The sequence below is a fragment of the Trinickia dinghuensis genome (assembly GCF_003367175.1).
Taxonomy (GTDB): Bacteria; Pseudomonadota; Gammaproteobacteria; order Burkholderiales; family Burkholderiaceae; genus Trinickia; species Trinickia dinghuensis.
In genome coordinates, this window is record NZ_QRGA01000025.1 from 1 (window position 1) to 57,671 (window position 57,671).

General features: G+C 63.6%; 48 protein-coding genes and 1 pseudogene (1 of these 49 running past the window's edge). 19 read left to right on the plus strand and 30 right to left on the minus strand.

Annotation, left to right across the window (positions count from 1 at the left end; translation table 11 throughout):
- The 9 genes and pseudogenes from DWV00_RS34930 to DWV00_RS31455 form a co-directional block, all read right to left on the minus strand.
- Positions 1 to 869, minus strand: a pseudogene (locus DWV00_RS34930) (hypothetical protein); the annotation flags it as partial.
- A gap of 458 nt (positions 870 to 1,327) precedes the next feature.
- Positions 1,328 to 3,439: an ABC transporter ATP-binding protein gene (locus DWV00_RS31420; RefSeq protein WP_115537526.1), complete on the minus strand. Its 2,112-nt coding sequence runs from the start codon at positions 3,437 to 3,439 to the stop codon at positions 1,328 to 1,330.
- Positions 3,436 to 4,320 (minus strand): ABC transporter permease, encoded by an 885-nt coding sequence (locus DWV00_RS31425; RefSeq protein ID WP_115537527.1) that lies wholly within the window; start codon positions 4,318 to 4,320, stop codon positions 3,436 to 3,438. The genes DWV00_RS31420 and DWV00_RS31425 overlap by 4 nt, the downstream gene beginning before the upstream one ends.
- Positions 4,317 to 5,327, minus strand: a complete 1,011-nt coding sequence (locus tag DWV00_RS31430) for an ABC transporter permease (RefSeq protein ID WP_115537528.1) — start codon at positions 5,325 to 5,327, stop codon at positions 4,317 to 4,319. Before DWV00_RS31430 ends, DWV00_RS31425 begins: the two co-directional genes overlap by 4 nt.
- Before the next feature lie 98 nt (positions 5,328 to 5,425).
- Positions 5,426 to 7,102 carry an ABC transporter substrate-binding protein gene (locus DWV00_RS31435; protein WP_115537529.1) on the minus strand — a complete coding sequence of 559 codons (1,677 nt, stop codon included), beginning with the start codon at positions 7,100 to 7,102 and terminating at the stop codon, positions 5,426 to 5,428.
- Positions 7,103 to 7,417: 315 nt separating this feature from the next.
- Positions 7,418 to 9,526 carry an elongation factor G gene (fusA, locus tag DWV00_RS31440; RefSeq protein ID WP_115537530.1) on the minus strand — a complete coding sequence of 703 codons (2,109 nt, stop codon included), beginning with the start codon at positions 9,524 to 9,526 and terminating at the stop codon, positions 7,418 to 7,420.
- Positions 9,527 to 9,772: 246 nt separating this feature from the next.
- Complete coding sequence (locus DWV00_RS31445) at positions 9,773 to 10,279, minus strand: DUF192 domain-containing protein (RefSeq protein ID WP_115537572.1); 507 nt, start codon at positions 10,277 to 10,279, stop codon at positions 9,773 to 9,775.
- Between the two features lie 182 nt (positions 10,280 to 10,461).
- Positions 10,462 to 10,659, minus strand: a complete 198-nt coding sequence (locus DWV00_RS31450; RefSeq protein ID WP_115537531.1) for a hypothetical protein — start codon at positions 10,657 to 10,659, stop codon at positions 10,462 to 10,464.
- Positions 10,660 to 10,906: 247 nt separating this feature from the next.
- Positions 10,907 to 11,494, minus strand: a complete 588-nt coding sequence (locus DWV00_RS31455; RefSeq protein WP_115537532.1) for a pseudouridine synthase — start codon at positions 11,492 to 11,494, stop codon at positions 10,907 to 10,909.
- A 467-nt stretch (positions 11,495 to 11,961) separates the two neighbouring features.
- Here DWV00_RS31455 and icd point away from each other — a divergent pair, with 467 nt between their 5' ends.
- On the plus strand, positions 11,962 to 13,218 hold the full coding sequence (gene icd / locus DWV00_RS31460; protein ID WP_115537533.1) for an NADP-dependent isocitrate dehydrogenase: 1,257 nt from the start codon (positions 11,962 to 11,964) through the stop codon (positions 13,216 to 13,218).
- Between the two features lie 312 nt (positions 13,219 to 13,530).
- Here the strand turns inward: icd and DWV00_RS31465 are convergent, their stop codons facing one another.
- The 7 genes from DWV00_RS31465 to DWV00_RS31495 form a co-directional block, all read right to left on the minus strand.
- On the minus strand, positions 13,531 to 14,709 hold the full coding sequence (locus DWV00_RS31465; protein WP_115537534.1) for a porin: 1,179 nt from the start codon (positions 14,707 to 14,709) through the stop codon (positions 13,531 to 13,533).
- Positions 14,710 to 14,861: 152 nt separating this feature from the next.
- Positions 14,862 to 15,953, minus strand: a complete 1,092-nt coding sequence (locus DWV00_RS31470; RefSeq protein ID WP_115537535.1) for an ABC transporter ATP-binding protein — start codon at positions 15,951 to 15,953, stop codon at positions 14,862 to 14,864.
- A gap of 69 nt (positions 15,954 to 16,022) precedes the next feature.
- Positions 16,023 to 17,366 carry a GH1 family beta-glucosidase gene (locus DWV00_RS31475; RefSeq protein WP_115537536.1) on the minus strand — a complete coding sequence of 448 codons (1,344 nt, stop codon included), beginning with the start codon at positions 17,364 to 17,366 and terminating at the stop codon, positions 16,023 to 16,025.
- Between the two features lie 68 nt (positions 17,367 to 17,434).
- Positions 17,435 to 18,268, minus strand: a complete 834-nt coding sequence (locus DWV00_RS31480) for a carbohydrate ABC transporter permease (RefSeq protein ID WP_115537537.1) — start codon at positions 18,266 to 18,268, stop codon at positions 17,435 to 17,437.
- Positions 18,265 to 19,281, minus strand: a complete 1,017-nt coding sequence (locus DWV00_RS31485; RefSeq protein WP_245965114.1) for a carbohydrate ABC transporter permease — start codon at positions 19,279 to 19,281, stop codon at positions 18,265 to 18,267. Before DWV00_RS31485 ends, DWV00_RS31480 begins: the two co-directional genes overlap by 4 nt.
- 94 nt (positions 19,282 to 19,375) lie before the next feature.
- Positions 19,376 to 20,623 (minus strand): ABC transporter substrate-binding protein, encoded by a 1,248-nt coding sequence (locus DWV00_RS31490; protein WP_115537539.1) that lies wholly within the window; start codon positions 20,621 to 20,623, stop codon positions 19,376 to 19,378.
- Positions 20,624 to 20,835: 212 nt separating this feature from the next.
- Positions 20,836 to 21,885 carry a LacI family DNA-binding transcriptional regulator gene (locus tag DWV00_RS31495; protein WP_115537540.1) on the minus strand — a complete coding sequence of 350 codons (1,050 nt, stop codon included), beginning with the start codon at positions 21,883 to 21,885 and terminating at the stop codon, positions 20,836 to 20,838.
- 180 nt (positions 21,886 to 22,065) lie between these two features.
- On the opposite strand from DWV00_RS31495, the gene DWV00_RS31500 reads away from it, so the two are divergent.
- On the plus strand, positions 22,066 to 24,039 hold the full coding sequence (locus DWV00_RS31500) for an Ig-like domain-containing protein (RefSeq protein ID WP_245965115.1): 1,974 nt from the start codon (positions 22,066 to 22,068) through the stop codon (positions 24,037 to 24,039).
- Positions 24,040 to 24,248: 209 nt separating this feature from the next.
- Here DWV00_RS31500 and cspD read toward each other — a convergent pair whose 3' ends face one another.
- Positions 24,249 to 24,455, minus strand: a complete 207-nt coding sequence (cspD, locus tag DWV00_RS31505; protein WP_115537541.1) for a cold shock domain-containing protein CspD — start codon at positions 24,453 to 24,455, stop codon at positions 24,249 to 24,251.
- A gap of 587 nt (positions 24,456 to 25,042) precedes the next feature.
- Here cspD and clpS point away from each other — a divergent pair.
- Together clpS and clpA are read left to right on the plus strand one after the other, a co-directional pair.
- The gene (gene clpS / locus DWV00_RS31510) at positions 25,043 to 25,357 is read left to right on the plus strand and encodes an ATP-dependent Clp protease adapter ClpS (protein ID WP_102648748.1); all 315 of its coding nucleotides are present in this window, start codon (positions 25,043 to 25,045) and stop codon (positions 25,355 to 25,357) included.
- A complete protein-coding gene (clpA, locus tag DWV00_RS31515) occupies positions 25,354 to 27,651 on the plus strand; it encodes an ATP-dependent Clp protease ATP-binding subunit ClpA (RefSeq protein WP_115537542.1) in 2,298 nt (765 codons plus the stop codon). Before clpS ends, clpA begins: the two co-directional genes overlap by 4 nt.
- Positions 27,652 to 27,807: 156 nt before the next feature.
- Here the strand turns inward: clpA and dut are convergent, their stop codons facing one another.
- The 5 genes from dut to DWV00_RS31540 form a co-directional block, all read right to left on the minus strand.
- Positions 27,808 to 28,254 (minus strand): dUTP diphosphatase, encoded by a 447-nt coding sequence (dut, locus tag DWV00_RS31520; protein WP_115537543.1) that lies wholly within the window; start codon positions 28,252 to 28,254, stop codon positions 27,808 to 27,810.
- Between the two features lie 53 nt (positions 28,255 to 28,307).
- Positions 28,308 to 29,522, minus strand: a complete 1,215-nt coding sequence (coaBC, locus tag DWV00_RS31525) for a bifunctional phosphopantothenoylcysteine decarboxylase/phosphopantothenate--cysteine ligase CoaBC (RefSeq protein ID WP_115537544.1) — start codon at positions 29,520 to 29,522, stop codon at positions 28,308 to 28,310.
- Between the two features lie 42 nt (positions 29,523 to 29,564).
- Positions 29,565 to 30,071, minus strand: a complete 507-nt coding sequence (lspA, locus tag DWV00_RS31530) for a signal peptidase II (protein WP_115537545.1) — start codon at positions 30,069 to 30,071, stop codon at positions 29,565 to 29,567.
- Positions 30,071 to 32,911, minus strand: a complete 2,841-nt coding sequence (gene ileS, locus DWV00_RS31535; RefSeq protein WP_115537546.1) for an isoleucine--tRNA ligase — start codon at positions 32,909 to 32,911, stop codon at positions 30,071 to 30,073. Before ileS ends, lspA begins: the two co-directional genes overlap by 1 nt.
- Before the next feature lie 122 nt (positions 32,912 to 33,033).
- On the minus strand, positions 33,034 to 34,074 hold the full coding sequence (locus DWV00_RS31540; protein ID WP_115537574.1) for a bifunctional riboflavin kinase/FAD synthetase: 1,041 nt from the start codon (positions 34,072 to 34,074) through the stop codon (positions 33,034 to 33,036).
- A gap of 152 nt (positions 34,075 to 34,226) precedes the next feature.
- Here DWV00_RS31540 and purN point away from each other — a divergent pair, with 152 nt between their 5' ends.
- From purN to nadC, 6 genes are all read left to right on the plus strand, one after another.
- A complete protein-coding gene (gene purN, locus DWV00_RS31545) occupies positions 34,227 to 34,865 on the plus strand; it encodes a phosphoribosylglycinamide formyltransferase (RefSeq protein ID WP_115537575.1) in 639 nt (212 codons plus the stop codon).
- Between the two features lie 24 nt (positions 34,866 to 34,889).
- Positions 34,890 to 36,290, plus strand: coding sequence for an RsmB/NOP family class I SAM-dependent RNA methyltransferase (locus DWV00_RS31550; RefSeq protein ID WP_115537576.1), 1,401 nt, complete (start codon positions 34,890 to 34,892; stop codon positions 36,288 to 36,290).
- A 3-nt stretch (positions 36,291 to 36,293) separates the two neighbouring features.
- Positions 36,294 to 37,727, plus strand: coding sequence for a mechanosensitive ion channel family protein (locus DWV00_RS31555; RefSeq protein WP_245965117.1), 1,434 nt, complete (start codon positions 36,294 to 36,296; stop codon positions 37,725 to 37,727).
- A 215-nt stretch (positions 37,728 to 37,942) separates the two neighbouring features.
- On the plus strand, positions 37,943 to 39,139 hold the full coding sequence (locus DWV00_RS31560) for a DesA family fatty acid desaturase (protein WP_115537548.1): 1,197 nt from the start codon (positions 37,943 to 37,945) through the stop codon (positions 39,137 to 39,139).
- Positions 39,140 to 39,308: 169 nt separating this feature from the next.
- On the plus strand, positions 39,309 to 40,442 hold the full coding sequence (gene nadA, locus DWV00_RS31565) for a quinolinate synthase NadA (RefSeq protein WP_115537549.1): 1,134 nt from the start codon (positions 39,309 to 39,311) through the stop codon (positions 40,440 to 40,442).
- Between the two features lie 86 nt (positions 40,443 to 40,528).
- Complete coding sequence (nadC, locus tag DWV00_RS31570; protein WP_115537550.1) at positions 40,529 to 41,431, plus strand: carboxylating nicotinate-nucleotide diphosphorylase; 903 nt, start codon at positions 40,529 to 40,531, stop codon at positions 41,429 to 41,431.
- A 75-nt stretch (positions 41,432 to 41,506) separates the two neighbouring features.
- On the opposite strand, the gene nadB is transcribed toward nadC, so the two are convergent.
- The 4 genes from nadB to radC form a co-directional block, all read right to left on the minus strand.
- Positions 41,507 to 43,105: an L-aspartate oxidase gene (gene nadB / locus DWV00_RS31575; protein WP_115537551.1), complete on the minus strand. Its 1,599-nt coding sequence runs from the start codon at positions 43,103 to 43,105 to the stop codon at positions 41,507 to 41,509.
- 177 nt (positions 43,106 to 43,282) lie between these two features.
- Entirely contained in the window at positions 43,283 to 43,450 is a 168-nt protein-coding gene (rpmG, locus tag DWV00_RS31580; protein ID WP_004185395.1) for a 50S ribosomal protein L33, read from the minus strand.
- A 10-nt stretch (positions 43,451 to 43,460) separates the two neighbouring features.
- Entirely contained in the window at positions 43,461 to 43,694 is a 234-nt protein-coding gene (rpmB, locus tag DWV00_RS31585; protein WP_115537552.1) for a 50S ribosomal protein L28, read from the minus strand.
- 382 nt (positions 43,695 to 44,076) lie between these two features.
- Positions 44,077 to 44,820, minus strand: a complete 744-nt coding sequence (radC, locus tag DWV00_RS31590) for a RadC family protein (RefSeq protein WP_115537553.1) — start codon at positions 44,818 to 44,820, stop codon at positions 44,077 to 44,079.
- Between the two features lie 240 nt (positions 44,821 to 45,060).
- Between radC and DWV00_RS31595 the strand changes: the two genes are divergently transcribed.
- The 7 genes from DWV00_RS31595 (at position 45,061) to DWV00_RS31630 (ending at position 52,572) form a co-directional block, all read left to right on the plus strand.
- Positions 45,061 to 45,516: an FKBP-type peptidyl-prolyl cis-trans isomerase gene (locus DWV00_RS31595; RefSeq protein ID WP_115537554.1), complete on the plus strand. Its 456-nt coding sequence runs from the start codon at positions 45,061 to 45,063 to the stop codon at positions 45,514 to 45,516.
- Between the two features lie 2 nt (positions 45,517 to 45,518).
- A complete protein-coding gene (gene ispH / locus DWV00_RS31600) occupies positions 45,519 to 46,484 on the plus strand; it encodes a 4-hydroxy-3-methylbut-2-enyl diphosphate reductase (protein ID WP_115537555.1) in 966 nt (321 codons plus the stop codon).
- A 1,175-nt stretch (positions 46,485 to 47,659) separates the two neighbouring features.
- Positions 47,660 to 48,610, plus strand: a complete 951-nt coding sequence (locus DWV00_RS31610; protein ID WP_115537557.1) for a branched-chain amino acid ABC transporter permease — start codon at positions 47,660 to 47,662, stop codon at positions 48,608 to 48,610.
- A gap of 18 nt (positions 48,611 to 48,628) precedes the next feature.
- Positions 48,629 to 49,798, plus strand: a complete 1,170-nt coding sequence (locus DWV00_RS31615; protein ID WP_115537558.1) for an ABC transporter permease subunit — start codon at positions 48,629 to 48,631, stop codon at positions 49,796 to 49,798.
- 19 nt (positions 49,799 to 49,817) lie between these two features.
- Positions 49,818 to 50,594, plus strand: coding sequence for an ABC transporter ATP-binding protein (locus DWV00_RS31620; RefSeq protein ID WP_115537559.1), 777 nt, complete (start codon positions 49,818 to 49,820; stop codon positions 50,592 to 50,594).
- Positions 50,594 to 51,310, plus strand: coding sequence for an ABC transporter ATP-binding protein (locus tag DWV00_RS31625; RefSeq protein ID WP_115537560.1), 717 nt, complete (start codon positions 50,594 to 50,596; stop codon positions 51,308 to 51,310). The genes DWV00_RS31620 and DWV00_RS31625 overlap by 1 nt, the downstream gene beginning before the upstream one ends.
- Positions 51,311 to 51,432: 122 nt before the next feature.
- On the plus strand, positions 51,433 to 52,572 hold the full coding sequence (locus DWV00_RS31630) for a branched-chain amino acid ABC transporter substrate-binding protein (protein ID WP_425452878.1): 1,140 nt from the start codon (positions 51,433 to 51,435) through the stop codon (positions 52,570 to 52,572).
- 204 nt (positions 52,573 to 52,776) lie between these two features.
- On the opposite strand, the gene DWV00_RS31635 is transcribed toward DWV00_RS31630, so the two are convergent.
- Positions 52,777 to 53,961, minus strand: coding sequence for an acetylornithine transaminase (locus tag DWV00_RS31635; protein ID WP_115537562.1), 1,185 nt, complete (start codon positions 53,959 to 53,961; stop codon positions 52,777 to 52,779).
- A gap of 293 nt (positions 53,962 to 54,254) precedes the next feature.
- A complete protein-coding gene (locus DWV00_RS31640) occupies positions 54,255 to 55,286 on the minus strand; it encodes a CDP-6-deoxy-delta-3,4-glucoseen reductase (RefSeq protein WP_115537563.1) in 1,032 nt (343 codons plus the stop codon).
- 83 nt (positions 55,287 to 55,369) lie between these two features.
- Between DWV00_RS31640 and DWV00_RS31645 the strand changes: the two genes are divergently transcribed.
- Positions 55,370 to 56,404: an NAD-dependent epimerase/dehydratase family protein gene (locus DWV00_RS31645; protein ID WP_115537564.1), complete on the plus strand. Its 1,035-nt coding sequence runs from the start codon at positions 55,370 to 55,372 to the stop codon at positions 56,402 to 56,404.
- Here the strand turns inward: DWV00_RS31645 and DWV00_RS31650 are convergent.
- Together DWV00_RS31650 and DWV00_RS31655 are read right to left on the minus strand one after the other, a co-directional pair.
- The gene (locus DWV00_RS31650; RefSeq protein WP_115537565.1) at positions 56,401 to 56,589 is read right to left on the minus strand and encodes a hypothetical protein; all 189 of its coding nucleotides are present in this window, start codon (positions 56,587 to 56,589) and stop codon (positions 56,401 to 56,403) included. The two genes, DWV00_RS31645 and DWV00_RS31650, sit on opposite strands and share 4 nt — an antisense overlap.
- 184 nt (positions 56,590 to 56,773) lie before the next feature.
- Positions 56,774 to 57,475: a pseudouridine synthase gene (locus tag DWV00_RS31655; RefSeq protein WP_115537566.1), complete on the minus strand. Its 702-nt coding sequence runs from the start codon at positions 57,473 to 57,475 to the stop codon at positions 56,774 to 56,776.
- A gap of 172 nt (positions 57,476 to 57,647) precedes the next feature.
- On the opposite strand from DWV00_RS31655, the gene DWV00_RS31660 reads away from it, so the two are divergent.
- A protein-coding gene (locus DWV00_RS31660) for a DUF2946 domain-containing protein (RefSeq protein WP_245965120.1) crosses the window boundary here: on the plus strand, positions 57,648 to 57,671 show its beginning. Its footprint extends 402 nt past the window's final position; only the first 24 of its 426 coding nucleotides appear in the window; its start codon is at positions 57,648 to 57,650; its stop codon lies beyond the right edge, outside the window.

Consider the following 57,671-nt stretch of genomic DNA (forward strand, 5'->3'; position numbering starts at 1 on the left):
CCGGAGCCGCCAGAACCGGAGCCGCCAGAACCGGAGCCACCCGAACCGGAGCCACCCGAACCGGAGCCACCCGAACCGGAACCACCTGAACCGGAACCACCTGAACCGGAACCACCTGAACCGGAACCACCTGAACCGGAACCACCCGAACCGGAGCCGCCCGAACCAGAGCCACCAGCGCCGGAGCCACCAGCGCCGGAGCCACCAGAGCCGGAGCCACCGGAGCCAGAGCCACCGGAGCCAGAGCCGCTGTGTCCGCCCGAACTAGAGCCACCCGAACCAGAGCCACCCGAGCCGCCGGAACTCCCCGTTCCGCCACCGCTATGCCCGTTGCCGTTATCGCCGTTACTGCCGCTATTTCCGCCGTTGCTATTTCCAGACGTGCCGGCCGTACCCGGACCGCTATCGCCGCGGCCGCCGCCCAATGCGCCGCCGCCGGGCGATCCGTCATTGCCGTTGCCGCTCGCTGTCGAGCCGTCGGACGTGCCGCCCACGCCACTCAAAGCCGGATCGTTAGGATTCTGAACGCAGCCCGAGCTGCCGCCCGCATCGCGGCAATCCGGCGTAGGCGCCGCACCCGCATCGTTTGCAGTGGCACCCGCGTCGTTCGTCGCCGCACTGACTTTCAAATACGACGCATCGAATGCCGCCGCATTTTGCAGCTTCGCCTTGGCGGGCGCCCCGGAATCGCCCGAATAGGCCGTGTCGGCCTGTTCGGCGGCACCGGTCTCCACGACCAATCGGCCCATGCCGTCCAAGAACGAGCCCGCATGCGCGCTGCCGGCAAGCAAGACGAGCACCGCCACCGCCGTCGCTTTCAGAACTCCGCGAAATAAATAGGAGTCCTTATTAATTTCATTGGTCTTCATCGTCATCTCCCCGGCAGGAACGACGATCGAATGTCGTCGTACTCCCGTCGCCCATAAAGCGACCATGGCTGCCCGAGCACGCTCGACGCGGATGTCAGATGACGTGCGGCGTTCTGCGTCCTACTGTTCGAACGCGCACACAATAGCGGTCGCGACACCGCTCGATCGACTGTTGCCGGACGCGCGTTGGTCAACGCGGCCATGTGAGCGCGTCTTTGCGATAACCGTGCCATGTGGCGCTACGCCGCGCTGAGCATGGGCGTGTCGTCGGCGCACCGCGAGCGCGCAACCTGGTATCGAGAAATGCGGCTGTAAACGTTTCAGCGCTGAAACGCTCCGGCGTTGCGGCAATGCGCGGCAACGCACGAAGAACGGGGCAAGCGGGGGCGCGCACAAGAGCACAAGAGCACAAGCACCCAAGGAACACCGCAATCCCGAAGCAAGCGAATCCGAATCGCTCAGGCGATCTGCGTTTCGCGTTGCAGGGTGCGCAACTCGATCACGGGGATGTGACAGCGAATGCGGTGCCCCTCGCCCGCGTCGGAGAACGGCGGATCAAGCTGCTCGCAAACGGCGCCGAGCTTGCGAGGGCAGCGAGTATGAAACACGCATCCGGTGGGCGGTGCCGTGGCGCTGGGGGGATCGCCCGTCAAGCGAATGCGTTCCTTTGAAGGAAGCGTGTGGCCGCCGAACGTCGGCATCGCCGACAGCAGCGCCTCGGTATAAGGATGATGCGGCCCGTCGAAAACGGCACGCGCGGGTCCGATCTCGAGCAGCCGTCCGACGTAGAGGACGGCGATCCGGTCGGCAACATAGCGCACGACATGCAGATCGTGCGAAATGAAGACGTAGCTGACACCGCGCTCGCGCTGCAAATCGGCGAGCAGATTCAGAATCGCCGCTTGCACGGAGACGTCGAGCGCCGAGGTCGGTTCGTCGCAGACCACGACGCGAGGATCGCCGGCGAACGCGCGCGCGATCGCGACCCGTTGCTTCAAGCCCCCCGAGAGCTGCCGCGTGCGGGCATCGAGGTAGCGGGACGGCAGCCGCACCGCTTGCGCGAGCGTGGCGAGGCGCGCGCCGTGCGCGGGGCCGCGCAGCGCGCCGAGCTTCGACAGCGCGCGGCCGATGAGCCGCTTGACCGAGTGCGCGCGATTCAAGGCCGAATCGGGGTTCTGGAACACGATCTGCAGCGACTTGACTTGCTCGTCGTCGCGGCGCGCGACGTGCGCGGGTAGCGGCTTGCCGTCGAGTTCCAACGTGCCGCCCCGGTCGGGCGCGACCAAGCCGACGAGCAGCTTCGCGAGCGTCGTCTTACCGCTGCCCGATTCGCCGACGAGGCCGAGTGTCTCGCCCGCGGCGAGATCGAGCGAGACGTCGTCGACGGCGCGCATCGGCACGCCCGACGCGTCGAACGTCTTCGACAAATGCGCGGCGTGCAGTGCAAGCGAAGCCGGAATGTCGTGCGGCGCACGCATCGTTTCGCCGGACATCGCCTCGCCGAGGCTAGGTTCGGCGGCCGCGCGCGGCAAGCTCGCGGCCTGCTCGTGGTAATGACAGCGCGCCATCTGCGGCCCGTGTTCGGCGTTGAACCTATGCGGCGGCGGGGTTTCGCTTCGGCAGCGATCGTCGGCCAGGCGGCAGCGCGCGGCGAAAACGCAACCGGAGACGGCGGCGCCGAGCGGCGGCAAGCTGCCCGCGATCGTGTCAAGCCGTTCGCTGTCCTTGCTGCGTCCCGCTTTCGGCAAGCAGCGCAAGAGGCCGACGGTATAGGGGTGGCGCGGTGCGCCGAAAACGTCCTCGACCGTGCCTTCTTCCACGAGCCGGCCCGCGTAGAGCACCCCGACGCGGCTGCACATGCGGCCGATCACGGCCAAGTTGTGACTGATGAACAGCACCGCGGTACCCGACTCCTCGCGCAGCTTCGCCACGAGATCGAGCACCTCGGCTTCGACGGTGGCGTCGAGCCCGGTCGTCGGTTCGTCGAGAATCAGGAGGGCCGGTTTCGACGCGAGCGCCATCGCGATGACGACGCGTTGCTGCATGCCGCCCGACAACTGGTGCGGATAGCAGCTCATGACGCGCTCGGGTGCGGCGATTCGCACCCGGCGCAGCATCGCGAGCGCATGCGCGTGGGCATCCGAGCGCGAGTCGCCCGCGACCTCGAATGCTTCGGACACCTGACGGCCGATCGTCAGCGACGGATTGAGCGCGCGCGACGGATCTTGATAGACCATCGACACCGTTCGCGCGCGCAGCGAGCGCAGCGCGTCGGGTGCCAGCGAGGCGACATCGTTTCCGGCCACCGCAATGCGCCCGGCCTTGATGCGGCCGTTGCGGGCGAGGTAGGCGAGCGCGGCCAGCGCGACGGTCGATTTTCCGCAGCCGGATTCGCCGACGAGCCCGTACGCCTCGCCGCGCCGCACGCGGAACGTGACGTCGTGCAGCACTTCGCGATCGCGGCCGCGCACGCGATAAGCGACGGTCAAGCCGAGGACGGCGAGCGCGTCGTCTTCGGCAAACGAAGCGGGTTCATAAGCGGGGTGGGCACGACGCGAGGCGGCGCTCATCGATCGAATATTCCCTGCACGCTGTCGGCGATCAGATTGACGCCGACCACGAGCGTCGCGATCGCCGCGGCGTCGAACACGACGGTCCACCACGCGCCGCCCGTCATCAGCGAATACGATTCGGACAGTGCAAGCCCCCAGTCGGCGGACGGCGGTTGAATGCCGAAGCCGAGGAACGACAAGGTCGCGACCGCGAAGATCGCATAGCCGAGCCGCACGGTGGCCTCGACGACGATCGGCGGCAGAACGTTCGGCAGAATCTCGACGAACATGATGTAGGGCGCACGCTCGCCGCGCAGCTGGGCGGCATCGACATAGTCGAGATGGCGCTCCGAGAACACGGCGGCCCGCACGGTGCGTGCGGTGATCGGCATGAACGTCAGACCGATGACGAGCACGACCGTCGCGTTCGATGCGCCGAGCGCGGCCAATGCCGCAAGCGCGAGCACAACGAGCGGCAGCGCAAGCAGCGCGTCGATCAGGCGCCCGATCACGTTGTCGAGCCATCCGCCGAAGTAGCCGACGGCGAGGCCGAGCGCCGTGCCGGCCAGCGTGCCGAAGAGCGTGGCGAGCGGGGCGATCGTGAGAATGTCGCGCGCGCCGACGATCACGCGCGAGAACACGTCGCGGCCGAGCTGGTCGGTGCCGAACCAATGCGTGCGATCGGGCGGCAGCAGCGAGTTGAGCGGATCGGATGCATAGGGATCGTGGGGCACGATCAGCGGACCGAAGATCGCGCAGATGATCCAGAAAACGAGAATCGCCGTGCCGACGATGAAGCTGGGCGAACGCGCGAGCGCGCGCAGCGCCTCGAAGCGCGGCGTTTGCGGGGCGCGTTCGCCCGGGGCGGGCGCCTCGCGCGATTCGATCGCCGTGTTCATGCGGCACCCCCGAGGCGCAGGCGCGGATCGAGCGCGACGATGAGCGCGTCGGCAACGAGATTGGCCAGCATGTAGATGACCCCGACCGTCAGCACACCCGCTTCGAGCATCGGAAAGTCTTTCGCCGTCGCCGCGTTGAAGATCAGCGAGCCGATTCCCTGGTAATGAAACAGCGTCTCGACGACGACGAGCCCGCCGACCATGTAGCCGAGCTGCGTTGCCGAGACCGTGATCGTCGGCATCAGCGCATTGGGCAGCACGTGACGGACGATCACGACGCGCCGCGGCAGCCCCTTCAGCACGGCCGTGCGGGTGTAGTCCGCATCGAGCGCCTCGACGGTGCCGGCGCGCGCCATCCGCGCGATATAGCCGAAGAAAACGAACACGAGCGGCAACGCCGGCAGGATCAGATGACTCAGCGCCGTGAATGCGCCGGCGTCGTCGGGATAGCCGGCCTCGCTCGGCAGCCAGCGCAGCCAGATGCCGAAGACGAGGATCAGCGTGATCGACGACACGAACTCGGGGACGACCGTCGCGGACAAGCCGACGATCATGATGGCGCGATCGAGCCATCGTCCGGCATGCAGCGCGGCCCAGACGCCGGCCGAGATCGCGAGCGGCACGACGATGACGAACGCGAGCGCGCCGAGCTTCGCCGAGCGCAGCAGCGCTTCGCCGACGAACGGCGCGACGGGCGATCGATACGCGTACGAAACGCCCATGTCGCCGTGCACGAAGCGGCCGATCCATTGCGCGTACTGGACGAGGACGGGGCGGTCGACGCCGAGCTGATGATCGAGCGCGGCGACGGCGCGTGCGTCGGCGAGCGGGCCGAGAATCGCGCGCCCGATGTCGCCGGGCAACAGTTGGCCGAGCGCGAAGACGATCATCGACAGCAGCCAGAGCGTGACGAGCGACAGGGCGAACCGGCCCGCGAGAAAGCGGGCGATGCGCACCCCGCTGCCGCGGGCGGCGCGGGGGCGAAGTGCAAGAGCGGTATCTGACATCGGCTAAATGATCGGAGGATCGTCAATCCCTTAGGTGTGCTTTACGGTTGCCGTTGCTGCTGTTGTTGCTTTTCAATGAGATGCGCTGGCCGGTCCGGTCACGCCGTCATTCGAGCGCGATCGAAATACATCTGCGAAATGGCGGTGAAGCGCACGCCGATCAGGTTCTTGCGCGTCGCGACGAGTTGATCGAAGAAGTACGGGATGATCATCGGCGTTTCGTCGAGCAGCAGCTTTTCGATATCGCCCGCGACCTTCTTTTGCGAGGCGACGTCGAGGGCGCCGACGAATTGCCCGACGAGTTTGTCGTATTGCGGATTGCTGAAGTGGGCCGCGTTCCAGGCGCCGCCGCTGACGAGCGGCGCGTTCAAGAACAGATTGGGCACGCCGCGGTGGCCGTAATCGGTGATGCCGAGCGGCGCGTCGAGCCAGTCGGAGTTGCCGAACGTGCCCTTGCCGTAATACTGGCCCTGGCTTTCGATTTTCAGCGAAAGATTGATCCCGATGGCCTTGGCCTCGTTCTGCAGGACGACGGCGAGATCGGGAATCTCCATGAATTTTTCGGTGGTCAGCGTCGCGGCGAAACCGTTGGGATGTCCTGCTTGCGCGAGCAATTTCTTTGCCTGCGCGAGGTCGAGGTGGCGTTGCGGCACCGACGTGTCCGTCGACGGAAAGATCGGCGCGAACGGACTGTCGTTGCCTAACACGGCCCGGCCTTTGAATAGGCCTCGCACGAGCACGTTGCGATCGACCGCGAGTGCGAGCGCTTGGCGCACGCGCTTGTCGTTGAACGGCGCCGTGTCGCAGCGCATATGGATTTGGCGATGCGCGCTCGACTTCACGCCTTGCACGGTAAATTCCGGATTGTTCAGGATGCCGAGACCGCCTTGTACGGTCAGATCACCCATGACGTCGGCTTGCCGTCCCTGCAGCGCGAGAATCTGCGCTTGGCTGTCGGCGTAGAAGGCGAATTGCACGCGCGCGGGCAGCGCTTTTTCGCCCCAATAGTCAGGATTCCGAACGAACGACGCGCCGCGCTTGGCTTCGTATTTCTCGAGCTTGAACGGCCCCGTGCCGACGAAACTCTGTTCGTAATCGCCGCTGAACCCGGCCGGCAAGATCACCGCGTTGTAATTGTCCGAGGAGACGTAGTAGGGGAAGTTGCCGTTCGGCGCATCGAGATGAAACGCCACGGTATGCTCGTCCACTATCTGCGTGCCGCCTTTCGACAGCACGCCTTTGAAGACCGACAGCGCGGCCGATCCGCTCTTCGGATCGGCCAGGCGATCGAACGTGGTGGCGACGTCCTTCGCGCCGAAGGGTTGGCCGTTGTGGAATTTCACGTTCTGCCGCAGCTTGAAGGTCCAGACGTCGCCCTTCTCGTTTGCGGACCACGACAGCGCCAAGGCCGGCGTGAGCGTCGACTTGTTGCCTTCGTCGTTCACGAGGAATTCGCCCGTCTGCGCGATGAGGCAAAGGCCGGCCGCATCGGCCACGGTCAGCGGATCGACCCGGCCTGCGGGCGTCAGATGGGCGACGCGGATCGTTGCGCTGGCGCCCGCCGGGCCGCCTTGCGCGCGCGCTCGCTGCGGCGCCACGAGCGCGCCGGCGGCCAGCACGATGCTCGAGCAGCCGAGCAGGCTTGCGTGGCGCAGCAACTCGCGGCGCGAGAGGCGGCGCGCGAGGTATTCGTCGATGGCGTGATTGCCGAGATCGCCGGCATCGCGGCGGGCGGCATCGAGAGCGAGATCAAACGCGGCGGGAATCTTCTTCATCGAGGTTTTCCGGTTCGTGTGGAGAGGCGCTCACGCGAAGCGGCGCGGCGGCGACGAGCGGTGCTGCGACGACGAATGCCGTTGCAGTTTAACGCGACTCTCGGCTCGCGCGTTTTCTCGACGATGCGAATGGATATACGAAAAAGACCAGTAGCACGAAAAAGACCGGTAGCGCTGCCGTTATTCGTTGCCGTGACCGTTGTCACCCCGGTTCGACGGCCGATAAAAAAGCCTGCACGGGGGTGCGGCACCCCGGCAGGCTCGGCAATGGCCGCTCCGGCTCATTCACCGGAGCGCGCGATCACGCGGCGCACGTCACTTCCCCTTCGAACTGACGATGCCCTCCGACACGTTCGCCGGCGTTTCGGCGTAGTGCTTGAACTCCATCGTGTAGGTGGCGCGCCCTTGCGTGAGCGAGCGCAGCGACGTCGAATAGCCGAACATCTCGGCCAGCGGCACCTCGGCGCGAATCACCTTGCCGCCGCCGCCCGCGATGTCCTCCATCCCTTGCACGATGCCGCGCCGGCCCGAAAGATCGCCCATGACGTTGCCCATGAAATCCTCGGGCGTTTCGACTTCGACGGCCATCATCGGCTCGAGCAGCACCGGCTTCGCGCGCCGCATGCCTTCCTTGAATGCCATCGAACCGGCCATGCGGAAGGCGTTTTCGTTCGAGTCCACGTCGTGATACGAGCCGAACGTCAGCGTCACCTTGATGTCGACGACGGGATAGCCCGCCAGCACACCGCTCTTGAGCGTTTCCTGAATGCCCTTGTCGACGGCCGGGATGTACTCGCGCGGCACGACGCCGCCCTTGATCGCATCGACGAACTCGTAGCCCTTGCCCGGCGGCTGAGGCTCCAGCTTGACGACCACGTGACCGTACTGGCCGCGCCCGCCCGATTGCTTGACGAACTTGCCTTCGACGTCCTCGGCGCTCGTGCGGATCGTTTCGCGGTACGCCACTTGCGGCTTGCCGACCGTCGCCTCGACGTTGAACTCGCGCTTCATCCGGTCGACGAGAATTTCGAGGTGCAGCTCGCCCATCCCGGAGATGATCGTCTGCCCCGATTCTTCGTCCGTCTGCACGCGGAACGACGGGTCTTCCTGCGCCAGGCGATTGAGTGCGATGCCCATCTTTTCCTGGTCGGCCTTCGTCTTCGGCTCGACGGCCTGCGAGATCACCGGCTCGGGGAAGATCATCCGCTCGAGGATGATCGGATGGGCCGGATCGCAGAGCGTGTCGCCCGTCGTCGCTTCCTTCAGGCCGACGGCCGCGGCGATGTCGCCCGCATAGACTTCCTTGATCTCCTTGCGGTCGTTCGCGTGCATCTGCAAGATCCGCCCGACGCGTTCCTTCTTCTGCTTCGTCGAGTTCAGGACGGTGTCGCCCGAATTGACGATGCCCGAGTAGACGCGGAAGAAGATGAGCTGGCCGACGAACGGGTCGGTCATGATCTTGAACGCGAGCGACGAGAACGGTTCTTCGTCGCTCGGATGGCGCTCGGCTTCCTTGTCGTCCTCGTCGTGGCCCAAGATGGCGGGCACGTCGACGGGCGAGGGCAGGTAATCGATGACCGCATCGAGCATCGCCTGCACGCCCTTGTTCTTGAACGCGCTGCCGCACAGCATCGGCACGATCTCGTTGGCGATCGTGCGTTGGCGCAGGCCGCCCTTGATCTCGGCCTCGGTCAGCGAAGTGTGATCGTGCAGGTACTTTTCGAGCAGCTCCTCGGTGGCCTCGGCCGCGGCTTCGACCATCTTCTCGCGCCATTCCTCGGCGGTGGCGCGCAGGTTCTCGGGGATGTCCTGGTACTCGAATTTCACGCCCTGGCTTTCCTCATCCCAGATGATTGCTTTCATCTTGACGAGATCGATCACGCCTTGAAAGTGCTCCTCGGCCCCGACCGGAATCTGGATCGGCACGGCCACGCCCTTCAGGCGCTCGCCGATCTGGCGCTGGACGCGGAAGAAGTCGGCGCCGACGCGGTCCATCTTGTTGACGAACGCGATGCGCGGCACCTTGTACTTGTTGGCCTGGCGCCAAACCGTTTCCGACTGCGGCTGCACGCCGCCGACCGAATCGTAGACCATGCAGGCGCCGTCGAGCACGCGCATCGAGCGTTCGACTTCGATCGTGAAGTCGACGTGTCCCGGCGTGTCGATGATGTTGATCCGATGCTCGGGATAGTTGCCTGCCATCCCTTTCCAGAACGCGGTGGTCGCAGCCGAGGTGATCGTGATGCCGCGCTCCTGCTCCTGCTCCATCCAGTCCATCACGGCCGCGCCCTCGTGAACCTCGCCGATCTTATGGCTCACGCCGGTGTAGAACAGAATGCGCTCGGTAGTCGTGGTTTTGCCTGCGTCGATGTGAGCGCTGATGCCGATGTTCCGATAGCGCTCGATGGGAGTCTTGCGGGGCACGTCGATCTCCTTGGAATGTTGGCGCCGCGAACCGTCCGGGCATGGCCCTGGACCGCGCGCGGCACGTGCGGTGTTGCAGACATAGAAGCATAGCGCCTGCCCGAGGCTTTTGCAGGAAAGCTGCGAGGGCGGGCCGGGCGGGGCGAGGCGGCGGGCAGGGGCGGGAAGGGAAGGGGAGCGCGGACGAATAAAAAAGCCAACCGCGAGGGTTGGCTTGGACGGGCCATGCGCTTCGGCGCGCGCTCGTTATTGCGGCTGGGGCAGCCCGCCGATTTTCGTGCCGGGCTGGATGCCCTTCGAGGAGAACCAGCCCTTGCTCATCTCGAGCGCGTAGACGCCGTTGTTGCGCGGGCAATGATTGTTGGTCGTCTCCGCCTGCATCTCGTCGATGTCCGTGACCGTGCCGTCGGCGCGCATGAAGGCGATCGACAGCGGGATCAGCGTGTTCTTCATCCAGAAGCAATGGACGGCGTTTTCGCCAAAGACGAACAACATCCCTTCGTTCGGCGCGAGCTGCGTCCGGTACATGAGGCCTTGCTCGCGGTCGGCGTCGTTGGCGGCCACGGCCGCATCGATCACGAACATGCCGGCCGTGAGCTTCACGCGCGGGAAGGCTTCGGGCGGTTTGGCGCCGGCGGGCATCGCCTGTGCGAAGGCCGAGGCTGGCACGAACTGTGCCACCACGAGCATGAAAGCGGGCAAAGCGTGGCGCAGCGCCAGGCGCGCCATCCACGAGCGAAACGAAAATCGCACGACACCACTCCTTTTCGACGACGAGAACCCGCGCATGTTACGCGAGCCGGCGCGGGAGATGCAAAGCCTACCGGACACAAGCGCGGAAAAAAGAAAAAGGCAGGCACCTTGCGGTTACCTGCCTTCCAACGCCGTAAAGAACGGCAGTGCTGCTAGTTCTTGACTGCGTCGTTACGACAAACTTAGTTCGAAGCGGCCGAAGCGGCTTCAGCCTTAGCGGCTTTCTTCTTGGCAGCGTGGTGCTTCTTGGCGTGGTGCTTGACAGCCTTCGTCGTCTTAGCGGCGGGAGCGGCAGCCGAAGCAGCTTCCGGAGCCGAAGCTTGTGCGAAAGCAGCCGTTGCGAACAGGCCAGCGACCAGAGCGGCGATCAGTTTGTTCATTTGTGAATCCTCAGCATTAGTTAATTAACCAAATGACCCGGTCATTGAGTCAAGTCGGTAAACGCGCCATCCACCTTTCGGTTGACAGCCGCATCGACAAATTTGCAGACGCGTCTGTGAGCACTCGGATCGACGTCCCGTACTGTGAAACCAATACGGCCGGCGGTGCCGAGGACTAATGCCGGACAGCTTCAGGCGGCATCTGCGTCGAATAACGCGCGACTCGCCCAGGCGGTTGACGCGATTTTTACGATTCCCGTTGGGGCGGGGGTAATCCGTCCCAAGGCGCACGCGGCGGCAGCTCGCGCCACTGGCCGGGCGCCAGGCCGAGCGCGAGCAGATCCAGCTTGCCGATTCCGGCGCGCACGAGCCGCAGCGTCGGAAAACCGACCGCGGCCGTCATCCGGCGCACTTGGCGGTTCTTGCCCTCGGCGATCGCGAGCTCGACCCAGCTCGTCGGGATGGCCGCGCGGTAGCGGACCGGCGGCACGCGCGGCCAGAGCGAAGCCGGCGCCTCGATCGCGCGCACCCGGCACGGGCGGGTCACGTAATCGCCGAGATCGACGCCGGCCGCCAGATTGGCGAGCGCCTTGGCGGTCGGCACGCCTTCCACTTGAGCCCAATAGCGTTTGACGAGTTTGTGACGGGGCTCGGCAATACGCGTCTGCAAGGTTCCGTCGTCGGTCAGCAGCAGCAGCCCCTCGCTGTCGGCATCGAGCCGGCCCGCGGGATAGACGCCGGGCACGTCGACCCAGTCGCCGAGCGAGGCGCGCGTCTCGTGCGCCGAGAATTGGCAAATCGTGCCGAACGGTTTGTTGAGGGCGATGAGACGCATACAAAATGACCGAAAAGGGGCGAAGGCGATCGAGGCGGGCACGAGCCCGGCTGGCGGATGAACATAGCGTGACACACCTAGCACGCACCGCGACCGTGCGCGGTCCGGCTTCCCCGCCGCCTCTATGGCAAATGGCGGAATCTTAATGCATAATACGGAACGCCCAAGTCTTTTGTCTTATATAAGACCCAAGACTGATTGTCTCGCTTACCGTACGTTTCGGCGCGGGCCGCTCGGGCGGCGCGTTCTTTCGCGCTCACCTCGATGCCGTTCGCGCGTTGCTGCCGCCGGCCGATCCGACGTGGGCTAGAATAGCCATCCAGCCGCGTTCGCGTGGGAGCGATCGAGCGCGCCGAACCGAAATTGGGCAAGTGCTGCGCATCAAGCGCTCGGGAACGACAAGCGCCCGATTGCGCCTTGCCGCACATCACTGCTTTCCACCCGCACAGCCAACACTGGAGTCGACCATGCCGTATCAGCACATCAAGGTTCCGACGGGCGGTGACAAGATCACCGTCAACTCGGACTTCTCGCTCAACGTTTCCGATCAGCCGATCATTCCTTACATCGAGGGCGACGGCACGGGCTTCGACATCACGCCCGTGATGATCAAGGTGGTGGATGCGGCGGTCGAGAAGGCGTACGGCGGCAAGCGCAAGATTCACTGGATGGAGATCTACGCGGGCGAGAAGGCGACGAAGGTCTACGGTCCGGACGTGTGGCTGCCCGAGGAAACGCTGCAAGTCCTGAAGGAATACGTCGTCTCGATCAAGGGCCCGCTCACGACGCCCGTCGGCGGCGGCATCCGCTCGCTGAACGTCGCGCTGCGCCAGGAACTGGACCTGTACGTCTGCCTGCGCCCCGTGCAGTATTTCAAGGGCGTGCCCTCGCCGGTGCGCGAGCCGGAAAAGACGAACATGGTGATCTTCCGCGAGAACTCGGAAGACATCTACGCCGGCATCGAATGGGCGGCCGAATCGGAGCAGGCCAAGAAGGTCATCAAGTTCCTGCGCGAGGAAATGGGCGTCAAGAAGATCCGCTTCCCGGAAACGTCGGGCATCGGCGTCAAGCCCGTGTCGCGCGAAGGCACGGAGCGTCTCGTGCGCAAGGCGATCCAGTACGCGATCGACAATGACCGCCGCTCGGTCACGCTCGTGCACAAGGGCAACATCATGAAGTTCACCGAAGGCGCGTTCCGCGACTACGGCTATGCGCTGGCGCAGAAGGAATTCGGCGCTGAACTCATCGACGGCGGCCCGTGGATGAAGATCAAGAGCCCGAAGACGGGCAACGAGATCGTCGTGAAGGACGTGATCGCCGACGCCTTCCTGCAGCAGATCCTGCTGCGTCCGGCCGAATACGACGTCATCGCCACGCTGAACCTGAACGGCGACTACGTTTCGGACGCGCTGGCCGCGCAAGTCGGCGGCATCGGTATCGCGCCGGGTGCGAACCTGTCCGATTCCGTGGCGATGTTCGAAGCGACGCACGGCACGGCACCGAAGTACGCCGGCAAGGACTACGTGAATCCGGGTTCGGAAATCCTGTCGGCCGAAATGATGCTGCGTCACATGGGCTGGACGGAAGCCGCCGACACGATCATCTCGTCGATGGAAAAGTCGATCCTGCAAAAGCGCGTCACGTACGACTTCGCACGCCTGATGGAAGGCGCGACGCAGGTCTCGTGCTCGGGCTTCGGTCAAGTGCTGATCGAAAACATGTAATACCGACCGCGAGGGGCGTTCGGCAACGCCCCGTATACGGATCGAAACCCGGCTGAGTCTACGATTCGGCCGGGTTTTTTATTGCCGTCGCGTAGCGTGGCGCGTGACGCGGACGGCAAACGCTCGATTTGACGATGCCGATGCGGCGCATGCGGCAGGCACGCGCAATGACCGCGCTTCGCAGCGCTGCCAGGTCGCTGGTGCAAAAAAGCCGGCGTGAATGCAGGGTAAGACATTCACGCCGGGCCGGATGATCCGGAAGGAGATAACAGGTACGACAGTCATGCCGCGCGCTCAATCGCGGCATGGCGATCAGAACATATGCATGATGCCGGCGATTGCACCGAATTGACTGCGACCGTAGTTCGGCGCCCCGCTCGTGCCGCCCTCGTTGGTGTTCGGTCCGTAGTAGTCGGAATAGCCGTTGCCCAGCCCCACGTTCGAGGAGGCGCTGTTCGTGACGTACCCGAGTTCGGTGTAGAGGAACGTACGCTTCGACAGGTTGTAAGCCGCGCCAAGCGAGTACAGCGTGGCGTTGCCGTTGCCTTTGTTCGCGTTCGCGTGATAAACGCCGCCCGTCACCGAAAGGAACGGCGAAACGGTGTAGTTCACCCCCACCCATTCGTGGTCAACGGCCGTCGGCGCGCCGGTCACGCCGCCAGGCAACGTCCCGGTTACCGCGGTGGCCGTGAGCCCCTGGTTTTGCAGCGTCGCTTGGGGCGCGCTCAAATGCTGGTACCCGACATACGCTTTGAGCGGGCCCCAGGTATAGGTGCCTCCGACCATGGCTTCTCGCGAAGCGGCATAGACGTTGCTGAATTGGCCATTTCGGTCCCGAACTTCGTCGTAGATGGCAAGAAGTTCCAGGTTGTGGTTGTTGTACATGGCTTTGACGCCATCCACCCGCCCTTGAGGCGCACCGAGATTGCTCGGGTCGGTGCCTGGGCCGCCATTGGTGCCGTTCCAGTTGCCAACCGTATTCGTCAAAGCGTATTGGCCTTTCAATGTCAAACCGTTCAGGTTTGGCGACGTATACTCGAAGCCGTTGCCTGCTTGCTCCCAAACTCGCCCCCGGTCGAGCGTGGCGATGTTGTAAGCCTGCATCTCCTGCGGGTCGAGGTCCCAGCTATCCTGTGTGAGAAAGCCGGCACCGAGATTGCCGAGCTTGAACGTGCCGTATTTGCTGTTGGACATGCCTACCGTCGCATGCCGCCCGAACAAGCCGCCGTTGTTCATCCCGCCCGTATTGGTATTGATCCCGCTCTCCAATTGGAAAATGGCCTTGGTGCCATCGCCAAGATCTTCCGAGCCGATCAAGCCCCACCACGATTCACCCCAGCCACCAGTCTCGGTTCCGAACAAGTGTCCGCTCGGTAGACCGGTTCGGTACGACACGCCATTGTCGATGCGGCCATACAGCGTAACGCTGCTCTGGGCATACGCGCCCGTGGCGAGCACCATTGCGGCCACGCCGATAAGTTTCATTTTCATTAGTAATCCTAACTTTTATAAGAAAAATGGAAGGGTGCTGCCCATCCCTTCCCGCCTCCTCGTCGAGCAAAACCCGGTTTTGCTCGCGCCCACCGGGCCCCGGCAGCCCCGGGACCCTGTGCTCCTCACTGCCACTGCCATCAAACGTGTTGCTAAAGCGGTACTGCGACGCCTTGGGAGTCGAATAGCGTCGGCGACGATGAAGTCACGGCGATCCCGATCGGCATCTCCAGTGCAAACTCGGGCGCATGCGCATCCAGTCTCACCGCGATCGTTTGGGCCGAGCCGGCGATACGTGCATGCAGAATCGAAACGTCGCCAAGATGCTCGACCAGCTCGACGCTAGCGCTCACGCCTTGTCCCGGCTGAACCACGGCCAGATGTTCAGGGCGCACGCCGAGCGTCACCTCCTCCCCGACGCGCCGGCTGGGGTGGCCCGCCAGCGTGATGCGCCCCGAGCCGCCGGCCAGCGCGAGAACGATCCGCGCGTCCTCCTGAGCGACCACGCGTGCCGGCAACAGATTCATCTTGGGCGAGCCGAGAAAGCCGCCGACGAAAAGGTTCGCGGGGCGCGCATACAGGTCCAGCGGCGCGCCCACCTGCTCGACGCTGCCCTTGTTGAAAACGACGATCTTCTGGCCGAGCGTCATCGCCTCGACCTGATCATGTGTGACATAGATCATCGTCGTACCGAGTTCGCGGTGCAGCTTGGCAAGCTCGATGCGAGTCTGAACCCGTAACGCGGCGTCCAGGTTCGACAGCGGTTCGTCAAACAGAAAGATGCGTGGCTTGCGTACGATCGCCCGCCCGATCGCCACGCGCTGCCGCTGGCCACCCGAGAGCGCCTTCGGCTTACGATCGAGCAAATGGCTGATCTGCAGCACTTCGGCCGCGCGGCCTACCGCGTCACGGACCTGCTCTTTCGACTCGCCGGATAATCTCAGCGCAAAGCCCATGTTTTCGGCCACGCTCAAATGCGGATACAGCGCGTAGTTTTGGAAGACCATCGAGATGCCGCGATCTCGCGGTTGGAGATCGTTCACGCGTTCGCCATCGATCAAGATGTCGCCGCCGCTGACCGCCTCGAGCCCCGCGATCATGCGCAGCATGGTCGACTTGCCGCAGCCGGACGGCCCCACGAAGACAGTGAATTGACCGTCCGGTACATGCAGATCGATGCCCTTTACGACCTGCGGACCATCGCCGTATGTCTTTTCCACCTTGCGCAATATCAGCTCGCTCATCGCGTTTCTCCTGAATGCTGCTTTCAGACGGCTCGCGATCGCGTCGATCGTCGCGAGCCGCCGCTTTGCTTATCGTTCGAGTACCAGCTTTTGATCTGTGTGCCGCGCGATCACGTCGCGATACCAATAAGCGCTGTTTTTCGGAATACGTTGCTGGGACGCATAGTCGACGTACACCATGCCAAAGCGCTTGTCGTAGCCGGACGCCCACTCGAAGTTGTCCAGCATGCTCCATGCGAAGTAGCCGGAGACATTCACGCCTTGCTCGATGGCGTCAGCTAGCGCCGCAAGATGCTGGTCGTAGTAGTCGATGCGAGCGGTGTCGTGAACCTGGCCGCCGCTCAGTTCGTCTTTCGTCGCGCAGCCGTTTTCCGTGATGTAGATCGGCGGCAACGTATAGTCCCCATTCAACCGCGTAAGCAGTTCCGTCAGACCTTGCGGATAGATTTCCCAATCCATGTCGGTGAAGCCGTGCGGACCGGGTGGGTGCTTGTCGCCCGATGCGCTGGCGTAGATGCGGGTGTAGTAGTTGATTCCGAGGAAATCGATCGGCGTGCCGATGATGTCGAAGTCGCCCTCGCGAACGACGTCTTGAGGGCCGTTTGCTCCGTACCACTGCAAGGCTTCTGCCGGATATTCCCCCTTGAAGATCGGGTCCATATACCAGCGAACGAACTTCGCATATTCGAGCGACGCTGCAGCCTGATCTTCGGCGGACTCGGATGCACCGTGAGCCGGAGACTGGTTCAGAACGATGCCCAACGGCGCCTTCACGCCGTCCGCTCGCAATGCTTGCACGGCCAGTCCATGCGAGAGCAGCAGATGATGGGCGACATGCGCGGCCTTTTTCAGATCCGCGTTGCCCGGTGCGAAATAGCCTGTGGCGTTGCCGAGCCAAGCGGTACACCACGGTTCATTGTGTGTCGCGATCGAAGCGACGCGGTCGCCGAGGACACTGCCGATCTTTCGCGCGTACTCCGCGAAGCGATAGGCGGTGTCGCGGCTTTCCCAACCCTGCTGCGTCGCCTGGAGGGCATCGGGCAAATCCCAGTGATACAGCGTCGCAAACGGTTTGATGCCGCGCTCGAGCAAACCGTCGACGAGCCTTTCGTAGAATGCCAACCCTTTGGTGTTGAAGGCGCCTCGGCCGTCGGGCTGAATGCGCGGCCACGCAATCGAGAAGCGATAGGCTTTGACGCCCAACTCGGCGATCAGGTCGAGATCCTGGTCGAGACGATGATAGTGATCGCACGCGATCTCGCCGCTTTCGCCGTTGACGACTTTCCCCGGGATCTTGCAGAACGTGTCCCAGATCGACAATCCTCGCCCGTCTTCATGCGCGGCACCTTCGATCTGGTACGAACTGGTAGCAACGCCCCAGACAAAATCGGCATCGAATCCGTAATTTTCCATTTATTTAATTAGGATAACTAAGTAGTTGTTGAAAAGTTAAACGACAGGAGTTAGTGATCTGCGGTGAGTCAGGCCTTGACGGCTCCCGCGGTCATACCTTCGATCAAGCGCCGCGACGTGAACACGAACAGCACGAGCAGCGGCACAACGGCAACGGCGGAACCTGCCATCACGGCCCCCCAGTCCGAATTGGTGGGACTCTGGAGAATGCGCAACGCCAGCGGCAAGGTGTACATGGACGGCGAGCGCAGGACGACGAGGGCGGACAGGAAGTTATTCCACGCCTGGATAAAGCTGATCAACCCGAGGGTGCCCAGCGCGGGGCCGAGCAGCGGCATCACGACGGTCCAGTAAATGCGAAACTCGCTGCACCCGTCGATCCGAGCAGCCTCCACGAGTTCGACGGGAATCGCCGAGGAAATGTACTGGCGCATCAGAAAGACGCCCAGCGCGGCGGCCGCACCGGGCACGTAAAGCGCGCGCGGTTCGTTGATCCATCCCAGCAGGTTCATCGTCATGAAGGTCGGAATCATGCTCAGGAAGGGCGGAATCAGCATTCCTGTCAGCGCGATCGCGAACAGCGGCTTTTTGAACGCGAATTCGTACATGGCGAATGCGTACCCGGCCATCGATGTCACGAGCAGCGTCAGCACGGTCTGAAGCGCCGACGTGTAAAAGCTCCACCCGAGGTTTCTCCAGAAAGGGATGCGGTGTATCAGCGATTGCATGTTGTGCGAAAACGCATCGCCGAACCACATCGGCGGCGGCATCGAAAAGATCTCGGAGCTCGTATGCGTGGCGAAAACAAAAATGAAGTAGAACGGCGAAAACATCAGCGCCGCGCCCGCGAAGACGATCACGTAACCGAGATAGCGAACGCGGTTGGGGTGAGGGTTCTTCATTGCTTGTTCTCCTTCATCCCGCTGCGGTTGAAAATGCGCGTGTTGAGCCACATGAGTGCGGAAATCACGACGAACAACAACCAGGCAATCGAACTTGCGGTGCCGAAATCGCCGTCATGGAATGCCGTGCGGTACATATAGACGGTGGTCGTCAGTCCGGACTGTTCCGTGCCCATGCCGCTGTGCGGCAGCAAAATGAACGGTTCGTCGAACAATTGCAGTCCGCCGATGATCGTAAGCGTGACGGCAAGAAAAATCATGGGCTTCAGCAAGGGCAGTACAACCATCCTGAATTGCTGCCAAGTCGTAGCCCCGTCGATCTTCGCCGCTTCATACAGCTCGGTCGGGATGGTTTGCAGCGCGGACAGATACAGCACGGTGTTCCACCCTACGTAGCGCCAGAAAACCACCATCGATACGGCCAACTTGGCGATGGCGGGATCATAGAGCCAGGCGATTCGATGGGCAGGCGCGATCCAGTGCATGCCCGGCAATTTGGCGACTTCGGCAATGGCGAAGTTGATCATGCCGAAGTCGGTCGAATAGAGCGAAGAGAAGATCAGTGCAATGGCGACGCTCGACGTGATGAACGGCAGAAAGTACAGGCCGACCACCAGATTGCGCGAGCGGCGCAGGCACCTCTGCAAAAAAAACGCGAGCGGCAATGCAATCAAATGCTGGGGCACGCCTGAGACGATCGCCATCCAAGCCGTGTTGTAGATCGACTTCCAAAACCAAGGGTCCGTCAGCGTGTAGGCATAGTTGGAGACGCCGGCCCATTTCATGCCCGCGAGCCCCGACGTCGGGTCCCAGCTTTGAAACGAGAGAAACAGCGAGAACAGCAGCGGAAACGCAATGAACGTGGCGAAGAGTGCGAAGAACGGGCACAGGAATAGGTATGGCGCGATCTTCACCGGATCGGCGCGCAGCCTGCGGCTCGGAGACGCCCCCCGAAACGCGCGACTGAGTGCTTTTTCAGCGCGCGCTTCGGGCGGGGTGATCAAGCGATTCATCGATGACTCCATCAATCTGGCGTAGCCGGCGACGCTCGACGGCTACGCGGGGCCACATTTTTAGACCTGCTGTTCGATTCGAGATATAGCGGTTTTAACGGCGCATCCGGTGAGCGATCTGGTTCTGCGCTTCCTGCAGAGCCGCGTGGATGTCCTCGTTGTCGTTGATCACCTTATCGAGCGCCGACAGGACGGCATCATGTGCAATGTCGTCGTACTTGTTGCGCTGGATAGAAGGGATATGCGCGGCGGCGGCACGCCAGAGCGTGCGAACCTGCTCTCCGCCGAAGAACGGAACCGGCGCGTCATAGAACGGCGAGTCCTGTGCGGCAACCAATGCGGGGAATGCATCGATCGACTCGAACGATTGCAGCTGGATGTCCTTGCGCGTGGTCAGGAACTTGATGAATTCCCACGACAGCGCCTTGTGCGTAGAGGCGACCGGAATGGCCCAGAACGTGCCGCCGTACGAGGCGTAGACCCCGTTGGGCAAGTTGGCTACTCGCCACAAGCCTTTCGTATCGGGCGCGAGCCAGCTTGCCAAGTGGCCGCCGAGCCAGGCGCCCATCATCTGCGTGGCGACGCTGCCGCGCCGAAATGCTTCGGCCCACTCGTTCGACCACGGCGTGATGTTCGCGTCGAGACCCAGGGTGTGCGTCTGCTTGGCGAGCTCGAACGCGCGGACGAAGCGAGGCGAGGTCACCACCGGATTGCCCGCCTTGTCGAAGTACACGCCTTCGCCATCCTTGAGGTCCGAACGGATATAGATGTCCTCGATATCGCGTGCGGACGCCAGCAGATATGCCCCGGTTGCTTTTTTGATCTTCGTGCCGGCGGCAAGGTATGAGCTCCAGGACTTCGTCAGATCCGCTTCGGTCACACCTGCCTTGTCGAGAATGTCCTTGCGATAAAACAGGCTTCCCGGTCCGATGTCCGAGGGCATCCCGACGATCGCGCCATTCGGCGCCGTAGCTTGCGAGAACGTGTAGTGAACGAACTGATTCTTGTACTGGCCGGCGTTAAAGGGCGCCTTGGACAAATCCTCGAGCCCGCCGCCGGCGGCAAAGCGCCCGATATAGCTGACTTCGACCGCCATCACGTCGGGCAGCCCCGAGCTCGTCGCGAGCGCGGTGAGCATGGCGGTGTGGTGGTCGCCGATCGCCAGGGCATCGACCTTCACGTCGACATCGGGGTGAAGCTTTTTCCATTCAGGCAGCGCCGCCTTGATTTCCTGGTCGAGCTTCGGAAAAACCGCCACCGTCAGCGTTGTATTGGCCTCGGCGTTTGCCGCAGCGAAGCCGAGTACTGCGGTCAAAGCAAATACGGAAAAGCGAAACTTCATGGGTTGTCTCCTACATGTCGTTGGTGTGTTGTTGCTTCTGCGTGAGTCAACTTCGTTTGAAAGCGCTTTCATGATGTGCGGATTTAGAATTGGAAGCGCTTTCATTTTCAACCCGATTTCGAACGAGTCGGTTCGACGATGTCATGTGATCTGCCCCTGGTTATGAAAGCGCTTTCAAACATTGCGGAAGGATTGCTTGTGGGACCAACCCGCTATGTGACCGGAACAGGGGAGCGGCTAGGCAAGCGAGGCGCGCTGACGGTTTCGCGCTCGATCAGATCCAACGAGACCGGCGTCAGCGTGACGGGCTCCTTGCGGATCAGTCGCACGATGGCGGCGGCGGCTTGACGTCCAAGCTCGTAGATCGGTTGGCGAATCGTGGTCAGCGGAGGCGTGCTGTATTGAGAAGTCGGGACATCGTCGAAACCAACCAGCGAAACGTCTTCGGGGACACGGAGCCCGTGACGGTAAAGCGTAAGCCGTGCGCCATAGGCGGTTTGGTCGTTCGCGCAAAATATCGCCGTGAACGCTGCCTTGCGAGCCAGCAAACGGGCCATAGCATCAACGCCGCCGGCCTCGAGAAAATCGCCCTGCTCGATCCGTTGCGAGCTGAAGCGGATTCCCGCTTCCTCGAGGGCTAGGCGGTAGCCCAGCAGCCGCTGAACCGCGTCGATATGCGTTGTCGGGCCCGCGATGAAAGCGATTTTTCGGTGCCCCTGGGCAATCAAGTACCGCGTCATGTCGCGCGCGCCTTGAACATTGTCGATCGGCAAACCCGCTAGACCAGGCACATTGTTCAACGAACGGCCGAGGACGACGATCGGCGTCTGACGGGCAAAGCTCGCAAGGCTGGCTTCGTCGAGTTGTCCGTGCAACACGATGATGCCGTCGACGCGCCGCGCGATGAATTGCTCGATGCGCGATTTCTCCTCCGCGACGTTCCAGCGGCAGCTCATGAAAAACGGCGTCAGCCCCGGCTCGTGAAGCGAGTCCTCGATCCCGCGCAGCCATTCGGCATAAAACGGGCTGGCGACCGTTTGCGTCAGCACGCCTACCGTTTCCGTCTTGCCGCTGGCGAGGCTGCGCGCCAAGACGTTCGGCCGATAATTGAATTTCTCGATCACCGCCTCGACGGCTTGCTGCTTCGCCCTCGACACCTTTGCGGTACCGTTCAGAATGCGCGATACCGTGCTCGACGAAACCCCAGCCGCTTTCGCGATCTCGTCGAGCGTAACGGCGGGCGGGGTGAGGGATTCGTTCATGAGCCGAGAGGTTAAAGAGTATGAAAGCGCTTTCAAAGTCGGGAAAACCCTCAGCGTCCCGCCTTTCGTCCATCTCAGGAAATCTCAAGTTGTTGTCATACGGGCCGTTAACCACCGTCGTCGGCGCCAAAAGCGGCTGACGGGGCCGATAACAAACGAGACTAAAAAAAGGACGATAAATTGAAAACGATTTGTAATTCCGGGGTTCTCAAGCTGACTTTGTGCGCGTCTCTGGTCGGCGCGCTCGCAGCGTGCGGCGGCGGTGGAGGTTCGACGTCGGCTGCATCCGGATCGTCGACCCCGTCGACGGTCAATGCTTCTTCGATGACGGGCACGGTCGCCGTCGGGAACGCCCTCATCGGCTCGACGGTCACGGTCATGGATTCGACCGGCAAGACGGTCACTGCGACGAGCGATTCGAATGGTGCTTACACCATTGCGCTGGCAGGGCTGACGCCGCCGCTGCTCATTACGGCGGTCGATGCCAGCGGTGCGAATTCCACGCTCTATTCTCTCGTCGCCAGCACGACGACGAGCGGCGCGACGTCGATCACGGCAAACGTGACGCCGCTCACGACCGCCGTTGCCGCCGAATTGACCAATAGCGGCAATCCGGGCGATCTGGCTTCGACCTCGGCATTGAGCTCGGTTTCGCCGGCGGCTGTGACTGCCGCCGTGACACAGATCAATACAGCGCTCGCGCCGATTCTCGCCAAGAACGGCCTGTCTGCTGTGACGTTCGATCCGATCGGTGGGGCATTCACGCCGAATCAGACCGGTGCCGACGCGGTAATCGATTCCATCGTGGTGGCGCCGTCTGCGACCGGCACCGGGCTGCAACTGTCGAGCCTCGCCGATTCCACCACGGCTATCCAGCTCAAGAACAATGGCGGCAACTTCCCGACGCTGCAGCCGCCCGCGCAGTCGGCCAATTATCTAGCCGCGCTCGTGCAGTCGCTGGGCCAGTGCGTCGCGGGCACCACCGCATCGTGCACGAGCGCCATCGATCCGAACTACCTGAACGACGGCTACATGACGATGCAGGCCCGTCATGGCGGACTGTTTGCCAGCGGTTCGAAGCTGATCGGCGCCAAGACGATCGCATTTCTGCCCGCAAGCACTTTCTCGGCGATCACCAATGCGGGTGCGCTCGTGTATTTCTTGTACGTGAGCGCCAACGGTACGCCCAATTTCGCAAGCGAGTTCGTGCAGCAACTGCCGAACGGCACGTGGGACATCATCGGCAATCAGGAGCAATACGACGTTTATATCGCGTCGTTCCTCGCGCGGAAGCAGTTCACCGATGCGGCCGACGCCAACAACGGCCGCCTCGAGTCGGGGATCGATATCCAGATTCCGCAAGCGGTCAATGTGCACGGCACGTGGACTTCCGTCGGTTCTGCGCTCGTCCAGGGCCCCGGGATCAACGGTAACGGTCTCTACATGCTCAACACGGCGCAGGGCCTCGGCAACGCGAACTTCGGCCTCACGATTCCGTCAGTTGCGTTGACCTCGCCGTGGACCGGTTGCGGAACCTGCGCGCAGTCGAATGGCACGAGTTCTTCGTACAAGTGGGACTGGGTGTCGCTGTCCGGCGGGACCAGCTCGTTCTCACCGAACGGCCTGGCCGACTACACGCCGCAGCCGATCAGCGTCGCCTCGTTGCCGCAGCATGCTATCTACACGGTGACGTTGTTCGGCACCACGGGCATCCAGATCGGCCAGCCGCTTCAGGTGATGAACATCGCCCCGAACGTTGCCGCCGCGGCTGCCGCTATCGTGCCGTGGCAGACGCTCGGCAGCGACGTCATCGCCAACTTCCTCGCACCGAACGGGTCCGAGGCCACGGCCGCACAGTCCACCGTGCCGCTGGACTGGACGGCGCCATCGCTGATGGCGAGCTCGGCCAAGCCGAACTTCGGCGTGTCGATCGGTGCGGTGACCGCGGCGACCCAGACTTCGCCGCAAGAGGCGTACTACAGCAACGACTACGTCACGGTTCCGGCCTCGGCCGGCACGGATGCGTTCGCCGAGACGTTCAACTCGGGACGCAGTGCGACCACGGAAGGACTGAGCGCGGAAGTTTCGCGTTACGTGAAGCTTGGCTGGCAAGCCGACGGCGTGTATTACAGCAATATCTGGGTGTACAACTGATGGGCCGGCGCGCCGGCGACTGCGAGCATGTTCAGTCGCCGGCGGCGCTCGATCCGCCCACGCGCTGAAATAGGGCATCGGGTCCCGGTGTGCACAACGTGTGCACCGGCCTTTTATTTTCGTTTTTGTTGTCGCGGATCAATCTTTGCCCGGAAAGAAAAAAACCCGGCCGAAGCCGGGTTTTCATGGGCGCTGCAGTCGAACCAGACTTAAGCTGCGTTCTGGATATTCGACGCTTGCTTGCCCTTCGGTCCTTGCACGACCTCGAAGCTAACCTTCTGACCTTCCTTGAGCGTTTTGAAACCGTTCATTTGGATGGCCGAGAAGTGCGCAAACAGATCCTCGCCGCCTTCATCGGGCGTGATGAATCCGAAGCCTTTCGCGTCATTGAACCATTTGACCGTACCAGTTGCCATACCAACTTCCCCTGTAACTCATGTCCCACGAGCATGCTCGAAAAGCTCGACAGCCGTTTTCATGCAGCCGCCCCCTCCGCACTAGCTCACCTCGGCATATTTTTTTCGTACTTCCACTTCTTGCGGCTAGCTGAAAAAAAGTGCCAGCTTGATTGTTGGATCTCTTTAAGCAGGTGTCAAGTGAATTTTGAGATGTTTTCTGGAGCGTTGCATCGAGCTGGCGCATTCAGGGTTTCTCCCGCTTTTCTTTTGTGCGGTGGCGCAAGCGAGGGGGCTTGAAAAGTCGCATAATCGACTCAGATAGGCTCGGCGTGGCTACGCGCTGCGACGTGTCTCCCGCTCTGAAGCGGTGCCGGGTGCGTCGGCACGCTATGTGCGATACTCGAAGCGGCCGTGATCCTCGGCCGCGCGAGAGCGAGGCGGCGAGGCACGGCGAGGGCGCGATGCTTGCACGATGCGGGAAGTCCGCGGTGGTCAAGCGTGCGAGAGTGCGCGGGTTGCCGCTCGGCGGCAGCCCGGTCCACCAACTAGGTCGGTCGGGTTTTCGCTCAGATTGCGGGCTCGTCCGAGTTGTTTAGAATGGGTGTATGGCGATTATCCCGGACAAGCAGGATGGCACCGTACTGGAGCGGCAGGAAAAAGCACTGAAACCGCCGTCCATGTATAAGGTTGTCTTGCTGAATGATGATTTCACGCCAATGGAATTTGTCGTGATGATCGTGCAGGAATATTTCAATAAAGATAGAGAGACCGCTACGCAGATCATGCTGAAGGTGCATCGCGAAGGGCGGGGGGTATGTGGGGTCTATACGCGGGATATCGCGGCGACCAAGGTCGAGCAAGTTGTTACACACGCACGGCAGGCAGGGCATCCGCTGCAATGCGTGATGGAGGAAGCATGATTGCCCAGGAACTGGAAGTCAGCCTGCACATGGCGTTCATGGAAGCGCGTCAGGCGCGGCATGAGTTCATCACGGTCGAACATCTTTTGCTGGCGTTGCTGGACAACCCGACAGCCGCCGAGGTGTTGCGAGCGTGCGCGGCGAACATCGAGGATTTGCGCCAGAACCTGCGCAACTTCATACATGACAATACGCCTACGGTGCCCGGCACCGACGACGTCGATACGCAGCCTACGCTCGGCTTTCAGCGCGTGATTCAGCGCGCGATCATGCACGTGCAGTCCACGTCGAACGGCAAGAAGGAAGTCACGGGCGCGAACGTGCTCGTCGCGATCTTCGGCGAAAAGGATTCGCACGCCGTGTACTACCTGCAACAGCAGGGCGTGACGCGGCTGGACGTCGTGAATTTCATCTCGCACGGCATCGCGAAGACGAGCAGCAGCGACGCGGCCAAGGCCGGCGATACGAATGCGGAAGCGGAAGACGCCGCCTCGCAAAAGGAAACGCCGCTCGCGCAGTTCACTCAGAACCTGAACCAGATGGCCAAGGACGGCCGCATCGACCCGCTGATCGGGCGCGAGGCGGAGGTCGAGCGCGTCGTCCAGGTGCTGTGCCGCCGGCGCAAGAACAATCCTCTGCTCGTCGGCGAGGCCGGCGTCGGCAAGACCGCCATCGCCGAAGGGCTCGCGTGGCGCATTACGCGCGGCGAAGTGCCCGACATCCTCGCCGATGCGCAGGTCTACTCGCTCGATATGGGCGCGCTGCTCGCCGGCACGAAGTACCGGGGCGATTTCGAACAGCGCCTGAAGACCGTGCTCAAGGAGCTCAAGGAGCGCCCGCACGCGATTCTGTTCATCGACGAAATCCATACGCTGATCGGCGCGGGCGCCGCGTCGGGCGGTACGCTCGACGCCTCGAACCTGCTGAAGCCGGCGCTCTCCTCGGGTACGCTCAAGTGCATCGGCGCCACGACGTTCACCGAATATCGCGGCATCTTCGAGAAGGACGCGGCCCTGTCGCGGCGCTTCCAGAAGATCGACGTGACCGAGCCGACCGTCGAGCAGACGGTAGCGATTCTGCGCGGCCTGAAGTCGCGCTTCGAGGAGCATCACGGCGTCAAATATTCGTCCGGCGCGCTTTCGGCGGCGGCGGAACTGTCGGCACGCTTCATCACCGACCGTCATCTGCCCGACAAGGCCATCGACGTGATCGACGAAGCCGGCGCGGCGCAGCGGATTTTGCCGAAGTCGAAGCAAAAGAAGACGATCGGCAAGGGCGAGATCGAGGAGATCATCTCCAAGATCGCGCGTGTGCCGGCGCAAAGCGTGTCGCAGGACGATCGCAGCAAGCTGCAAACGCTCGACCGCGATCTGAAGGCCGTCGTGTTCGGCCAGGATCCGGCGATCGACGCACTCTCGGCGGCGATCAAGATGGCGCGGGCGGGCCTCGGCAAGACGGACAAGCCGATCGGCGCGTTCCTGTTCTCGGGCCCGACGGGCGTCGGCAAGACCGAAGTCGCTCGGCAGCTCGCGTTCACGCTCGGCATCGAGTTGATCCGCTTCGACATGTCGGAGTACATGGAACGGCACGCGGTCAGCCGTCTGATCGGCGCGCCGCCGGGATACGTCGGGTTCGATCAAGGCGGGCTCCTGACGGAAGCCGTCACGAAGAAGCCGCACTGCGTGCTGCTGCTCGACGAAATCGAAAAAGCGCATCCGGACATCTTCAACGTGCTGCTGCAGGTCATGGACCACGGCACGCTGACCGATAACAACGGGCGCAAGGCCGATTTCCGCAACGTCATCATCATCATGACGACGAACGCGGGGGCGGAATCGATGCAGAAGGGCTCGATCGGCTTTACGTCGCGCCGCGAAACGGGCGACGAAATGGCCGACATCAAGCGGATGTTCACGCCCGAATTCCGCAACCGGCTCGACTCGGTCATCAGCTTCCGCTCGCTCGATGAAGAAATCATCATGCGCGTGGTCGACAAATTCCTCATGCAGCTCGAGGATCAGTTGCACGAGAAGAAGGTCGATGCGCTCTTCACCGATGCGCTGCGCAAGCACCTGGCGAAGCACGGTTTCGATCCGTTGATGGGCGCGCGGCCGATGCAGCGCCTGATTCAGGACACGATCCGCCGCGCGCTGGCCGACGAACTGCTGTTCGGCAAGCTCATGAGCGGTGGCCGCGTCACGGTCGATGTCGACGAAAGCGACAAGGTGCAGCTCACGTTCGACGAAAACGCCGCGCCGCGCAATCCGAATCCGGAGACGGTGGAAGTCGAGTAACGGCTAGGGCAGGCGGACCTGGGTTCGCCAGCGAAAAAAACGGCGCTTCGTGGTTCGAAGCGCCGTTTTTGTTTGTGCGTGCGACAAGATAGACAGGCCTGTCTATCTTGTCGGGACGAGACGGCTCGGCTGTTCGCGACGAATCGGCGATTCGATTCAGTGCTTGCCCGTGCTGCCGAAGCCCCCCTCGCCGCGCTCGCTCGGTGCAAAATCGTCGACGATGTTGAACTGGGCTTGCACGACGGGAACGATCACGAGCTGTGCCAGACGTTCCATTGGATTGAGCTTGAAGGTTGTCTGTCCGCGGTTCCACGTCGAAATCATCAACTCGCCCTGGTAGTCCGAATCGATCAAGCCGACGAGGTTGCCGAGCACGATGCCGTGCTTATGGCCGAGGCCCGAGCGCGGCAAAATCAGCGCCGCGTAGCCCGGATCGCCGACATGGATCGCCAGGCCCGTCGGCACGAGCACCGTTTGCCCGGGTTCGAGCATCATCTGCGTATCGAGGCAAGCCCGCAGATCGAGGCCGGCGCTGCCCGGCGTCGCGTAGGCGGGAAGGTGTTCGCGCATGCGCGCGTCGAGGATCTTTACGTCGAGTTTCATAGGGTTCCGTAGGCGTAAGGCTGGTCAGACTGCGGATACGTCGGTTGTCGTTATTACGAGATGAGGCTTGCGTCGGGTAGGCGCCGTGCGATCTCGGCGATCAGCTTGCCGGCCAGCTCGTCCTTGGTCGCGCGCGGCAGGCGCGTCGCACCCGATGCATCGAACAGGACGACTTCGTTTTCATCGCGTCCGAATGTGGCCGGGCCGAGATTGCCGATCAAAAGGGGAACGTTCTTCTTGATCCGCTTTTGCTCGCCGTTCGTTTCCAGATCGTCGCTCTCGGCCGCGAAGCCGACGCAATACGGAGCGTTGGGCAAGCGCGCCACGGTGGCGAGAATGTCGGGGTTTTCGATGAACGAGAAGGATGGGACGGCTTGCGCGGCCGTCTTCTTGATCTTGTGATCGCTGACTTGCGCCACGCGCCAGTCGGCCACGGCCGCGACCGAGATGAAGACGTCGTAATCCGCCACGGACTGCATGACGGCATCGTGCATCTGCTGCGCCGTCTCGACGTCCACGCGATCGACGCCCCAAGGCGTTGCCAGTGCAACCGGGCCGGCGATCAGGCGTACGTCGGCGCCCGCCTGCTGCGCGGCGCGCGCGAGCGCGAAGCCCATCTTGCCGCTCGAGCGGTTCGTGAGGCCTCGCACCGGATCGATCGGCTCGAACGTCGGCCCGGCCGTGACGAGCACGCGCCGGCCGGAAAGGACCTTCGGGCGGAAGAACGAAACAATCGCTTCGAACGCCGCTTCCGGCTCGATCATGCGGCCTTCGCCCACTTCGCCGCACGCTTGCGAGCCGGCGTCGGGGCCGAGGATGACGACACCGTCCGCGCGCAATTGCGCGACGTTGCGCTGCGTGGCCGGGTTCGCCCACATCTGCCGATTCATCGCCGGTACGACGAGCAGCGGACACTCGCGCGCGAGACACATGATCGAGAGCAAATCGTCGGCGCGGCCGTGTGCAAGCTTGGCCAGGAAATCCGCCGAAGCCGGTGCGACGACGATCGCATTAGCCGCACGCGAGAGGTCGATGTGCGGCATGTTGTTGTCGATGCGCGCGTCCCACTGGCTCGTGAAGACGGGATGGCCCGACAGCGCCTGCATGGTGACGGGCGTGATGAACTGCGCCGCGGCTTCGGTCATCGCCACTTGGACGGTCGCGCCCGCTTTGGTCATCAGCCGCGTGAGTTCGGCGATCTTGTAGCAGGCGACGCCGCCCGTCATGCCGAGCAGCAGATGCTTGCCTTCGAGTTCTGCGGTTGCCAACGTTGCCTCCGAATGCGCTAGTGCGGGCGCAGCGGCTAAAGCTCAGCGCGCGCCGCGTACGCGCCGCAGCTCGTCCAGCACGAGCAGCGCGGCGCCGAGAACGATCGCGCTATCCGCCAAGTTGAATGCGGGCCAGTGCCAGCCGCCCGCGTGGAAATCGAGAAAGTCGATCACGCGGCCATGCACGAGCCGATCGATGACGTTGCCGAGCGCCCCGCCCATGATCAGCGCGAGCGCCGCGCAAAACAGCTTCTGGTTGCCGTGCCGCTTGAGCAGATAGACGATCACGCATGCCGCCGCCACGCCGAGCGCTGTGAATGCCCACCGCTGCCAGCCGCTCGCCGTCGAGAGGAAACTGAACGCCGCCCCGCGGTTGAAGATGAAAAAGAAGTTGAAGAACGAGGTCACCACGTAGGGTGTCGCGTAGGCGAACACCTTCGTGACGGCGATCTTCGTGAGCTGATCGAACAGAATCACGATGAGCGAGATGCCGAGCCACGGGGCGAGCGAGGACGAACCGCTCGCCTGGATCGAACGCGATTTCGCCATTATGCCGCGCTCCTTTTTTCGCCTTCGCCGAACAAGTTGCTAAAGCAACGTCCGCACAGCGTCGGGTGATCGGCGTGCGAGCCGACGTCGGCACGGTAGTGCCAGCAGCGTTCGCACTTGAGGTACTTCGATACGACCACTTCGACGCCTTCCTCGGCTTCGGAATCGACCTTGACGAGTTTCGCGTCCGACGTGATGAAGACGAACTTCAGATCGTCGCCGAGGCTTGCCAGCGCGTCATAGGCGCTGCCGGCCGCGCGGACGACGACTTCCGCTTGCAGCGACGAGCCGATTTGATCCGTCGAGCGCGCTTCCTCGAGCGCCTTCGTGACGTTGCCGCGCACCGTGCGCAGCTGCGACCACTTCGCGAGCAGGCTCTCGGCACCGGGCACGTCGGGGTAGGCGTAGTACGTTTCCGTGAAAATCGTCTCGTTGCCCGGCTGGAACACCTTCCACGCTTCCTCGGCCGTGAACGACAGGAACGGCGCCATCACGCGCAGCAGGCCCTGTGCGATGTGATAGAGCGCCGTTTGCGCCGAGCGGCGCGCCGCGGAGTTTGCGGCGCTCGTGTAGAGGCGATCCTTGAGCACGTCGAGGTAGAACCCGCCGAGGTCCTCCGAGCAGAACGTCTGCAGCTTCGCGACGACGGGGTGGAACTCGTACTTCTCGTAGTTCGAGAGGATGTCCTTTTGCAGCGCGTCGGCGAGCGCGACGGCGTACCGGTCGATCTCGAGCCACTCGCCCACGGGCACGGCATGCTGCGCGTAGTCGAAATCGGACAAGTTCGCGAGCAGGAAGCGCAGCGTGTTGCGAATGCGGCGATAGCTTTCCGTCACGCGCTTCAGGATTTCCTCGGAGATCGCGAGTTCGCCCGAGTAATCGGTCGACGCGATCCACAAGCGGATGATCTCGGCGCCGAGGCGATTCGCGACCTCGTGCGGATCGACGCCGTTGCCGAGCGACTTGCTCATCTTGCGGCCTTCGCCGTCGACCGTGAAGCCGTGCGTGAGCAATGCGCGATACGGCGCGCGGCCGTCGAGCATCGAAGCCGTCAGCAGCGACGAGTGGAACCAGCCGCGGTGCTGGTCCGAGCCTTCGAGGTAAAGATCGGCGGGGAAGTGCGAGACCGCTTTGTGCGAGCCGCGCAGCACGTGCCAGTGCGTCGTGCCCGAATCGAACCAGACGTCGAGCGTGTCGCGGTTCTTTTCATAGAGGTTGGCGTCGTCGCCGAGCAGCTCGCGCGGATCGAGCGTTTGCCAAGCTTCGATGCCGCCTTGCTCGACGCGCTGCGCGACGGCTTCGAGCAGCTCGGGCGTGCGCGGATGCAGCTCGCCCGTTTCCTTGTGGACGAAGAATGCCATCGGCACGCCCCATTGGCGTTGCCGCGAGAGCGTCCAGTCGGGGCGGTTCGCGATCATGTTGAACAGGCGCTGCTTGCCCCAAGACGGGTAGAACGCCGTCGCTTCGACGCCGGCCAAGGCCGTTTCGCGCAGCGTGGGGCCGCCTTCCTTCGGCGTCAGGTCCATGCCCGCGAACCATTGCGACGTGGCGCGGTAGATGATCGGCGTCTTGTGGCGCCAGCAATGCATGTAGCTGTGCTGGTACTTCTCGGTGTGCAGCAGCGTGCCCGCGGCGGTCAGCGCCTCGACGACCTTCGGATTCGCTTCCCAGATCGTCAGGCCGCCGAACAGCGGCAGCGACTCGATGTAGCGGCCGTCGCCCATCACGGGGTTGATGATGTCGGAATCGGCCATGCCGTGCGACTTGCACGAGACGAAGTCTTCCACGCCGTAGGCCGGCGACGAGTGCACGACGCCCGTGCCCGAATCGATCGTGACGTACTCGCCGAGGTAGACGGGCGCGGTGCGCTTATAGCCGAGATGCGCCGCCGCGAGCGGGTGATGGAAGCGCAGGTTCACGAGCTTCGCGCCCGGTGTCGTGGCGATCACGCTGCCTGCCGTCAGGCCGAACTGTTTGAGCGATGCCTCGACGCGCTCTTGCGCGAGGATGAGCAGGCCGCGTTCCGTATCGACGAGCGCGTACTCGAGCTCGGGGTGCACGTTCAGCGCTTGGTTGGCGGGGATGGTCCAAGGCGTCGTCGTCCAGATGACGATGCCGCCTTCGGCACGCGGGAGCGCCGCGAGACCGAACGCCTGCGCGGCCTTTTCCGGTTCCGCGAACGGGAACAGCACGCTGATCGAGGGATCGACGCGGTCCTTGTATTCGACCTCGGCCTCGGCCAGCGCCGAGCCGCAATCGAAGCACCAGTTCACCGGCTTCAGGCCGCGAAATACGTAGCCCTTCTCGAGAATCTTCGCGAGCGCGCGGATTTCGGCCGCCTCGTTCGAGAAGTTCATCGTCTTGTACGGATCGTCCCAATCGCCGAGCACGCCGAGCCGCTTGAAGCCGGCCTTTTGCGTTTCGATCTGCTCGCCCGCGTAGGCGCGGGCCTTGCGCTGCACTTCCTCGGCGGGCAGCGACTTGCCGAACTTCTTTTCGATCTGGATTTCGATCGGCATGCCGTGGCAGTCCCAGCCCGGTACGTACGGCGCGTCGAAGCCGGCCATGTTGCGCGACTTGACGATGATGTCCTTCAGGATCTTGTTGACCGCGTGGCCCAGATGGATGTCGCCGTTGGCGTACGGAGGGCCGTCGTGCAGGACGAACAGGGGCCGGCCCTTGCTTGCCGCGCGGATCTTGTCGTAGATGCGGCTTTCTTGCCATGCCTTGACCCATTGGGGTTCGCGCTTGGGCAGATCGCCGCGCATCGGGAACGGCGTGTCGAGCAGGTTGACCGGATACTTGGCCTGGGATTTCGAATCGGCTTTCTTATCGCTCATGGTGCTATCGCTGAAAACGGTGGGCGCCCGAGCCGTGGGCGCTTCGGTATTGAGTCTGTGGTGCTTGCCGGGCCTTGCGCGTCGATCGAGCGAGAGGCCGGCGGTCGTGCGTCCTGCGGCGGCTAGCTAATTCGGTCGGTCGCCGAAGTCGAAAACCCTGTCGTGCGGCTGCCGGGTGCGGCATCGGCCGCCGATCCGGCATCGACCGGGTTTTCGCCGGCGGCCGCGCCGCCGAGCGCCGTGAAGTAGGCGCGCGCATCGGCGACGTCGCGCGCGATGGCCGCGGTCAGTGCTTCGAGGCCGCTGAACTTCTCCTCGTCGCGCAGTTTCTTCAGAAATTCGACGCGCACGAGTTTGCCATAGGCGTTGCCGTGCCAATCGAGCAAATGCACTTCGAGCAAAACGCGGCCCGAATCGTCGACGGTCGGACGCAGCCCGAGGCTCGCGACGCCCGGCAGCGGAGCGTCTTCGATGCCGTGCACGCGCACGATGAAAATGCCGGCAAGGGCTGGCCGCTTGTGGGCGATGGGCAGGTTCAGCGTCGGGAAGCCTAGATCCCGGCCGAGCTTGAGGCCGTGCGTGACGTGGCCGCTGATCGCATAGGGGCGCCCGAGCGCGGCGCGCGCGGCATCGAGATCACCCGCGGTGAGCGAAGCGCGCACACCCGAGCTCGAAATGCGTGCGCCGCTCGGATCGGCGATGGTCGCCATCTGCTCGACCTCGAACCCGTATTGCTCGCCGGCCGCCTTGAGCGAGGCGAAATCGCCGGCGCGCTTGGCGCCGTAGCGGAAATCGTCGCCAATCAGGACCCAGCGCGCGTGCAGGCCGTCCACGAGGATACGCCCCACGAACGCCTCGGGCGATTGGCTCGCGAACGTGTGATTGAAGTGCTCGACGACGACGCGCTCGACGCCGTTCGTGCGCAGCGCTTCGAGCTTGTCGCGCAGCATCGCGATGCGCGGCGGCGCGCTCGCGGGGTTGAAGAACTCCCGCGGATGCGGCTCGAAGGTCATGACGCACACGGGCAGGCCGCGCGCGTGCGCCGCCTCGTTTACACGGGCGAGCAAAGCCTGGTGGCCGCGGTGGACACCGTCGAAGTTACCGATCGTCAGCGCGCAGGGCGCGCGGCTTTCGGCGTTGGGAAGACCGCGGAAGACTCTCACGATAGCCGTTGGGGTGGGCGGCACGACGCCGCGAAGCCGATTCAATCGAAGAATCGCGCGGCAAATGCCGCAAAGCAAAAGATTATAAACGCTCGGGGCCGGGCGCGGCGGCGCGCGGCTTTGGCGAGCCCCCCGGGTGATAAAATCGCCGGATGAAAAATATCGTGATTTTGATTTCCGGGCGCGGCAGCAACATGGAAGCTATCGTACGCGCCTGCGCCGCCGAGCGCTGGCCGGCGCGCATCGCCGCCGTCGTCTCGAACCGGCGCGATGCCGCCGGGCTCGCGTTCGCGGCCGCGCAAGGCATCGAGACGGCCGTGGTCGAACACGGCGGCTTCGCCGATCGTGAAGCGTTCGATGCCGCCCTCGCCGATGCGATCGACGGCTTCTCCCCCGATCTCGTCGTGTTGGCGGGCTTCATGCGCGTGCTGACGTCGGCGTTTGTCGAACGTTACGCCGGCCGAATGCTGAACGTCCACCCGTCGCTGCTGCCGAGCTTTCCGGGGCTGCGCACCCACGAGCGCGCGCTCGAAGCGGGCGTTGCGCTGCATGGTGCCACCGTGCATTTCGTGACGCCCGAGCTCGATCACGGCCCGATCGTCGTGCAAGGGGCCATTCCGGTCACGGCGGCCGACGACGCCGGCTCGCTGGCCGCGCGCCTGCTTGCCGTCGAGCACGTCATCTACCCGCGCGCCGTGCGCTGGTTCGTTGAAGATCGCTTGACGCTGGCGGGGCTGCGGGTGGCCGTGACGCCGCCCGAACCGCAATGGTTTTTCTCGGATAACGGATAAGCAAGGGACGGCCCTATGAAGAACATGAAGAACAAAGAGAAAGGCACGTCGAAAGGCTCGGCGGGTGGTGCGTCGAAAGCCTCGTCGAAGAGTTTGCACAAAGGTGGGCCGAGAGGCGGGCAAGCCCCGGGCCGTACCGGTGCCGGCGGCAAGCGCGATTCCGCGCTGCATGGTTTTTTGATCGGCCAGACCGAGACGCTGCTCGCCGAGGTCCTGAAGTTCACGGGACCGGCCGATGCCACCACGAGCCGCTTTTTCCGCGCCCATCCGAAGCTCGGCCACGGCGAGCGCGGCATCATCGCCGAGGCCGTGTTCGCCGTGCTGCGCCGGCGCATGGAGTTCGCGCATCTGGCCGAGAGCGGCAGCGGCAGCCCGACCCGGCGCCTGGCGCTGCTCGGCCTCATGCAGACGGCCGGCCGCGCGGCGCTCTTGCCGTTCGTTTCCGAGCCGGAAGCCGCTTGGCTCGAGCACGTGGCGAAGATCGATCCGGCCAGCCTGCCGCTGCGCGTGCGCACGAACCTGCCCGATTGGATCGTCGAAGCGCTTTCCAAGCGGTTCGACGCCGAGGAGCTGGCCAAGCTGGCCGCCGCGCTCAACTACCCGGCGCCGCTCGATCTGCGCGCCAATCCCATCAAGGCGAGCCGCGAGCAGGTGCTCGACGCGCTCCAAGCGGCCGGGATCGACGCGGGCGCGACGCCGTTCGCGCAGCTCGGCGTGCGCGTGGCGGGCAAGCCGGCGCTGACCAAGCTCAAGCCGTTCGAGGACGGCTGGATCGAAGTGCAGGACGAAGGCAGCCAGTTGCTGTGCGCGCTCGTGGCCCCACGCCGTGGCGAAATGATCGTCGATTTCTGCGCGGGTGCCGGCGGCAAGACGCTCGCGCTCGGCGCGGCGATGCGCTCCACGGGGCGGCTCTATGCGTTCGACGTCTCCGATCGGCGCTTGGCCAAGCTCAAGCCGCGGCTTGCGCGCAGCGGCTTGTCCAACGTTCACCCGGTGCTCATCGACAGCGAGCATGACGCGAAGATCAAACGCCTGGCCGGCAAGATCGACCGCGTGCTCGTCGATGCGCCGTGCAGCGGCCTCGGCACGCTGCGCCGCAATCCCGACTTGAAGTGGCGCCAGAGCCCGGCTTCGGTCGAGGAACTGGTGCCGAAGCAGGGCTCGATCCTCGCCAGCGCGGCTCGTCTCGTGAAGTCGGGCGGACGCCTCGTCTATGCAACCTGCAGCATGCTGGAGGCCGAGAACGAATCGATCGTCGCGCGGTTCCTCGCGGATCACCCCGATTTCGTGCTGCTTCCCGCCGGCAAGGTGCTCGCCGAGCAGCGGATCGAACTCGAAATGGGCGATTACCTCTCGCTCTGGCCGCACCGGCATGCGACCGACGGCTTCTTCGCGGCCGTCCTGGAGCGCCGTGCGCAAGCTTGATCGATGACGCAGAACCGTATCCTCTCCCATATGCTGGCCGGCATCGTTCGCGATTACGGTCAGCCCGTGATGATCTGGCAGGCCGGCACGCTGCTCGGGACCTTGTTCGTGGCGTGGCTGCTCGCGCGGCTCGTGCGCCGCATGCTCGATTCGCGCCGGCTGGCCCGGCACGAAGCGGCGCGCTTCGGCGCCGAAAGCCTGCATAAAGCGTTGTTCCCGCTGCTCGGGGGCTTGCTCGTTTGGATCGCGCAGACCGCGCTCGACGATTACATGTCGACCTCGCTGCTCGAACTCGCGCTCGTGCCGCTGATCGGCATCGCGTTGATCTACATCGTCTTTTTCATCGCGCGCCGCTCGTTTTCGCGCTCGGGGCAGGCCCACGCCTGGCTCTCGATCACCGAAAAACTCGTTTCCGTCCTCGTTTGGGCCGGTATGGTCATCACCGTGCTCGGCATCCAGGACGAAGTGCTGCACTGGATGGCGTCGGTGCGATTCCGCGTCGGCACCGCGCACATGACGCTGCTCTCGTTGACGACCGGCCTGATGTGGGTCTGCGCCACGGTGATCTTCGCGTTCTGGCTCGGATCCGTGTACGAGGATCGCGTGATGCGGGCGCATTCGATCGACGCGAATCTGAAGGTCGTCCTCTCGCGCCTCGGGCGGGCATTGCTGCTGCTCGCCGCGGTGCTCATCAGCTTTTCGCTCGTCGGCATCGACATCACGGTGCTTGGTGTGTTCGGCGGCGCGCTCGGCGTCGGGCTAGGCTTCGGGCTGCAGAAGGTGGCGAGCAACTACGTGTCGGGCTTCATCATCCTGATCGACCGGTCGCTGCGGATCGGCGACACGATCGACGTCTCCGGCCTGCGGGGCCAGGTGACCGAGATCCGCACGCGCTACACGACGGTGCGCGGCCTCGACGGCATCGAGACCTTGATTCCGAACGAGAAGCTCATCACCGATGTCGTGCAGAACCATTCGTCGTACCTGACGCGCGGCTATGCGAAGGCGACCGTGCAGATCGCCTACACGTCCGATCTCGAGCGCGCGATGGCGCTGCTCGTCGACGCGGCACGCGGGGTGGAGCGCGTGCTCGTCGATCCGGCGCCGGCGGCTTATCTGGCCGGCTTCGGTTCCGACGGCATCAATCTCGAACTCGGCTTTTGGATCGAGGAGGCGGCCAAGGGCACGGCCGGCACCCGCTCGACGGTCAACCTCAATATCTGGCGGCTCTTCAACGAAAACGGCATTTCGATTCCCTATGCGCGGCGCGACATCCGGCTCGTCGGCGGATTGCCGGCCGCGGTCGGCGGTGCAGTGGAAATGGGGCGGGATCCGGTGATCGGCGTGGCCCAAGCCCAAACGCAAATCCAAACCGCGGGGGAGCCCGCGGCCGTTCCGGGCACGGGACTCGCTCGGGATGGGGCGGCAGGCGTGTGATGTCACCCTTGCGGCGATCGGCCGCAGTGTGCCCGCGCCCGCCTTTATTCGGGATAAACACGGGTGGCCGTTGTGGCCGCGCATCGGGCAAAATCTTATTTGTTACAAATACTTGCGGCGGTTGCAGTAGAATGCCGCTCAGCTTTGAAAGCCTGCTTTCAACTTTTTGACACCCGCCGCCGAGCCGGGTATCGCTGCAATACAGGTAGAACACCTTGCTGAACGCCCTTCTCGATTTTCTCGCCCACGGTTTCCTTCGCTGCTCCTGGTGGCAGATCGTGCTGTTCGCGCTCGCGTTCACGCACGTGACGATCATCGGCGTGACCGTGTATTTGCACCGCTGTCAGGCGCACCGCGCGCTCGATCTGCATCCGATCGCGAGCCACTTCTTCCGCTTCTGGCTCTGGATGAGCACGGGCATGCTGACGGGGCAGTGGGCGTCGATCCACCGCAAGCACCACGCGAAGTGCGAGACCGAGGAAGATCCGCATAGCCCGCAGACGCGCGGCATCTGGAAGGTGCTGCTCGAAGGCGCGGAACTCTACCGCGCCGAGGCCAAGAACGAAGAGACGCTGCGCCGCTTCGGCCACGGCACCCCGAACGACTGGATGGAGCGCAACCTCTACACGCGCTATCCGATTCTCGGCGTGAGCATCATGATGGTGATCGACGTCGCGCTGTTCGGCATCGTCGGGCTGTCGGTGTGGGCCGTGCAGATGATCTGGATTCCGTTCTGGGCGGCCGGCGTCGTCAACGGGCTCGCGCACTTCTGGGGCTACCGCAACTTCAATTCGGCCGATGCGAGCACGAACATCTTCCCGTGGGGCATCATCATCGGCGGAGAGGAGCTCCACAACAATCACCATACGTTCGCCACGTCGGCAAAGCTGTCCAACAAGTGGTACGAGTTCGACATCGGCTGGCTCTATATCCGCCTGATGTCGGCCGTCGGGCTCGCGAAGGTCAAGAAGGTGGCCCCCACGCCGCGACTGGCCGCGCGCAAGCTCGTGCTCGATCAAGAAACGCTGCAGGCCGTGCTGAGCAACCGCTACGAAGTGATGGCGCGCTATGGCAAGACGGTCAAGCGGGCCTATCGCCAAGAGCTCGTGCGTCTGAAGGAAATCGGCTCGCGCGAAAAGTATCAGCTGATGCGCGGTGCGCGCACGTGGTTCCACAAGGACGAAGCGGGGCTCGACGAGCCGCAGAAGCGCCAGCTGCCCGAACTCTTCGCCGATAGTCAAACCCTGCGCACCTTCATCGAATTGCGCAACGATCTGAGCGCGATTTGGGAGCGTTCGAACGCTTCGCGCGAACAACTGCTGGTCCAGCTCCAGGATTGGTGCCATCGGGCCGAGCAAAGCGGCATCAAGGCGCTGCAGGAGTTCGCGATGCGCCTGCGCCGGTACGCTTAAGTCCCTAAGCACCTAAGCACGCCGAAACGCGAAATCCATTAAAATTTCGCTACGTCACACACCCCGCGTTTGGCGGGGTGTTGCTTTTTTGGGCCCTTGTAATGCGCTCGGCTCACCTCGATCGCCAGGCGAGAGGCCAACGCCGCCAGGCCGACTAGAGGAGAACAGGATGGATCCGGCCATCAAAACCGTCGAATTCGACAAGCCGCAGGGCGGCGCCGTCTGCGGCGTCGGCCACGCTTGGGCGAAAGTGCCGCCGGCACCGACGCCTGAGGAACGTACGCGGCTGAAGGCGCGCGTGCGCGAGCTGCTCGAGCGGGAAAAAGCCGTACTCGTCGCCCATTACTACGTCGATGCGGAGTTGCAAGAGCTGGCCGACGAAACGGGCGGCTGCGTCGCCGATTCGCTCGAGATGGCGCGCTTCGGGCGCGATCACGAGGCGCAAACGCTTGTTGTGGCGGGCGTGCGGTTCATGGGCGAGACGGCAAAGATACTGAGCCCCGGCAAGCGCATTCTGATGCCCGATCTCGACGCGACGTGCTCGCTCGATCTGGGTTGCCCCGCGGACGAATTCTCTGCGTTTTGCGATGCGCACCCCGATCGCACCGTCGTCGTCTACGCGAATACGAGTGCCGCCGTGAAGGCGAGAGCCGATTGGATGGTGACGTCTTCGATCGGTCTCGAGATCGTCGCGCACCTGCATGCGCAGGGCGAAAAGATTCTCTGGGCGCCCGACCGCCATCTGGGCCATTACATTCAGCAGAAGACGGGCGCCGACATGCTGCTGTGGCAGGGCTCGTGCCTCGTTCACGACGAGTTCAAGAGCATCGAACTCGATTTGCTGCGGGCCGAACACCCCGGCGTCAAGGTGCTCGTGCACCCCGAATCGCCCGCGAGCGTGGTGGCGCAGGCCGACGTCGTCGGTTCGACCACTCAACTGATCGATGCGGCCGTGCGTTTGGACGCGACGCACTTCATCGTCGCCACCGATCTCGGCATCTTGCACAAGATGCAGCTTGCCGCGCCCGGCAAGACGTTCATCGCCGCGCCGACGGCCGGCAACAGCGCGACCTGCAAGAGCTGCGCGCATTGCCCGTGGATGGCGATGAACGGGCTCGCGAACTTGGTCGACGTGCTCGAGCGCGGCCACAACGAGATCTTCGTCGATGCATCCATTGGCGAGCGCGCTCGCCAGCCGATCGATCGGATGCTCGCGTTCGCCGCGGCTCACAAGAAGCGCGTTCGAACGAGCGGCGATCTGGCGCGCGATACCGCGCTGTTCGCCAACGTCGGCGCGGCCTGAAGCGAGCGGCCTTCCGCATTTACAACAACCTATTCGCATGCCGCGGTGGCCCGCCGGCCGCATGCGGCAAATGAACATCGGAGCGTATGACTGTGCAACAAGCTACGTTGAGTGACGGCGCCGTATCGCCGCTTTTCGCCGAGATTCGCGCGCGTTACGGGGCGGCATTCGATGCGGCGCTCGAACGCAACGTTGCGGACGCGCTGGCGGAGGACGTCGGCGACGGCGATCGCACGGGGCTGCTCGTGCCGGCTGATTCGATTCGCGATGCGCGCGTTCTCGTGCGCGAGGAAGCCGTGCTGTGCGGTGTGCCTTGGTTCGTCGCCGTGATGCGGCGGGTCGACCCGTCGATCGAAATCGACTGGCGCTACCGCGAGGGCGACGTGATGGCGGCCGATTCACCCGTTTGCTTCCTGCGCGGGCCGGCGCGTTCGCTGCTGACGGCCGAGCGCAACGGCCTGAATTTCCTGCAACTGCTCTCGGGTGTCGCGACGGCCACGCGCCGCTATGTCGATGCCGTGGCGGGCACACGCGCGCAGGTTCTCGACACGCGCAAGACGCTGCCGGGGCTGCGGCTCGCGCAGAAGTATGCCGTGCGTGTGGGCGGCGGCGCGAACCATCGTCTCGCGCTTTACGACGGCATTCTGATCAAGGAGAACCACATTGCCGCGGCCGGCGGTGTCGGAGCGGCCCTGGACGCGGCCTATGCGCTCGACGCGGGCGTGTCGATTCAGATCGAAGTCGAGACGCTCGCGCAACTCGAATCGGCGCTCGCGCACCGCGCCGAATCGATTCTGCTCGATAACTTTTCGTTCGAGGCGATGCGCGATGCCGTCAAGCTGACGGCGGGGCGCGCACTGCTCGAAGTGTCGGGCGGCGTCAACTTCGATACCGTGCGCACGATCGCCGAGACCGGAGTCGACCGCATCTCCATCGGGGCGCTGACGAAAGATGTGCGCGCGACCGATTATTCGATGCGCTTGATCTGACGCGCATTGCCTATCGCTTGTAAGAGTCGGCTCGATGCCGTCAAGGCGCTACGCCGCTCGAGGAAAGCGCTTCGCTCAGATCTTCCGGTTGGGTACGCGTTTAGGCTGGAGGACCGTCGGCAATGCCTTGGGCAGCGCGGACGGCCAATCGCGGGAGAAGTGCAGGCCGCGGCTCTCGCGGCGCGAGCGGGCGCTCTCGACGATCAAAGAGGCGACATCGACGAGATTGCGCAGCTCGAGCAAATCCCGGCTCACCTTGAAATTCGCGTAGTACTCCTGAATTTCGTCGCGCAGCAGCCCGATGCGATGCTTGGCGCGAATCAGGCGTTTGTCGGTCCGCACGATGCCGACGTAATTCCACATGAGCCGGCGCAGTTCGTCCCAGTTGTGGGCAACGACGACTTCCTCGTCCGGATCGGACACTCGGCTCTCGTCCCAATCGGGCAGCGGCGCATGGCCGGCGGGCTCGAAGCCGTCGCGCTCGATCGTCTCGGCTGCCGAACGGCCGATGACGAGGCATTCGAGCAGCGAGTTGCTGGCAAGCCGATTCGCGCCATGCAGGCCCGTGCAGGATGTTTCGCCGACGGCATAAAGGCCGGCCAAGTCGGTGCGCCCGGCCAGGTCCGTGACCACGCCGCCGCACGTGTAGTGCGCGGCCGGCACAACCGGAATCGGATCCTTCCTGATATCGATGCCGAATTCGAGGCAGCGCGCGAGGATCGTCGGGAAATGCTCTTCGAGGAATGCCGCCGGCTGGTGGCTGATGTCGAGGTAGACGCAGTCGATGCCGCGCTTCTTGATCTCGAAGTCGATCGCGCGCGCGACGATGTCGCGCGGCGCCAGTTCGGCGCGCTCGTCGTGGGCGGGCATGAAGCGCGTGCCGTCCGGCAAAACGAGTTTGCCGCCTTCGCCGCGCACTGCCTCTGTGATCAAGAACGACTTCGCATACGGGTGGAACAGGCACGTGGGATGGAATTGAATGAATTCCATGTTCGACACGCGGCAGCCCGCCCGCCACGCCATCGCGATGCCGTCGCCCGTCGCGGTGTCGGGGTTCGTCGTATACAAATAGACCTTGCCGGCGCCGCCCGTGGCGAGGATCGTATGCGGCGCCTCGAGCGTGACCGTGCGGCCGCTGGCCAAATCGAGCGCGTAGAGGCCGTGGCAGCGCCGGCCCGGGAGGCCGAGTCGATCCGATGTGATGAGGTCGATCGCGTAGTGGTCTTCCAGCAGCGTGATGTTCGGATGCGAGCGCACGCGCTCGGACAGCGTCGCGACGACGGCGTGGCCCGTGGCATCGGCCGCGTGAATGATGCGTCGGTGGCTGTGGCCGCCTTCGCGCGTCAGATGGAAGCCGAGTTCCGCGGCATCGTCGCGCGTGAACGGGACGCCTTGGGCGATCAGCCATTCGATCGCCGCACGGCCGTGTTCGACGATATAGCGCGTGGCGCCCTCGTCGCACAGGCCACCGCCGGCCACGAGCGTGTCGTTGACATGGTTTTCGACGCTGTCGGCCGAGTCGAGCACCGCGGCGATCCCGCCTTGTGCCCAATCGCTCGCACCCTCGTTCATCGACCGCTTGGCGATCACGGCAACACGCCGCTTTTCGGCGAGATTCAATGCGACGGTCAGGCCCGCGAGCCCGCTGCCTACGATTACGACGTCGAAATTCATGTGTGCAAGATCCTTTGTCCCCAGTCCCGCTTGCGCTTGCAGCTGATTGAAAACGCGCGGGTAAGCCAGTGAGGATACCCCGCCGGCATGCCGAACGGGTAGCGCACGAAGCAAAAAGCCCCGCACGCGGCGGGGCTTTTGGTGTCATCGAGCATGGGAGCCCGAAGAGGAAACCGATTACTTGATCTTCGTTTCCTTGTACGCCACATGCTTGCGGGCGACGGGATCGAACTTCATGATCTCCATCTTTTCCGGCATGTTGCGCTTGTTCTTCGTGGTCGTGTAGAAGTGACCCGTGCCTGCGGTCGACTCCAGCTTGATCTTGTCGCGTGCGCCTTTGGCCATGACTTACTCCTTAGATTTCGCCGCGCGCGCGCAGATCTGCGAGCACGGAATCGATGCCGTTCTTATCGATGAGGCGCAGACCGGCGTTCGAAACGCGCAGACGCACGAAACGATTCTCGCTTTCCACCCAGAAACGGCGGTATTGCAGGTTCGGCAGGAAGCGCCGCTTCGTCTTGTTGTTCGCGTGGGAAACGTTGTTGCCGCTCATCGGCGCTTTCCCAGTTACTTGGCATACGCGTGCCATATGAGAGCACTCCTAAAACGCTTAAATTCGGGGTTCAAGCCTGGGTCGGGCCTAACAGGAAAGGTCGACACCGCCGCTTATCTCGCCGTTCCTAGCATGTTCGGGACGTACGCCATATGGCGCGTTGCCCCGATAAGCTAAGCCGCGTGAAAGCGATAGATGATTGATGGCGGGCGGCCCAAAGTGACAACGTGGGCACGAGAAGCCGATCAGCAACCGGTCGCGGCGACCTCCCCCCAAGCTTCTGAACGGGGTTGGAAACAGGCAGACGGCGATTCTAGCAGAAAAACTGCCGAAAAATCAAACCGAATTTGCGCCCGTGTGCGATGGGCGTGGCGGATTCGCCGCGGCAGGGGCTCGGCCGGCGCATCGGGGACGGCGCTCAGAGCCAGCCGGCGTGCGCGAACGAAAAGACGTCGTGGCATCCGACCACCAGATGATCGACGAGCCGCACGTCGATCAGCGCAAGCGCCTCGCGCAGCACTTGCGTGAGCTGACGGTCGCTCGCGCTCGGCTTGACCGCCCCGGACGGGTGATTATGCGCGACGATCAGGCTCGCGGCGTTCGTGTCGAGCGCGCGGCGCACGATCTCGCGCGGATAGACGGCCAGGCGCGTGAGCGAGCCGCGCGAGGTTTCCTCCGTGTCGATCAGGCGATGGCGCGCATCGAGGTAGAGGCAGACGAACACCTCGTACGGCCGGGAGCCGATGAGCAGCCGCACGTAATCGTGCACGGCGGACGTCGAATCGATGAGCGGCTGCTCGCGCGCTTGTTCGGCCAGGGCGCGGCGCGCCATTTCGACCACGGCGAGCAGCACGGCCGTCTTCGCCGGCCCGATTCCGCGCATGCCGTCGAAATCGGCCGGCGTGGCGTCGAGCATCGCGCGCAGCGAGCCGAAGCGCTCGAGCAGCGAGCGCGCGACGTCGAAGACGTCGTAGCCGGGCAGCCCCGTGCCGAGAAAGATCGCCACGAGTTCGGTGTCGGACAGGGCCGCCGGACCGGCGCCGAAGAGCCGCTCGCGCGGCATGTCGCGCACAACGCCCGTGCGGGGGCGGCGCGCGGGCTCGGGCGCCGCCGGGGCCCGAGCGGGTGTCGAATCGAGGATCGAACCGTCTAGATCTAGCATCTGCGCATCTCCCAAGGGCCGTTTTCGAGCGGGGCGGACGGCGCGCCCCTAAGGCGCGCGCTACCCGGCGCGAGGTGTTTTACAATGGAGCCTTTGCGTCGGGCGGCGATCCGCAGGGCGTCGGTACTCGGGCGGCCATATATATATGGCGCGGCGGTTCGTCCGTCCGCCCGGCTTGCGATTCCTCCCGATGCGGCCTTCGCGCGACGCACAAGTCGCGTTTGCCCAACGAGCTACTCCATGAGCATCATCGATATTTCAGAAGTGAAAGCCGGCTCGCACGTCACGCTTCACTACCGGCTTGCACTCGCCGATGGCGCCGACATCGTGAACACCTTCGGCGACAAGCCAGCCACGCTGCTGATCGGCGCCGGGCAGCTGGCCGAGCCGCTCGAAGACATTCTCGTGGGGATGAAAACGGGCGACCATTCGACCTTCCGGCTAGCCGAAGGCGCGGGGTTCGGTCAGCGCAATCCCGAACTCATCCAACGCGTCTCGCTCGCCACGCTGCGCGAGAACGGCATGATCGGCGAGGATTTCGCTCCGGGCGACCTGATCGAGTTCAACGCGCCGAGCGGCGGCCGCTATGCGGGCGTGCTCAAGGAAATCGGCGAAACGTCGGCGTTGTTCGACTTCAACCACCCGCTTGCCGGCCAGGCGCTGACGTTCGAAGTGCATATCATCGGAATTCTGTAGACATGAGCCTCACGGATACTTCTCTCGCCGCTGCAGAGGCGGAAATCCTGCTCGCCCAGCCGCGCGGCTTTTGCGCGGGGGTCGATCGGGCCATCGAGATCGTCGAACGCGCAATCAAGCTGTTCGGCGCGCCGATCTACGTCCGCCACGAGATCGTTCACAACGCTTACGTGGTCGAGGATTTGCGCAAGAAGGGCGCCGTCTTCATCGAGATGCTCGAGGAAGTCCCTTCGGGCAGTACGGTGATCTTCAGCGCGCACGGCGTCTCGAAAGCGGTGCGCGAGGAAGCGGAGACTCGCGGGCTGCGCATTTACGACGCGACCTGTCCGCTCGTCACGAAGGTGCATATCGAGGTGGCGAAGATGCGCCAGGAAGGACTCGACATCGTCATGATCGGCCACAAGGGGCACCCCGAGGTGGAGGGGACGATGGGGCAATGCGGCGAGGGTATGTATCTCGTCGAAAGCATCGAGGACGTCAATGCCCTCGACGTCGACGACGCGGCCCGCATCGCCTTCGTCACCCAGACGACACTGTCGGTCGACGATGCCGCCGACATCATCGCGGCGCTGAAAGAGCGCTTCCCGCAGATTCGCGAGCCGAAGAAGCAGGACATCTGCTATGCGACGCAGAACCGGCAGGATGCGGTCAAGTTCATGGCGCCGCAGTGCGACGTCGTGATCGTCGTCGGCAGTCCGAATAGCTCGAATTCGAACCGGCTGCGCGAAGTTGCCGAAAAGCGCGGCGTGCCCGCCTATATGGTGGATTCGCCCGATCAGATCGAACCCGCTTGGGTCGAGGGTAAGCTGCGCATCGGCGTGACGGCCGGCGCTTCCGCGCCCGAGGTGCTCGCCCAAGCCGTCATTGGACGGCTGCGCGAACTCGGCGTGCGCAATGTCCGGGCGCTGGAAGGGATCGAAGAGAATATCGCCTTCCCGCTGCCGCGCGGCCTGACGCTGCCGGAGTGACGATCGGACGATGAACGATCGAGGGCGCGCGAATGCGCCTCCGCCGATGGCTCATGAATCGATTCGAATGCTCGTGGTTTTCCCTAGTTCGTTATTTTTCTCCTAAAAAGCGCGCCTTCTCCGGCGCGCTTTTTTATTTGCCGCCGACAGGCAGATGCGAAGGTTGCTCCTAATAAATGCGCGAATGTCGCAACTGGGTTGCGACGTGCACCAAATAAGGGTCCCAAAAAAAGGTTGCAATGCAGGAAAACCCTGGCGGCTCGGCATATTGGCCGTTCGATAATTGGAGTTACAATGCGCGCGTCCTCAAGGTCCCTGGGCCTTTTGGCAACGTATTGAGCAAGGCGCGGGAGACCTAGTTAATGCAAGTCAAGTTTGCTTACGCCGCATCGAGCATCTCGAGGGGCGGCGAGGCGAGCATCGGTGTCGCGGCACGGGCCGTCGCGGCGTCCGCGAATCAGACGGCGGCTATCGTCACCTTTGGGCAAACCGTGCGGTCGGCGGCTCGCCCTGCGTCTTTCTGTCAGGACAAAGAAAACAATATGCAGGCGGCGTCGCGGTTCTGCGAACACGCGCGGCCGGCTCGCTCGCAACGATTCGTGCCTCGGCGCACGGCGGTGCCGGCGTCTGTCCCCACCCGCAGCGGGCGCGTTCGATCGAGCGCGCGCAGGTATGGCGGAACATTTTCAGCGGGTGTGTTGCCTGCAGCGCAGGCCGCATTCGAAATCGGAGCAACAATCCTTGCGGGCGGCGTGCGTGCCGGCAAGGGGATGCCGTCCCCGCATGATTCACGGCGGCATCGCGTCGGTTTGCCGGCAGGTTCGATACCGGCTGGCCGACACCAGGATGCAGACCTCGCGCAGCATGGCGAAGCCCGCGTCCGCACGCCAATTACGCGTCACGACTTCAAGGACGGCGTCCGCGCGGTCCTCGACGTCGTGAAGGTGTAGTGATGGAGCATGGAAGCGCGACGGCACCGGATACCCGACGGTGCCGTTTTTGCATCCGCCTCACCGGGTCTGCCGCCGAATCACGGCTTCAGCGGTATCCGTGAGGCGGTCGACCCTTACCGGTTTTTTTATCAGTACCCGCAGTGCCGTTGCGGTTTTTGCCGACCGTCCGCTTACAACCGGGCGCAAAGCGAAGATCCAGTCGCACGGGCTAAGGAGCTTTAAATGGATATCTTCATCCAGCAGATCCTCAACGGTCTGGTGCTTGGTAGCGTTTACGCCATCATCGCACTGGGCTATACGATGGTGTACGGCATCTTGGGCATCATCAACTTCGCTCACGGCGACGTCCTGATGGTCGGTGCGATGGTCGCTCTATCGACCATCAACGTGCTGCACAACCACTTCCCCGGTCTCGGCAACATCCCCACCCTGATCATCGGGCTCGTGGTGGCCGCGGTCGTGTGCGCGATCGTCGGCTACGTGATCGAGCGGGCCGCGTACCGGCCGCTGCGCCGCGCACCGCGCCTGGCCCCGCTGATCACCGCCATCGGCGTGTCGATTCTGCTGGAAACGCTGGCCATGATGATCTGGTCGCGTAATCCGCTGCCGTTCCCGCAACTGATCTCCACTGACCCGATCAACGTGATCAAGGCCACCGACACCACCGTCGGCGCCGTGATCTCGATGACCGAAATCACGATCATCGTGGTGGCGTTCCTGGTCATGGCCGGCCTGCTCCTGCTCGTGCACAAAACCAAGCTCGGCCGTGCGATGCGCGCGATTGCCGAAAACCCGAGCGTCGCCAGCCTGATGGGCGTGAACCCGAACTTCGTGATCTCCGCCACCTTCATGCTCGGCTCGGCGCTTGCCGCCCTGGCCGGCGTGATGATCGCGTCCGAGTACGGCAACGTCCACTTCTACATGGGCTTCATCCCCGGCATGAAGGCGTTCACGGCAGCGGTGCTCGGCGGTATCGGCAACCTCGGCGGCGCGATGGTCGGCGGTGTGGTGCTCGGCCTGATCGAACAGCTGGGCGCCGGCTACATCGGCAATCTCACCGGTGGCGTGTTCGGCAGTAACTATCAGGACGTGTTCGCATTCATCGTGCTGATCATCGTCTTGGTCTTCCGTCCGTCGGGCTTGCTCGGCGAACGTGTCGCGGACCGCGCGTAAGGGCAAGGAGCAAAGCAAATGACTTCAATTCAACCGATCGAGCCGTCCACGACGCTCATCCCCGAGAAAAATGCCACGAAAACGCTCGTCGTGGGTGTTCTGACGGCTATCTTCGTCATAGCGGCGCCGCTGATCATCGGCGCGGCCGGCGGCAACTACTGGGTGCGCGTGCTCGACTTCGCGATGCTCTACGTGATGCTGGCGCTGGGTCTTAACGTGGTGGTCGGCTTCGCCGGCCTGCTGGATTTGGGCTACATCGCGTTCTACGCGGTGGGCGCCTACACGGCCGCGCTTTTGACCTCGCCGCACCTGTCCGAGCAGTTCGCCTGGATCCACAACATCTGGCCGAACGGTCCGCACTTCTCGTACTTCATCGTCGTTCCGGTCGCGATGGGCTTGGCCGCGTTGTTCGGCGTGCTGCTCGGCGCACCGACGCTGCGTCTGCGCGGCGACTACCTGGCCATCGTGACGTTGGGCTTCGGGGAAATCGTCCGGATCTTCATGAACAACCTGGACCGTCCGCTGAACATCACGAACGGGCCGCAAGGGATTACCGGTGTCGATCCGGTGCATGTGGCCGGCTTTAACCTCGCGCAGACGCATACGCTGTTCGGTTTCGACTTCCCCTCGGTCTACTCCTATTACTACCTGTTCGTGCTGTGCTCGCTGTTCGTGATCTGGGTTTGCACGCGCTTGCAGCACTCGCGTATCGGCCGTGCATGGGCCGCGATTCGCGAAGACGAAATCGCCGCGAAGGCGATGGGCATCAACACGCGTAACGTGAAGCTGCTCGCGTTCGCGATGGGCGCCTCGTTCGGCGGTTTGTCGGGCGCGATGTTCGGCGGCTTCCAAGGGTTCGTCTCGCCCGAGTCGTTCACGTTCTGGGAATCGGTCGTCGTGCTCGCCTGCGTGGTGCTCGGCGGCATGGGCCACATCCCCGGCGTGATTCTGGGCGCCGTGCTGCTCGCCATCTTCCCGGAATTCCTGCGCTCGACGATGGGCCCGCTCCAGCACTGGATGTTCGGTCATCAGATCATCGACACGGAAGTGATCCGTCAGTTGCTGTACGGTCTGGCGATGGTGCTCATCATGCTGTACCGCTCGGAAGGCCTGTGGCCCGCGGCGAAGCATGAGGACAAGATCGCGAAATTGGCCAAGCGCAACGCCAAGAAGCCGGTGCGCGCTTAATAGGACGGGGAGATTTCACATGAGCAACAAAAGCATTCGTTTGTCCGTCAGCGGCGTGAACAAGCGTTTCGGTGGCCTGCAAGCCCTGTCCGACGTAGGCCTGAAGATCGAGGAAGGCACGATCTACGGCCTGATCGGCCCGAACGGCGCCGGCAAAACCACGTTCTTCAACGTGATCACCGGGCTGTACACGCCCGATTCGGGCGAGTTCAAGCTCGACGGCCAAGACTACACGCCGACGGCCGTCTATCAAGTGGCCCAGGCCGGCATCGCCCGTACATTCCAGAATATTCGTCTGTTCGGCGGCATGACCGCGCTCGAGAATGTGATGGTGGGCCGCCACGTGCGTACCAAGCATGGGCTGATCGGCGCCGTGCTGCAGACGCCGGCAGAACGCAAGGAAGAGCGCGAGATCCGCGAACGCGCGATCGAGCTGCTCGATTACGTGGGCGTGCTGCAGTACGCCGACTACACGGCGCGCAACTTGTCCTACGGCCACCAGCGCCGCTTGGAGATTGCCCGTGCACTGGCCACCGATCCGAAGCTGCTGGCGCTGGACGAGCCGGCGGCCGGTATGAACGCGACGGAGAAGGTCGAGCTCACGCGTCTTCTGGAGAAGATCCGCGACGACGGCAAGACGATTCTGCTGATCGAACACGACGTGAAGCTCGTGATGCACCTGTGCAACCGCATGACGGTGCTCGATTACGGCAAGGTGATCGCCGAAGGTCTGCCGCAAGACGTGCAGAAGAATCCGAAGGTGATTGAGGCATATCTGGGCGCGGGGGTCCACTGATGGCTACGGCAATGTTGAAAATCAAGGGCCTGCAGGTCAATTACGGCGGCATCCAGGCAGTGAAGGGTGTCGACATGGAAGTCGAGCAGGGCGAGCTGGTCACGCTGATCGGCGCGAACGGCGCGGGCAAGACGACGACGATGAAGGCCATCACGGGCCTGAAGGCGTACTCGGCGGGCGACATCGAGTACATGGGCCAGTCGATCAAGGGCGTGCAGCCGCATGAGCTGCTCAAGCAGGGCTTGGCGATGGTGCCGGAAGGCCGCGGCATTTTTGCGCGCATGTCGATCTTGGAAAACATGCAGATGGGCGCGTACCTGCGCAACGACGCCGACGGCATTCAAAAGGACGTCGATCGTATGTTCGGCTACTTCCCGCGCTTGAAGGAACGTGCGAAGCAGCTGGCCGGCACGCTCTCGGGCGGCGAGCAGCAGATGCTGGCGATGGCGCGCGCGATCATCAGCCGTCCGAAGTTGTTGTTGCTCGATGAGCCTTCGATGGGTCTGTCGCCGATCATGGTGGAGAAGATCTTCGAAGTCGTCCGTGACATTTCCAAGGAAGGCTTGACGGTGCTGCTCGTGGAGCAGAACGCACGTCTGGCATTGCAAGCGGCGAACCGCGGCTACGTGATGGACTCCGGCATGGTCACGATGTCGGGCGATGCCAAGCAGATGCTCGACGATCCGAAGGTGCGCGCCGCGTATCTCGGCGAGTAATTTGTAATACCCTTTCTCTCGCGCGCCCGTGCCATCCGCACGGGCGCCGTCAATGGGCCGACATGGCCCGCCAGTAGTGTCAGTGTCATCCAACCCCGATCGACAAAAAGGGAATTACAACAGTGATTAAGTCGCTTCTTACCGGCTGCGCTGCCGCAGCCGCACTCTCGTTTGCAGTTTGCAATACCGCTCAAGCCGATACGATCGTCAAGATCGGCCACGTCGCTCCGCTCACGGGCGGCTCGGCTCACCAAGGCAAGGACAATGAAAACGGCGCCCGTCTCGCGATCGAAGAGATCAACGCGAAGGGCCTCGCGATCGGCGGCCAGAAGGTAACGCTCCAACTTGACCCGCAAGACGACGCGGGCGACCCGCGCCAGGCGACGCAGGTTGCGCAGAAGCTCGTCGACGACAAGGTCGTCGCGGTCGTCGGCCACGAAACGTCGGGCACGTCGATCCCCGCATCGAAGATCTACAGCGATGCCGGCATCGTGCAGATTTCGCCGTCGGCGACGAATCCGAAGTACACGGAGCAAGGCTTCAAGACGACGTACCGCGTCGTCGCGACCGACGCTCAGCAGGGTCCCGCGCTTGCGAACTACGCGGCCAAGGACATGCACGTGAAGAAGGTTGCGATCGTCGATGACTCGACGGCCTATGGTCAAGGCTTGGCCCAGCAGTTCGAGACCGCCGCCAAGGCCGCGGGCTTGACCGTCGTGTCGCACGATGCGACGAACGACAAGGCCGTCGACTTCCGCGCGATTCTGACGAAGATCAAGGGTGAAAACCCCGACGCAATCATGGTCGGCGCGATGGATGCGACGGGCGGTCCGTTCGCGAAGCAAGCGAAGCAATTGGGCCTGCGCGCGAAGATCCTCGCGGGCGACGGCGTGTGCACGGCGAACATCGCCGATCTCGCCGGCAACGCAGCCGACAACATCGTGTGCTCGCAGGCCGGCGTGGGCCTCGATCAAATGGCGGGCGGCGCGGCCTTCGCGGCGAAGTACAAGAAGCGCTTCGGCCAGGACGTGGTGCTGTATTCGCCGTACACCTACGACGCCGTCTACATCGTCGTCGACGCGATGAAGCGCGCGAACTCGGTCGATCCGGCCAAGATCCTCGCCGCGATGCCCACGAGCGATTACAAGGGCGTGATCGGCGAGACGACGTTCGATGCGAAGGGCGACCTGAAGCACGGCGTCATTTCGATCTACGGCTACAAGGAAGGCAAGCGCACGTTCATCAACAAGGTTTCGATGTAAGCGCGTTTCCGCCTCGCCGGCTCGGCCTGGCTCTCGCGGCCTCGCTCTCAGGTCTTGGAGGCGAGGTTCCGATCCGAATCTAGGGCGGGCCGCAGCAAAAAGCCGCATGCGCGTCGTTCAGCGCATGCGGCTTTTTCGTGGTGAGGCGGTGCTGTGCTGTGCTCGAGCGTCAGCCCCGCGCCTTGCACCGATAGATCAGATGGATCACAGCGAATCGAGCACTGTGCGCAGCATCGCCATCATCTGATCGATCTCTTCGGTGGTCACGTTCAGCGCCGGCATGAAGCGCAGCAGATTCGGCCGCGCCGCGTTCAGCAGCAGGCCCACGGGCTGCATGTCGCGTGCCTTTTCGACGATTTGCGGCCCGATGTCCTTGCCCAGCAGCAGCGCGCGCAGCAAGCCTTCCCCGCGCTCGCCCTCGAACCCGCGTTCGGCCGACAGATCGAGCAGCTTCGCGCGCAAGTACTCGCCGCGCGCCCGGACGCCTTCGAGAAAGCCCGGCGCGACCAGCGTCGTGATGACGGCGTGGCCCACGGCCGTCATCAGCGGATTGCCGTTGTAGGTGCCGCCTTGGTCGCCCGCTTCGAACACCGCCACGTCGGCCTTCGAGAGCAGCGCCGCGAGCGGCACGCCGCCGCCGATACCCTTGCCGAGGGTCATGATGTCGGGTTCGATGCCGGCCAGTTCATAGGCGAAGAGGGTACCGGCCCGGCCGCAGCCGCTTTGCACTTCGTCGACGATGAGCAGCAGCCCGTGCCGCTTCGTCAACTCGCGCAGTTCGCGCATGAACTCGCGCGTGGCCGGGATCACGCCGCCTTCGCCCTGGATCGGTTCGAGCATGACGGCGACCGTCTTCTCGCCGATCAACTTTTCGACCGATGCGATGTCGTTCAACTCGGCCTTCGGAAAGCCCGGCACCTGCGGCGCGTACAACGTGTCCCAGCCCGGTTTGCCGCTGGCCGACATCGTCGCGATCGTGCGGCCATGGAAGCCATGGTCGAACGTGATGATCTCGTAGGCGCCGTTCTTGAATTTCTTGCCCCACTTGCGGGCGAGCTTGATCGCCCCTTCGTTGGCCTCGGCGCCGCTGTTGGCGAAGAAGACTTTATCGAAGACGCTGTACTCGGTCAGCAGTGCGGCCAGGCTGGCCATCTGCTCGTTGTAGAACGCCGGCGACGGGTTCAGGAGCGTGCGCGCCTGGCGATCGAGCGCTTCGATCATCGCGGGGTGGCAGTGCCCCAGGCAGTTGACGGCCCAGCCTTGAATGAAGTCGAGGTAGCGCTTGCCCTCGCTGTCGAACAGCCAGGAGCCCGAGCCGCGCGTGAAGACGATGTCGGGCCGGTTGGTGATGTACATCAGCGACTGCGTCGGGTTCTGCGTCGATTGCATGGCACGGCTCCGCGATAAATGAAGAAAGGGTGAAGGAAAAATGAAAAAAGCCACGGAACTCCGTGGCTTTCGCGGTTTGACCGATTTCGCGCGCTCGCTTGACTAGCTGGTAGGTTGCGAGGCGCGCATCCGCTATGAGCCGACGGCTTCCCGTGAGGGGAGCGAGCGGCGACGTCGGAGGGCGGACAGTTTGCGGTTCATGGGCGCAAGAATACGACAGCGTTCGTGACGATGCAATCGCGCCCTGCCATTCGATGCATCGTATGTCGCATTTTTGTCGTGTTTTGTCGTCGTTAGACGGCGTTGACGAGATCGGCCTCGCTCGTGAACGAATCGGCGTAGAACTCGTCGGCCGGCAGCCCGTGGTGAGCCGTGAAATCGCGCTGCGCCGATTCGACCATCACGGGCGCGCCGCAGGCATAGACCTGATGGCCCGACAGATCGGGCAGATCCTCGATCACGGCGCGGTGCACGAAGCCGGTGCGGCCCGTCCAGCCGTCGCTCGGATCGGGCTCGGACAGCACGGGCACGAACTTGAAGTTCGGGTGATCCTCGGCCCAGCGCTCGGCCAGCTCGAGCATGTACAGATCCTTCTTGCGGCGCGCGCCCCAGTACAGGGTCATCGGCCGTTCGATGTCCTTGAAGAATGCGTGCTCGGCGATTGCCTTGATCGGGGCGAAGCCCGTGCCCGAGGCCAGCAGGACGATCGGCTTGTCGGAATCCTCGCGCAGGAAGAACGTGCCGAGCGGGCCTTCGAAGCGCAGGATCTCGCGCTCCTTCATCGTGTTGAAGACGTGATCGGTGAACACGCCGCCCGGCATGTGCCGGATATGCAGCTCGATCGGGCCTTCCTCGTGCGGCGCGCTCGCCATCGAGTAGCTGCGGCGCTTGCCGTCTTTCAGAATGAACTCGACGTATTGGCCGGCCAGGTATTGCAGCCGCTCGTTTGCAGGCAATTGCAGCTTCAGCACCGTGACGTCGTCGGCGCGGCGCTCGAGTGCGTTGACGCGGCACGGCAGCTTCTTCACCTGGACGTCGCCTACTCCGGCGATTTCTCGGACGTCGATGACGAGATCCGTTTGGGCTGTCGCGCAGCAGAACAGCGCCAGGCCGCGCGTCTTTTCGTCATTGGAAAGCGCCGACGACGAATGCGAGCCTTGCTCGATTTGGCCCGACACGACCGCGCCCTTGCATGAGCCGCACGCGCCGTTCTTGCAGCCGTACGGAACACCGACGCCTTGGCGCAGCGCTGCGACGAGCACGGGCTCGTCGGGTTCTACTTGAAACTGCCGGCCGCTTTGCCGGAGCGTTACGTTGTATGCCATAGCTTGGATCGGAACGAAGAACGAAAAAACGAAATATTTCAGGCCGAAGCGCGCACGGCGGCGGACCGCTACAATGCGCGCACATGGATGCCACACGAATCTTGCGCCGGCCGCGCGTACTCATCGTCGGCTGCGGCGATGTCGGACTGCGCTGCGCGCAGCGCCTGCTCGCGCGCGTTTCGCGCCCGCGCGTCATCGCGCTGACCACGCGCGCGGCGCGTGCCGGCGAGCTGCGCGCCGAAGGCCTGACACCGATCGTCGGCGATCTCGACGCGCCGCGCACCTTGCGGCGATTGGCGGGGCTTGCGCGAACCGTGCTGCATCTCGCGCCGCCGCCGCCCGACGGGGCCGACGATCCGCGCACGCGGGCGCTGATCGCGGCGCTCGGCGCGCGGCGCCGCCGCCATGCGGCGCGTCCCGCCGTGCCGGCACTGGGGCGTGCTCGCCGTCAACAAGGGCATGCCGCGTACGGCTGGCTCGACGGTCGTATTGTACCCGAGGGCTTTTCGGGGGCTGAGCCGCCGCGCGTGCGCGTGGTCTACGCCAGCACTACAGGCGTCTACGGCGATTGCGGGGGGGCGTTCATCGACGAAACGCGGCCGGTAAGGCCGGCCAATGCCCGTGCGAAACGGCGCGTAGCCGCCGAGCGCCGGCTGCGGCAGGCGAACGTGCGCGGAACGACGGCCGCGACCATCGTGCGCATTCCGGGCATTTACGCCCGCGAGCGCTTGCCGCTGGCGAGGATCGGTCAAGGCAAGCCCGCGCTTGTCGAGCAAGACGACGTCTACACGAATCACATCCATGCCGACGACCTGGCCGCGATCATGTTGCGCTCGGCCGTGCGCGGACGCATCGGGCGCGTCGTTCATGCTTCGGACGACACCGTGCTGAAGATGGGGGCTTACTTCGATTGCGTGGCCGATACGTTCGATCTGCCGCGTGTGCCGCGCGTGACACGCGCGCAGGCCGAGGCGAGTCTCGAACCCGCGACGCTGTCTTTCATGCGCGAATCGCGGCGCCTGTCGAATGCGCGGCTCAAGCGCGAACTGCGCGTGACGTTGCGCTATCCGACCGTAGACGATTTCCTGCGCAGTCTCGGCCCGAAGCAAAATAGCTAGAGGATCGCCGGCAGCGCTTCGAGCAGCAGGAAACAAAACAGCGCGCCGATCAAGGCGCCGATCAGATTCGGGTGATACCGATGCTTCACATGCATTGCCGTGAGCAATGCGCCGATGACGATCGCCCCGAGCGCCGCGAACGCGAGCGTCACGTACGAGATCTCGAACGTGCTGTTGATGGCCACGACACACCTCCCTCCAACTACCTAAGCGTCTTTATCGGATCCGCGCGCTCATCGAGCGGCGATCTCGTTCTCATGAAGAAAGTATAGGCGTGGGGCAGGCCGCGCCCCATAGGGAGCGGTCCCGATTTCGAGCGTTCCTTCGATCTAGGCGTGTGCTAGCCCACAGTGGGGGCGTGGCGCGGGTTCAGGCGCGCAGCGCACGCAGCGCTTCGTCGTCCAGCCATTGCCAGGTTCCGGGCGTCAGCGTGCCGGGAAGTGCGAGGCCCCCGATGCGCTCCCGGTGCAGGGCATCGCAGCGGTTGCCCGCGGCCGCGATCATGCGCTTGACCTGGTGGTACCTGCCTTCGTTGACCGTGATTTCGAGCTGCGTTTCGTCGCGCATCCGAACGGCCGCGGCCGCGATAGGCGCTTTTTCGCCGTGCAGCAGGACGCCGTCCGTCAGCGCTTGAAGCTGACGCTCGTCGAGCGCGTGGCGCGTCGTCGCAAGATACGTCTTCGGCACTTTGCGTTTCGGGGAGGTGTAGGCGTGAACGAATTGGCCGTCGTCGGAAAGCAGCAGCAGCCCGGTCGTGTCTTCGTCGAGGCGGCCGACGCATTGCACGCCACGTGTGGCCAACTGCGCCGGCAGCAGGCCGAATACGCTCAGATGGTGCTGCGGGTCGCGCGAGCATTCATAGCCCGCCGGCTTGTTCAGCATCAGGTAGGCTCGCTCGCGGTAGCGCCAGGGCGTGCCGTCGACGTCGAACGTCAGATCGTCGGGCGGAAAATCCTCGTTGGCGTCCGCGCATACGCTTCCGCCCACGGCGACACGTCCCTCTGCGATCAGCGAGCGGCATTGGCGTCGTGAGCCGAAACCTTGTCTGAAGAGAATGCTTTCGAGATCCATGGATTGACAATCGAATCGGGGTGGCGCGATTGTACGGCGTGCCGTCGCGTCATGATGGCCATACTGCTATCCGGCGGATTGCCGCCCCGCCTTGCACCCGCCAGGCGGCCTCGACGATAATCGACTCAGTTCCGTCGTCCTTTTCCCTTTTGCGCGCACCGCGCGCTCCGTGATGCTCGATCGTCGCTTGTACAAG

Coding starts and splice junctions, on each gene's coding strand:
- DWV00_RS31655 (WP_115537566.1), bottom strand. CDS start 57,475: ATGGATCTCGAAAGCATTCTCTTCAGACAAGGTTTCGGCTCACGACGC.
- DWV00_RS31645 (WP_115537564.1), top strand. CDS start 55,370: ATGGATGCCACACGAATCTTGCGCCGGCCGCGCGTACTCATCGTCGGC.
- DWV00_RS31555 (WP_245965117.1), top strand. CDS start 36,294: ATGACGCAGAACCGTATCCTCTCCCATATGCTGGCCGGCATCGTTCGC.
- DWV00_RS31620 (WP_115537559.1), top strand. CDS start 49,818: ATGAGCAACAAAAGCATTCGTTTGTCCGTCAGCGGCGTGAACAAGCGT.
- nadC (WP_115537550.1), top strand. CDS start 40,529: ATGACTGTGCAACAAGCTACGTTGAGTGACGGCGCCGTATCGCCGCTT.
- DWV00_RS31595 (WP_115537554.1), top strand. CDS start 45,061: ATGAGCATCATCGATATTTCAGAAGTGAAAGCCGGCTCGCACGTCACG.
- icd (WP_115537533.1), top strand. CDS start 11,962: ATGCCGTATCAGCACATCAAGGTTCCGACGGGCGGTGACAAGATCACC.
- DWV00_RS31465 (WP_115537534.1), bottom strand. CDS start 14,709: ATGAAAATGAAACTTATCGGCGTGGCCGCAATGGTGCTCGCCACGGGC.
- DWV00_RS31430 (WP_115537528.1), bottom strand. CDS start 5,327: ATGTCAGATACCGCTCTTGCACTTCGCCCCCGCGCCGCCCGCGGCAGC.
- DWV00_RS31640 (WP_115537563.1), bottom strand. CDS start 55,286: ATGGCATACAACGTAACGCTCCGGCAAAGCGGCCGGCAGTTTCAAGTA.
- DWV00_RS31625 (WP_115537560.1), top strand. CDS start 50,594: ATGGCTACGGCAATGTTGAAAATCAAGGGCCTGCAGGTCAATTACGGC.
- ispH (WP_115537555.1), top strand. CDS start 45,519: ATGAGCCTCACGGATACTTCTCTCGCCGCTGCAGAGGCGGAAATCCTG.
- DWV00_RS31475 (WP_115537536.1), bottom strand. CDS start 17,366: ATGGAAAATTACGGATTCGATGCCGATTTTGTCTGGGGCGTTGCTACC.
- dut (WP_115537543.1), bottom strand. CDS start 28,254: ATGAAACTCGACGTAAAGATCCTCGACGCGCGCATGCGCGAACACCTT.
- DWV00_RS31615 (WP_115537558.1), top strand. CDS start 48,629: ATGACTTCAATTCAACCGATCGAGCCGTCCACGACGCTCATCCCCGAG.
- nadA (WP_115537549.1), top strand. CDS start 39,309: ATGGATCCGGCCATCAAAACCGTCGAATTCGACAAGCCGCAGGGCGGC.
- DWV00_RS31550 (WP_115537576.1), top strand. CDS start 34,890: ATGAAGAACAAAGAGAAAGGCACGTCGAAAGGCTCGGCGGGTGGTGCG.
- ileS (WP_115537546.1), bottom strand. CDS start 32,911: ATGAGCGATAAGAAAGCCGATTCGAAATCCCAGGCCAAGTATCCGGTC.
- DWV00_RS31435 (WP_115537529.1), bottom strand. CDS start 7,102: ATGAAGAAGATTCCCGCCGCGTTTGATCTCGCTCTCGATGCCGCCCGC.
- nadB (WP_115537551.1), bottom strand. CDS start 43,105: ATGAATTTCGACGTCGTAATCGTAGGCAGCGGGCTCGCGGGCCTGACC.
- radC (WP_115537553.1), bottom strand. CDS start 44,820: ATGCTAGATCTAGACGGTTCGATCCTCGATTCGACACCCGCTCGGGCC.
- clpS (WP_102648748.1), top strand. CDS start 25,043: ATGGCGATTATCCCGGACAAGCAGGATGGCACCGTACTGGAGCGGCAG.
- DWV00_RS31480 (WP_115537537.1), bottom strand. CDS start 18,268: ATGAAGAACCCTCACCCCAACCGCGTTCGCTATCTCGGTTACGTGATC.
- DWV00_RS31420 (WP_115537526.1), bottom strand. CDS start 3,439: ATGAGCGCCGCCTCGCGTCGTGCCCACCCCGCTTATGAACCCGCTTCG.
- DWV00_RS31425 (WP_115537527.1), bottom strand. CDS start 4,320: ATGAACACGGCGATCGAATCGCGCGAGGCGCCCGCCCCGGGCGAACGC.
- DWV00_RS31450 (WP_115537531.1), bottom strand. CDS start 10,659: ATGAACAAACTGATCGCCGCTCTGGTCGCTGGCCTGTTCGCAACGGCT.
- DWV00_RS31490 (WP_115537539.1), bottom strand. CDS start 20,623: ATGAAGTTTCGCTTTTCCGTATTTGCTTTGACCGCAGTACTCGGCTTC.
- purN (WP_115537575.1), top strand. CDS start 34,227: ATGAAAAATATCGTGATTTTGATTTCCGGGCGCGGCAGCAACATGGAA.
- lspA (WP_115537545.1), bottom strand. CDS start 30,071: ATGGCGAAATCGCGTTCGATCCAGGCGAGCGGTTCGTCCTCGCTCGCC.
- clpA (WP_115537542.1), top strand. CDS start 25,354: ATGATTGCCCAGGAACTGGAAGTCAGCCTGCACATGGCGTTCATGGAA.
- DWV00_RS31485 (WP_245965114.1), bottom strand. CDS start 19,281: ATGAATCGCTTGATCACCCCGCCCGAAGCGCGCGCTGAAAAAGCACTC.
- cspD (WP_115537541.1), bottom strand. CDS start 24,455: ATGGCAACTGGTACGGTCAAATGGTTCAATGACGCGAAAGGCTTCGGA.
- DWV00_RS31495 (WP_115537540.1), bottom strand. CDS start 21,885: ATGAACGAATCCCTCACCCCGCCCGCCGTTACGCTCGACGAGATCGCG.
- DWV00_RS31455 (WP_115537532.1), bottom strand. CDS start 11,494: ATGCGTCTCATCGCCCTCAACAAACCGTTCGGCACGATTTGCCAATTC.
- rpmG (WP_004185395.1), bottom strand. CDS start 43,450: ATGGCCAAAGGCGCACGCGACAAGATCAAGCTGGAGTCGACCGCAGGC.
- DWV00_RS31635 (WP_115537562.1), bottom strand. CDS start 53,961: ATGCAATCGACGCAGAACCCGACGCAGTCGCTGATGTACATCACCAAC.
- DWV00_RS31470 (WP_115537535.1), bottom strand. CDS start 15,953: ATGAGCGAGCTGATATTGCGCAAGGTGGAAAAGACATACGGCGATGGT.
- rpmB (WP_115537552.1), bottom strand. CDS start 43,694: ATGGCACGCGTATGCCAAGTAACTGGGAAAGCGCCGATGAGCGGCAAC.
- DWV00_RS31610 (WP_115537557.1), top strand. CDS start 47,660: ATGGATATCTTCATCCAGCAGATCCTCAACGGTCTGGTGCTTGGTAGC.